The sequence below is a fragment of the Pseudomonas sp. p106 genome (assembly GCF_003936645.1).
Classification (GTDB): Bacteria; Pseudomonadota; Gammaproteobacteria; order Pseudomonadales; family Pseudomonadaceae; genus Aquipseudomonas; species Aquipseudomonas putida_E.
In genome coordinates, this window is the sequence record NZ_RHQR01000011.1 from 1 (window position 1) to 55,861 (window position 55,861).

At 61.5% G+C, this 55,861-nt stretch carries 52 protein-coding genes (1 of these 52 cut by a window edge); 32 read left to right on the forward strand and 20 right to left on the reverse strand.

From position 1 onward, the window contains the following. Positions 1-176: 176 nt before the first annotated feature. Complete coding sequence (locus EGJ09_RS14810) at positions 177-1,397, reverse strand: CaiB/BaiF CoA-transferase family protein (RefSeq protein ID WP_046786713.1); 1,221 nt, start codon at positions 1,395-1,397, stop codon at positions 177-179. A 14-nt stretch (positions 1,398-1,411) separates the two neighbouring features. Next, a complete protein-coding gene (locus EGJ09_RS14815; RefSeq protein ID WP_012316821.1) occupies positions 1,412-2,593 on the reverse strand; it encodes an acyl-CoA dehydrogenase in 1,182 nt (393 codons plus the stop codon). A 162-nt stretch (positions 2,594-2,755) separates the two neighbouring features. Here EGJ09_RS14815 and gcvA point away from each other — a divergent pair, with 162 nt between their 5' ends. From gcvA to EGJ09_RS14865, 10 genes are all read left to right on the forward strand, one after another. Continuing rightward, positions 2,756-3,664, forward strand: coding sequence for a transcriptional regulator GcvA (gcvA, locus tag EGJ09_RS14820; protein WP_125924261.1), 909 nt, complete (start codon positions 2,756-2,758; stop codon positions 3,662-3,664). Between the two features lie 410 nt (positions 3,665-4,074). Continuing rightward, positions 4,075-5,196: a Re/Si-specific NAD(P)(+) transhydrogenase subunit alpha gene (locus EGJ09_RS14825; RefSeq protein ID WP_039604735.1), complete on the forward strand. Its 1,122-nt coding sequence runs from the start codon at positions 4,075-4,077 to the stop codon at positions 5,194-5,196. Positions 5,197-5,207: 11 nt separating this feature from the next. Continuing rightward, complete coding sequence (locus EGJ09_RS14830) at positions 5,208-5,522, forward strand: NAD(P) transhydrogenase subunit alpha (RefSeq protein WP_012316824.1); 315 nt, start codon at positions 5,208-5,210, stop codon at positions 5,520-5,522. Between the two features lie 2 nt (positions 5,523-5,524). Then, positions 5,525-6,961: an NAD(P)(+) transhydrogenase (Re/Si-specific) subunit beta gene (locus EGJ09_RS14835; RefSeq protein WP_042111833.1), complete on the forward strand. Its 1,437-nt coding sequence runs from the start codon at positions 5,525-5,527 to the stop codon at positions 6,959-6,961. Positions 6,962-7,149: 188 nt separating this feature from the next. Then, on the forward strand, positions 7,150-8,643 hold the full coding sequence (locus tag EGJ09_RS14840; protein ID WP_039604671.1) for an acetyl-CoA hydrolase/transferase family protein: 1,494 nt from the start codon (positions 7,150-7,152) through the stop codon (positions 8,641-8,643). A gap of 375 nt (positions 8,644-9,018) precedes the next feature. Further along, positions 9,019-9,234 (forward strand): DUF1127 domain-containing protein, encoded by a 216-nt coding sequence (locus EGJ09_RS14845; protein WP_012316827.1) that lies wholly within the window; start codon positions 9,019-9,021, stop codon positions 9,232-9,234. A gap of 316 nt (positions 9,235-9,550) precedes the next feature. After that, positions 9,551-9,868, forward strand: a complete 318-nt coding sequence (locus tag EGJ09_RS14850; protein ID WP_046786715.1) for a DUF2388 domain-containing protein — start codon at positions 9,551-9,553, stop codon at positions 9,866-9,868. Positions 9,869-9,951: 83 nt separating this feature from the next. Beyond that, a complete protein-coding gene (locus EGJ09_RS14855; RefSeq protein WP_125924262.1) occupies positions 9,952-10,296 on the forward strand; it encodes a DUF2388 domain-containing protein in 345 nt (114 codons plus the stop codon). Beyond that, positions 10,281-10,601: a DUF2388 domain-containing protein gene (locus tag EGJ09_RS14860; protein WP_012316830.1), complete on the forward strand. Its 321-nt coding sequence runs from the start codon at positions 10,281-10,283 to the stop codon at positions 10,599-10,601. The genes EGJ09_RS14855 and EGJ09_RS14860 overlap by 16 nt, the downstream gene beginning before the upstream one ends. After that, positions 10,598-12,556 carry a DUF4105 domain-containing protein gene (locus EGJ09_RS14865; RefSeq protein ID WP_125924263.1) on the forward strand — a complete coding sequence of 653 codons (1,959 nt, stop codon included), beginning with the start codon at positions 10,598-10,600 and terminating at the stop codon, positions 12,554-12,556. Before EGJ09_RS14860 ends, EGJ09_RS14865 begins: the two co-directional genes overlap by 4 nt. Before the next feature lie 60 nt (positions 12,557-12,616). Here EGJ09_RS14865 and EGJ09_RS14870 read toward each other — a convergent pair whose 3' ends face one another. Further along, a complete protein-coding gene (locus EGJ09_RS14870; protein ID WP_046786718.1) occupies positions 12,617-13,018 on the reverse strand; it encodes a GFA family protein in 402 nt (133 codons plus the stop codon). A gap of 266 nt (positions 13,019-13,284) precedes the next feature. On the opposite strand from EGJ09_RS14870, the gene EGJ09_RS14875 reads away from it, so the two are divergent. From EGJ09_RS14875 to EGJ09_RS14915, 9 genes are all read left to right on the forward strand, one after another. Beyond that, positions 13,285-14,592, forward strand: coding sequence for a CitMHS family transporter (locus EGJ09_RS14875; RefSeq protein WP_012316833.1), 1,308 nt, complete (start codon positions 13,285-13,287; stop codon positions 14,590-14,592). Positions 14,593-14,665: 73 nt separating this feature from the next. Beyond that, a complete protein-coding gene (locus EGJ09_RS14880; RefSeq protein ID WP_012316834.1) occupies positions 14,666-15,436 on the forward strand; it encodes a TerC family protein in 771 nt (256 codons plus the stop codon). 228 nt (positions 15,437-15,664) lie between these two features. After that, positions 15,665-17,323, forward strand: a complete 1,659-nt coding sequence (locus tag EGJ09_RS14885; RefSeq protein ID WP_125924264.1) for a Na/Pi cotransporter family protein — start codon at positions 15,665-15,667, stop codon at positions 17,321-17,323. A 30-nt stretch (positions 17,324-17,353) separates the two neighbouring features. After that, positions 17,354-18,760: a pitrilysin family protein gene (locus tag EGJ09_RS14890; protein ID WP_115273167.1), complete on the forward strand. Its 1,407-nt coding sequence runs from the start codon at positions 17,354-17,356 to the stop codon at positions 18,758-18,760. A gap of 90 nt (positions 18,761-18,850) precedes the next feature. Beyond that, a complete protein-coding gene (locus EGJ09_RS14895) occupies positions 18,851-19,873 on the forward strand; it encodes a DUF5924 family protein (RefSeq protein ID WP_046786722.1) in 1,023 nt (340 codons plus the stop codon). Between the two features lie 125 nt (positions 19,874-19,998). Continuing rightward, the gene (locus tag EGJ09_RS14900) at positions 19,999-21,132 is read left to right on the forward strand and encodes an ABC transporter permease (protein ID WP_046786723.1); all 1,134 of its coding nucleotides are present in this window, start codon (positions 19,999-20,001) and stop codon (positions 21,130-21,132) included. After that, positions 21,129-21,920, forward strand: a complete 792-nt coding sequence (locus tag EGJ09_RS14905; RefSeq protein ID WP_125924265.1) for an ABC transporter ATP-binding protein — start codon at positions 21,129-21,131, stop codon at positions 21,918-21,920. Before EGJ09_RS14900 ends, EGJ09_RS14905 begins: the two co-directional genes overlap by 4 nt. A gap of 3 nt (positions 21,921-21,923) precedes the next feature. Next, positions 21,924-22,862, forward strand: a complete 939-nt coding sequence (locus EGJ09_RS14910; protein WP_125924266.1) for an MlaD family protein — start codon at positions 21,924-21,926, stop codon at positions 22,860-22,862. Further along, complete coding sequence (locus EGJ09_RS14915) at positions 22,859-23,482, forward strand: ABC-type transport auxiliary lipoprotein family protein (RefSeq protein WP_125924267.1); 624 nt, start codon at positions 22,859-22,861, stop codon at positions 23,480-23,482. Before EGJ09_RS14910 ends, EGJ09_RS14915 begins: the two co-directional genes overlap by 4 nt. On the opposite strand, the gene EGJ09_RS14920 is transcribed toward EGJ09_RS14915, so the two are convergent. The 6 genes from EGJ09_RS14920 to EGJ09_RS14945 all read right to left on the reverse strand — a co-directional run bounded on the left by EGJ09_RS14920 (position 23,464) and on the right by EGJ09_RS14945 (position 28,883). Next, positions 23,464-24,693: a nucleoside recognition domain-containing protein gene (locus tag EGJ09_RS14920; protein ID WP_012316842.1), complete on the reverse strand. Its 1,230-nt coding sequence runs from the start codon at positions 24,691-24,693 to the stop codon at positions 23,464-23,466. The two genes, EGJ09_RS14915 and EGJ09_RS14920, sit on opposite strands and share 19 nt — an antisense overlap. A 152-nt stretch (positions 24,694-24,845) precedes the next feature. Next, positions 24,846-26,174 carry a glutamate/aspartate:proton symporter GltP gene (gene gltP / locus EGJ09_RS14925; protein ID WP_012316843.1) on the reverse strand — a complete coding sequence of 443 codons (1,329 nt, stop codon included), beginning with the start codon at positions 26,172-26,174 and terminating at the stop codon, positions 24,846-24,848. A gap of 734 nt (positions 26,175-26,908) precedes the next feature. Next, complete coding sequence (locus tag EGJ09_RS14930; RefSeq protein WP_046786729.1) at positions 26,909-27,379, reverse strand: inhibitor of vertebrate lysozyme family protein; 471 nt, start codon at positions 27,377-27,379, stop codon at positions 26,909-26,911. A 2-nt stretch (positions 27,380-27,381) separates the two neighbouring features. Continuing rightward, positions 27,382-27,543 carry a DUF1328 domain-containing protein gene (locus EGJ09_RS14935; RefSeq protein ID WP_003252966.1) on the reverse strand — a complete coding sequence of 54 codons (162 nt, stop codon included), beginning with the start codon at positions 27,541-27,543 and terminating at the stop codon, positions 27,382-27,384. A 56-nt stretch (positions 27,544-27,599) separates the two neighbouring features. After that, a complete protein-coding gene (locus EGJ09_RS14940) occupies positions 27,600-27,884 on the reverse strand; it encodes a hypothetical protein (protein ID WP_046786730.1) in 285 nt (94 codons plus the stop codon). Positions 27,885-28,061: 177 nt separating this feature from the next. Further along, a complete protein-coding gene (locus EGJ09_RS14945) occupies positions 28,062-28,883 on the reverse strand; it encodes a BON domain-containing protein (RefSeq protein WP_125924268.1) in 822 nt (273 codons plus the stop codon). A gap of 210 nt (positions 28,884-29,093) precedes the next feature. Between EGJ09_RS14945 and algB the strand changes: the two genes are divergently transcribed. Next, positions 29,094-30,440 carry a sigma-54-dependent response regulator transcription factor AlgB gene (gene algB / locus EGJ09_RS14950; RefSeq protein ID WP_046786732.1) on the forward strand — a complete coding sequence of 449 codons (1,347 nt, stop codon included), beginning with the start codon at positions 29,094-29,096 and terminating at the stop codon, positions 30,438-30,440. Continuing rightward, complete coding sequence (locus EGJ09_RS14955) at positions 30,437-32,215, forward strand: KinB sensor domain-containing domain (protein ID WP_125924269.1); 1,779 nt, start codon at positions 30,437-30,439, stop codon at positions 32,213-32,215. The genes algB and EGJ09_RS14955 overlap by 4 nt, the downstream gene beginning before the upstream one ends. A 56-nt stretch (positions 32,216-32,271) precedes the next feature. Here EGJ09_RS14955 and EGJ09_RS14960 read toward each other — a convergent pair whose 3' ends face one another. From EGJ09_RS14960 to EGJ09_RS14990, 7 genes are all read right to left on the reverse strand, one after another. After that, positions 32,272-33,891: an EAL domain-containing protein gene (locus EGJ09_RS14960; protein ID WP_115273173.1), complete on the reverse strand. Its 1,620-nt coding sequence runs from the start codon at positions 33,889-33,891 to the stop codon at positions 32,272-32,274. Positions 33,892-33,978: 87 nt separating this feature from the next. Then, a complete protein-coding gene (locus EGJ09_RS14965) occupies positions 33,979-34,755 on the reverse strand; it encodes an N-acetylmuramoyl-L-alanine amidase (protein WP_196914283.1) in 777 nt (258 codons plus the stop codon). Positions 34,756-34,819: 64 nt separating this feature from the next. Beyond that, positions 34,820-36,790: a GGDEF domain-containing protein gene (locus EGJ09_RS14970; RefSeq protein WP_125924270.1), complete on the reverse strand. Its 1,971-nt coding sequence runs from the start codon at positions 36,788-36,790 to the stop codon at positions 34,820-34,822. A gap of 97 nt (positions 36,791-36,887) precedes the next feature. Then, positions 36,888-37,742, reverse strand: a complete 855-nt coding sequence (locus EGJ09_RS14975) for an endonuclease/exonuclease/phosphatase family protein (RefSeq protein ID WP_046786736.1) — start codon at positions 37,740-37,742, stop codon at positions 36,888-36,890. An 11-nt stretch (positions 37,743-37,753) separates the two neighbouring features. Then, positions 37,754-38,389 carry a thiol:disulfide interchange protein DsbA gene (dsbA, locus tag EGJ09_RS14980; protein ID WP_039602079.1) on the reverse strand — a complete coding sequence of 212 codons (636 nt, stop codon included), beginning with the start codon at positions 38,387-38,389 and terminating at the stop codon, positions 37,754-37,756. Positions 38,390-38,558: 169 nt separating this feature from the next. Beyond that, complete coding sequence (locus tag EGJ09_RS14985) at positions 38,559-39,176, reverse strand: cytochrome c (protein ID WP_115273175.1); 618 nt, start codon at positions 39,174-39,176, stop codon at positions 38,559-38,561. A gap of 31 nt (positions 39,177-39,207) precedes the next feature. Further along, complete coding sequence (locus tag EGJ09_RS14990) at positions 39,208-39,510, reverse strand: cytochrome c5 family protein (protein WP_046786739.1); 303 nt, start codon at positions 39,508-39,510, stop codon at positions 39,208-39,210. 193 nt (positions 39,511-39,703) lie between these two features. Between EGJ09_RS14990 and yihA the strand changes: the two genes are divergently transcribed. Continuing rightward, positions 39,704-40,336, forward strand: coding sequence for a ribosome biogenesis GTP-binding protein YihA/YsxC (gene yihA / locus EGJ09_RS14995; protein ID WP_012316856.1), 633 nt, complete (start codon positions 39,704-39,706; stop codon positions 40,334-40,336). Positions 40,337-40,705: 369 nt separating this feature from the next. Here the strand turns inward: yihA and polA are convergent, their stop codons facing one another. After that, positions 40,706-43,453 (reverse strand): DNA polymerase I, encoded by a 2,748-nt coding sequence (polA, locus tag EGJ09_RS15000; protein ID WP_177433160.1) that lies wholly within the window; start codon positions 43,451-43,453, stop codon positions 40,706-40,708. A 74-nt stretch (positions 43,454-43,527) separates the two neighbouring features. Between polA and EGJ09_RS15005 the strand changes: the two genes are divergently transcribed. Then, positions 43,528-43,815, forward strand: coding sequence for a DUF2782 domain-containing protein (locus EGJ09_RS15005; RefSeq protein ID WP_012316858.1), 288 nt, complete (start codon positions 43,528-43,530; stop codon positions 43,813-43,815). A gap of 69 nt (positions 43,816-43,884) precedes the next feature. Next, entirely contained in the window at positions 43,885-44,835 is a 951-nt protein-coding gene (locus EGJ09_RS15010; RefSeq protein ID WP_125924272.1) for a homoserine kinase, read from the forward strand. Positions 44,836-44,983: 148 nt separating this feature from the next. Here the strand turns inward: EGJ09_RS15010 and EGJ09_RS15015 are convergent, their stop codons facing one another. Continuing rightward, complete coding sequence (locus tag EGJ09_RS15015) at positions 44,984-45,940, reverse strand: zinc ABC transporter substrate-binding protein (RefSeq protein ID WP_125924273.1); 957 nt, start codon at positions 45,938-45,940, stop codon at positions 44,984-44,986. An 18-nt stretch (positions 45,941-45,958) separates the two neighbouring features. Here EGJ09_RS15015 and zur point away from each other — a divergent pair, with 18 nt between their 5' ends. The 4 genes from zur (at position 45,959) to EGJ09_RS15035 (ending at position 48,824) form a co-directional block, all read left to right on the forward strand. After that, positions 45,959-46,444 (forward strand): zinc uptake transcriptional repressor Zur, encoded by a 486-nt coding sequence (zur, locus tag EGJ09_RS15020; RefSeq protein WP_046786742.1) that lies wholly within the window; start codon positions 45,959-45,961, stop codon positions 46,442-46,444. Next, positions 46,441-47,214 carry a zinc ABC transporter ATP-binding protein ZnuC gene (gene znuC, locus EGJ09_RS15025; protein WP_046786743.1) on the forward strand — a complete coding sequence of 258 codons (774 nt, stop codon included), beginning with the start codon at positions 46,441-46,443 and terminating at the stop codon, positions 47,212-47,214. Before zur ends, znuC begins: the two co-directional genes overlap by 4 nt. Beyond that, positions 47,207-47,989, forward strand: a complete 783-nt coding sequence (gene znuB, locus EGJ09_RS15030) for a zinc ABC transporter permease subunit ZnuB (protein ID WP_046786744.1) — start codon at positions 47,207-47,209, stop codon at positions 47,987-47,989. Before znuC ends, znuB begins: the two co-directional genes overlap by 8 nt. A 127-nt stretch (positions 47,990-48,116) precedes the next feature. Further along, on the forward strand, positions 48,117-48,824 hold the full coding sequence (locus tag EGJ09_RS15035) for a PA5502 family lipoprotein (protein WP_115273177.1): 708 nt from the start codon (positions 48,117-48,119) through the stop codon (positions 48,822-48,824). 52 nt (positions 48,825-48,876) lie between these two features. On the opposite strand, the gene katE is transcribed toward EGJ09_RS15035, so the two are convergent. Beyond that, positions 48,877-51,021, reverse strand: coding sequence for a catalase HPII (gene katE, locus EGJ09_RS15040; RefSeq protein WP_115273178.1), 2,145 nt, complete (start codon positions 51,019-51,021; stop codon positions 48,877-48,879). A gap of 226 nt (positions 51,022-51,247) precedes the next feature. Between katE and EGJ09_RS15045 the strand changes: the two genes are divergently transcribed. The 3 genes from EGJ09_RS15045 to EGJ09_RS15055 all read left to right on the forward strand — a co-directional run bounded on the left by EGJ09_RS15045 (position 51,248) and on the right by EGJ09_RS15055 (position 53,761). Then, positions 51,248-52,255: a methionine ABC transporter ATP-binding protein gene (locus tag EGJ09_RS15045; protein ID WP_046786747.1), complete on the forward strand. Its 1,008-nt coding sequence runs from the start codon at positions 51,248-51,250 to the stop codon at positions 52,253-52,255. Beyond that, entirely contained in the window at positions 52,255-52,926 is a 672-nt protein-coding gene (locus tag EGJ09_RS15050) for a methionine ABC transporter permease (protein WP_039603885.1), read from the forward strand. Before EGJ09_RS15045 ends, EGJ09_RS15050 begins: the two co-directional genes overlap by 1 nt. Before the next feature lie 64 nt (positions 52,927-52,990). Beyond that, positions 52,991-53,761: a MetQ/NlpA family ABC transporter substrate-binding protein gene (locus tag EGJ09_RS15055; RefSeq protein WP_012316868.1), complete on the forward strand. Its 771-nt coding sequence runs from the start codon at positions 52,991-52,993 to the stop codon at positions 53,759-53,761. 96 nt (positions 53,762-53,857) lie between these two features. On the opposite strand, the gene EGJ09_RS15060 is transcribed toward EGJ09_RS15055, so the two are convergent. Beyond that, entirely contained in the window at positions 53,858-55,384 is a 1,527-nt protein-coding gene (locus EGJ09_RS15060; RefSeq protein WP_125924274.1) for a PLP-dependent aminotransferase family protein, read from the reverse strand. An 89-nt stretch (positions 55,385-55,473) separates the two neighbouring features. Between EGJ09_RS15060 and EGJ09_RS15065 the strand changes: the two genes are divergently transcribed. Then, positions 55,474-55,861, forward strand: the 5' portion of a protein-coding gene (locus EGJ09_RS15065; RefSeq protein ID WP_125924275.1) for an FMN-binding negative transcriptional regulator. The gene runs 242 nt beyond the window's last position; only the first 388 of its 630 coding nucleotides appear in the window; it begins with the start codon at positions 55,474-55,476; the stop codon falls past the right edge of the window.

Consider the following 55,861-nt stretch of genomic DNA (forward strand, 5'->3'; position numbering starts at 1 on the left):
TTAAGCAACTCTTTGAATTTCAAGGAGTTTCTCGTTCCGACTACGCTGGAAGTGGGGCGCATTATAAGGGGATTCGGACGCCCGTCAAGGCTTAATTCCAATAAACCTTACTATCGCTAAAAAGCAAAGCGGGGAGGCCTGTCGGCCTCCCCGCTTTTCATCACCTATATATAGCCTCAGAGCACACCAGCACTGCGCAAGCGCCCAAGCGCATCGCCATCCAACCCCAACACATCACCTAGAACTGCCTCCGTGTGCTCACCCAGCAGCGGCGGCGCACGACGATACTCAACGGGCGTTTCCGATAACCTGATAGGGCTGGCCACCTGCGGCACACTCCCAGCCAAGGCATGGGGCATGCTCACAGCCAGGCCGCGCGCAAGCACTTGCGGGTCCTGGAACATCTGCGCCAGATCATTGATCGGCCCACAGGGCACGCCTGCAGCTTCCAACTGGCTCACCCACTCAGCCGTTGTCTTGAACACCGTGGCCTGGCGAATCAACGGAATCAGCTCCGCCCGATTGGCCACCCGCAGCTTGTTGGTTGCGAAGCGTGGGTCATCAGCCCATTGAGGCTGACCAGCCACCTCGGCGAACTTGCGGAACTGGCCATCGTTGCCGACGGTAAGAATGAAGTCGCCATCTGCGGTCGGGAAATCCTGATAAGGCACAATATTAGGATGTGCATTGCCCAGCCGTCGCGGCGGGTTGCCAGTAGTGAGGTAGTTCATCGCCTGATTGGCCAGGCAGGCTACCTGCACATCCAGCAAGGCCATATCGATGTGCTGCCCGACACCGGCCTGGTCGCGATGGGCGAGGGCCGCCAGTATGGCCACGGTCGAATACAGCCCAGTCAGAATATCGGTAAGCGCTACCCCCACCTTCACAGGTCCGGCACCCTCATCACCGTCGGGGCGCCCGGTCAGGCTCATCAGCCCGCCCAGCCCCTGGATCATGAAGTCATAGCCCGCGCGCTTAGCGTAGGGCCCGGTCTGACCGAAGCCAGTGATCGAGCAATAGATAAGCCGGGGATTCACCGACTTCAGGCTCGCGTAATCCAGCCCATAGGCAGCCAGCCCGCCAACCTTGAAGTTTTCAATGACGATGTCCGACTTCGCAGCCAGCTCACGCACCAGGCGCTGCCCCTCTGGCTGAGTAAAGTCGATGGTCACCGAACGCTTGTTACGGTTGGCCGACAAATAGTAAGCCGCCTCACTGGTGTTCTCGCCTTGTACATCCTTGAGGAAGGGCGGCCCCCAGGCGCGAGTATCGTCGCCGCTGCCTGGGCGCTCGACCTTGATCACGTCGGCGCCCAGGTCAGCCAGAATCTGACCAGACCAGGGCCCAGCCAGCACACGGGAGAGGTCCAGCACCCGCAGATGAGATAGCGCGCCCATACCCTGGCTCCTTATCAATAGAAGGCCTGGATGCCGGTTTGCGCGCGCCCCAGAATCAGCGCGTGTACGTCATGGGTGCCCTCATAGGTATTGACCACCTCAAGATTGACCAGATGACGCGCCACGCCGAACTCGTCGGAGATACCGTTACCACCCAACATGTCACGGGCCATACGCGCAATGTCCAGCGACTTGCCGCACGAGTTGCGCTTCATGATCGAGGTGATCTCCACCGCAGCGGTGCCCTCGTCTTTCATACGCCCCAAACGCAGGCAGCCTTGCAGGGCCAGGGTAATTTCGGTCTGCATGTCGGCCAGCTTTTTCTGGATAAGCTGATTGGCAGCCAGCGGGCGACCGAACTGCTGACGGTCCAGGGTGTACTGGCGAGCGGTGTGCCAGCAGGCTTCAGCAGCCCCCAAAGCACCCCAGGAAATACCATAACGGGCAGAGTTCAGGCAGGTGAACGGACCTTTGAGGCCACGCACATCCGGGAAGATGTTTTCCTCAGGCACGAACACATTGTCCATCACGATTTCGCCGGTGATCGACGCGCGCAGCCCGACCTTGCCATGGATCGCCGGTGCACTGAGGCCCTGCCAACCCTTTTCAAGAACAAAGCCGCGGATATCGCCAGCGTCATCCTTGGCCCAGACCACGAACACATCGGCGATCGGGCTGTTGGTGATCCACATCTTGCTGCCGCTCAGGCGATAGCCGCCGTCCACCTTTCTGGCACGGGTGATCATCGAGCCCGGGTCGGAGCCATGGTTAGGCTCGGTCAGGCCGAAGCAACCGATCCACTCACCGCTGGCAAGCTTGGGCAGGTACTTCTGTTTCTGCGCTTCGGTACCGAACTCGTTGATCGGCACCATCACCAGTGAAGACTGCACACTCATCATCGAGCGATAGCCAGAGTCGATACGCTCCACTTCCCGGGCAATCAGCCCGTAGCACACGTAGTTGAGCCCACTCCCGCCATATTGCTCGGGAATGGTTGCGCCCAGCAGGCCGACTTCACCCATTTCGCGAAAAATAGCGGGGTCGGTCTGCTCATGACGGAAAGCCTCCAGCACCCGCGGGGCCAGCTTGTCCTGGGCGAACTGATAGGCGCTGTCACGAACCATGCGCTCTTCTTCAGTGAGCTGCTGGTCCAGCAGCAGCGGGTCGATCCAGTTGAAGCTTGCTTTACCGGCCATGAGTGAAATCCTCGAAATAGGGGAGCAGATTCTTGTGCCTTTGATCCTAGGCCTGATCTACAACGAGGACAAACGAGGATTGCGCACGTATTAGTGATAATTTATCACTCCGAAACACACAAAAACCCCATCTTGCAAACCCTATAAGTGAGGTTGCCGTACATGCGTCGCAAGATCCCCAGTACCACCGCATTGGTCTGCTTCGAAGCGGCAGCGCGCCACGAGAGCTTTACCAAGGCCGCTCAGGAACTTGCCCTGACCCAAGGCGCCGTCTGTCGCCAGATCGGCGGCCTCGAGGGGTTTCTCAACGTGGAGCTGTTCCGGCGCTCGCGGCGCGGCGTCAAGCTGACAGAGGCGGGACTGTCGTATAGCCGCCAGGTTGCCGCACAGCTGGATGCTGTAGAGCGTGACACCTTGTCGGTAATGCGCCAGCAAGGTGCCAACGTGATCGAACTGGCCGTAGTACCGACTTTCGGCACCCAATGGCTGCTGCCGCGGCTCAAGGACTTCCAGCAACGGCACCCGGATGTCACTGTCAACCTCACCAACCGCACACGGCCGTTCCTGTTTGCCGACACCACGTTCGATGCCGCTATCTATTTTGGCGATGCCGACTGGTCAGGCACGCACTCCCACCGCCTGATGGGCGAAAACCCGGTACCCGTGTGCAGCCCAGCCTTGCTGGACGGGCAAGGCATGCTCGACGCGACGCGAATCGCCCACCTGCCGCTGCTGCAGCAGACCACGCGGCCCTATGCCTGGCGACAGTGGTTCAATGGTCTGGGCATGAACGTTTCCGGGGACATGACAGGCCCGCGCTATGAACTGTTCTCAATGCTGGCCCAAGCTGCCATACACGGGATGGGCATCGCGCTGATACCGCCGTTCCTGATCCAGCGGGAACTGGAGGAAGGCAGACTGGTGGTCGCTAACAGATACGCCCTGTCCAGCGACAAGGCCTATTATCTGATGATTCCAGAGCGCAAGGCCGAATCGGCGTCGCTGCGGGCATTCCGTGATTGGCTGCTGGGGCAGGCACAGCATTACATCGCTCCTTCCCTACCCTTGTAGTCAATTATTTTGAACACCTACAGATGTATGTTTTTGTCGCATATAAGCAAACTGTTCAGGTGAATCGAAAAACCCCGACAAAACCGCTAAACACGCGGCTTTCAGAGGGTTTTACGACCTTCGCGAGTCCATCTGCGAAATCAGCGCAAAAAATTTCAAAAAATCCCCTAATCTGCCAATAGCCCATGTTTGACGGGCTGCGCCCTATTCGTTGCGACATACGGTCACAGGGTGACTTGTAGTTTTAACTTCGTTTCGCTCCATAACCGGTTGAAGGCCCCTGGGTTCGTCTGCAAAATGCTCCGCCCGCCCAGGATTCGGCGGACTGGCGCTCAACAGCCAAACCCGCGCACCACCCGAAGTGCGCTGGCTTCTATAAAGACAAAAAGGTCACCGCAGGAGAAATAGTCGTGCACATTGGTGTTCCTCTCGAGACGCAGACCGGTGAGACAAGGGTCGCTGCGACCCCGGAAACCATCAAGAAACTGATTGGCCAGGGCCATCAGGTCACCGTCCAACGGGGGGCAGGGCTCAATGCCAGCATTCCGGACAGTGCCTATGAGGCCGTGGGCGCTTCCCTGGGAAGTGCAGCCGATGCCTACGGCGCCCAACTGGTCCTCAAGGTGGTCGGTCCCAACGACCAGGAGCTGGCCCTGATCAACAGCGGCAGCCTTCTGGTGGGCATGCTCAACCCATTCAACAACGAGCTGATCGGCAAGATGGCAGAGCGCGGTATCACTGCCTTCGCCCTGGAGGCCGCGCCGCGTACATCCCGGGCCCAGAGCCTGGACGTGCTGTCGTCCCAGGCCAACATCGCCGGTTACAAGGCCGTGTTGCTGGCTGCCCATCATTACCCGCGCTTCATGCCCATGCTGATGACCGCCGCCGGTACTGTGAAAGCCGCGCGCGTGCTGATCCTGGGCGCTGGCGTTGCCGGCCTGCAGGCCATCGCCACCGCCAAGCGCCTGGGCGCAGTCATCGAGGCGTCCGACGTACGCCCGGCTGTCAAGGAGCAGATCGAGTCGCTGGGCGCCAAGTTCATCGACGTGCCCTACGAGACCGATGAGGAGCGCGAGTGCGCGGAAGGCGTCGGCGGCTATGCCCGGCCGATGCCGGCCAGCTGGATGCAGCGCCAGGCCCAGGCCGTGCATGAGCGAGCCAAACAGGCCGACATCGTCATCACTACGGCGCTCATCCCCGGCCGCAAGGCACCGACCCTGCTCAGCGCCGAAACCGTGGCGCAGATGAAACCAGGCTCGGTGGTCATCGACCTGGCCGCTGCCCAAGGCGGCAACTGCCCGCTGACTGTCGCCGACCAGGTCGTGATGGAAAACGGCGTGACCATCGTCGGCCCGACCAACCTGCCGGCCCAGGTGGCAGCAGATGCCTCGGCACTGTATGCACGCAACCTGCTGGATTTCATGAAGCTGCTGTTCGACAAGGACGGCGCGCTGGTCATCAACCTCGAAGACGACATCGTCGCCGCGTGCCTGATGTGCCGCGACGGCCAGGTCGTGCGCAAGAACGGCTAAGGAGCACGACAATGGAAGACATGCTGATTTCCCATGGCATCTACAACCTGATCATCTTCGTGCTGGCCATCTATATCGGCTACCACGTGGTCTGGAACGTGACCCCGGCACTGCACACTCCCCTGATGGCGGTCACCAACGCCATCTCGGCCATCGTCATCGTCGGCGCCATGCTGGCTGCCGCGCTGACCGTGACCCCGGCCGGCAAGCTGATGGGCACCCTGGCGGTGGCCCTGGCTGCGGTCAACGTGTTCGGTGGCTTCCTGGTCACCCGTCGCATGCTTGAGATGTTCAAGAAGAAAACCAAGAACGAGGCGCAGAAGTAAGCATGAGCATGAATCTGGTAACGCTCCTCTACCTCGTCGCCTCGGTCTGCTTCATTCAGGCGCTCAAGGGCCTGTCGCACCCGACCACGTCGCGGCGCGGCAACCTGTTCGGCATGATCGGCATGGGGATCGCGATCCTCACCACGGTTGGCCTCATCTATAAGCTTGGGGCAGAGCTGGCAACTGCCGGGATTGGCTACGTCATCGTCGGCCTGCTGGTCGGCGGTACCGCGGGCTCGATCATGGCCAAGCGCGTAGAAATGACCAAAATGCCGGAGCTGGTCGCCTTCATGCACAGCATGATCGGCCTGGCGGCGGTATTCATTGCCATCGCGGCAGTACTCGAGCCGCAATCGATGGGCATTGTCGCCAGCATCAGCGACCCGATCCCCACCGGTAACCGCCTGGAGCTGTTCCTTGGCGCTGCCATCGGTGCAATCACTTTCTCCGGTTCCGTGATCGCGTTCGGCAAGCTGTCGGGCAAGTACAAGTTCCGCCTGTTCCAAGGCGCACCGGTACAGTTCGCCGGCCAGCACAAGCTGAACCTGATTCTGGGCCTGACCACGATTGCCCTGGGCCTGCTGTTCACCTTCACCGGCCACTACAGCGCCTTCACCTTGATGCTGGTCCTGGCCTTCATCATGGGTGTACTGATCATTATCCCGATCGGCGGTGCAGACATGCCGGTGGTGGTGTCGATGCTCAATAGCTATTCGGGTTGGGCGGCGGCCGGTATCGGCTTCTCGCTGAACAACTCGATGCTGATCATCGCCGGCTCCCTGGTGGGCTCCAGCGGTGCGATCCTCTCGTACATCATGTGCAAAGCGATGAATCGCTCGTTCTTCAACGTCATCCTCGGCGGCTTCGGCGGGGATACCGATACCGGCGCAGCGCAAGGCTCGAAAGAGCAGCGCCCGGTGAAGTCCGGCTCGGCTGACGACGCGACCTTCCTGCTGAGCAACGCCGACACGGTGATCATCGTACCCGGCTACGGCCTGGCGGTAGCCCGTGCCCAGCACGCGCTCAAGGAGCTGACCGAGAAGCTGACCCACAACGGCGTGACCGTGAAGTACGCGATCCACCCGGTGGCAGGGCGCATGCCTGGGCATATGAACGTATTGCTGGCCGAGGCCGAAGTGCCCTACGACCAAGTGTTCGAGATGGAAGACATCAACGCCGAGTTCGGCCAGGCCGACGTAGTGTTGGTGCTGGGCGCCAACGACGTGGTCAACCCGGCGGCGAAGAACGATCCAAAGTCGCCGATCGCGGGCATGCCGATCCTGGAGGCGTACAAAGCCAAGACCATCATCGTCAACAAACGCTCCATGGCCAGCGGCTACGCCGGCCTGGACAACGAACTGTTCTACCTGGACAAGACCATGATGGTGTTCGGTGACGCGAAGAAGGTCATCGAGGATATGGTCAAAGCCGTCGAGTAACCCCGCTTCCACCACCCAGTGGACTATAAAGAAGCCCCGGCGAGATCCCTCCCGGGGCTTTTTCATTTTGCTGATCCAGATCAATGGCTCTATTGCGTGGCTCCTCATACGACCATGGTCGCGGGACGGCGCCGGGGTAAATCTCTAGACTGCGCTGCAGTAGCTTCAGTAGCCCGAGATAACAATCCATGTACCGTGATCGTATCCGCTTGTCCTCCCTGCACAGCAAGGTAATGAGTGCGGCTGACGCCGCTGGCCTGATCGAGGACGGCATGACCGTCGGCATGAGCGGGTTCACCCGCGCCGGCGAAGCCAAGGCCGTACCGCATGCCTTGGCCGAACGCGCCAAGCTGTCGCCTCTGAAAATCAGCCTGATGACCGGCGCCAGCCTGGGCAATGACCTGGACAAGCAACTGACCGAGGCTGGCGTGCTGGCGCGCCGCATGCCGTTCCAGGTCGACAGCACCCTGCGCAAAGCCATCAACGACGGTCAGGTGATGTTCATCGACCAGCACCTGTCGGAAACCGTCGAGCAACTGCGCAACCAGCAGCTCAAACTGCCGGACATCGCGGTAATCGAAGCGGTGGCCATTACTGAACAGGGCCACATCGTGCCGACCACTTCGGTGGGCAACTCGGCGAGCTTCGCGATCTTCGCCAAGCAGGTGATTGTCGAGATCAACCTGTCGCACAACGCCAACCTCGAAGGCCTGCACGACATCTATATCCCGACCTATCGCCCAACCCGCACGCCGATCCCGCTTGTGAAAGTGGATGACCGCATCGGCAGCACCGCAATCCCGATCGACCCCGCCAAGATCGTCGGCATCGTCATCAGCGACCAGCCAGATTCGCCCTCCACCGTGCTACCGCCGGACGATGAAACCCAGGCCATCGCCGACCACCTGATCAACTTCCTCAAGAACGAAGTGGATGCAGGCCGCATGACCAACAGGCTCGGCCCGCTGCAAGCCGGCATCGGCAGCATCGCCAACGCGGTGATGTGTGGCCTGATCGAGTCGCCGTTCGAAGACCTGACCATGTACTCCGAAGTACTTCAGGACTCGACCTTCGACCTGATCGACGCTGGCAAGCTGAGTTTTGCCTCGGGCAGCTCCATCACCCTGTCGGGCCGTCGCAATGCCGACGTATTCGGCAACCTGGAGCGCTACAAGGACAAGCTGGTACTGCGCCCGCAGGAGATCTCCAACCACCCTGAAGTCGTGCGCCGCCTTGGCATCATCGGCATCAACACGGCGCTGGAGTTCGACATCTACGGCAACGTCAACTCCACGCACGTCTGTGGCACCCGGATGATGAACGGTATCGGTGGCTCCGGCGATTTCGCCCGTAATGCCCACCTGGCCGTATTCGTCACCAAGTCGATCGCCAAAGGCGGCGCGATCTCCAGCGTGGTGCCTATGGTGAGCCATGTCGACCACACCGAGCACGACGTGGACATCCTGGTGACCGAACAGGGGCTTGCCGACCTGCGGGGCCTCGCGCCACGGGAACGGGCACGGGCGATCATCGATAACTGTGTCCACCCGGATTACCGTGCAGCGCTGAACGACTATTTCGATCGCGCTTGCCTGCGTGGCGGCCACACTCCGCATATCCTGCGTGAGGCGCTGAGCTGGCACGAAAATCTGGAAGAAAGTGGGCGCATGCTCGCCAGCTGATCTGTAGCAGCGGCCTGCCTTTGCCCGAGGCCGCCACGCATTCCGGACGCCATAGCAATACCTCGAGGGCTGCTCTGCAGCCCTTTCGAGGCTCAAGCACGATTCAGCAAGCACTGAATAAAATAAAACTGTACTACTGTACCGTTAATTCGCCACGCTCCCGCCTGCTCAAAGCCATATAAAACCTGAAAAAGCACCATAACGGTGCGGACCAGTACAGTTGCGCCTGTTTCGAGTGCAACAGTAGGGTTACACAGTTAACTGAACCATCGTAATGCAGTAGAACTGTATCTACTGTTATGGACAGCAGAGGAGGATCATTGGCATCAGTTAAACCACTCCCTAGTCCCGCCATAAGCGGAAGGATGAAACATCATGGAACGTACCCTCAGTTCCGGTCTCGTTTTCGAAAACAACGCCCAGCAAACCAACGCTTCGCTGCCGCTGCGCGCGCTCTCTACCCTGCTGCTGTGGCAGCGCCGCATGGCCAGCCGCCGTCAGCTGGCGCGTCTCGATGCCCGCCTGCTGGCCGATGCCGGTATCAGCGAGTCGCAGCGTTACGAAGAGCTGAGCAAGCCGTTCTGGCGCTAAGCACCGGCTCGCCGGCTTCAGCTGGCACCGTGAATCCCAAACCCGTTGCAGGAGACTGCAGCGGGTTTTTTTATGGGGTAACTCCCGGCCACCCTTGAAGCAGAGCCTGCCATCACTTAACCAGTACAATTTTCAAAGTATCAAAATAGACCATAACAGTTACCTTGTGCGCCGTTCATTGACATCCATAAATTCCGGCGCGTGATACGCTTGACTGGGCGGTCTGGTAAAAACCAGATGTTCAAAGCCACCGTGACGAACCGTGTGAGCGTCCAATAAGCAGATCCACCCGAATCTTCCCCAGGAGTGCACGACCATGACCCGTAATTACCTGATTGGCGCAGCCCTGCTGCTCGGCCTGGCCGGCACTGCCCACGCCACCAGCTTCATTGTCACTACTGATGCAGTCGTTGGCGCGGTTGCCGCCTCCACCGACGCTACCTCCGATGTGTCCTCGTCTTTCCGTGATGACAAGATCGTTCAGGCCGCTCGCGATGATGCGGCCAGCTACGTGGGCAGCCAGGGCGCCATTCGCGGCGCCAAGCTCGAGAGCGCTTTGCTGCACATCCGCTCGAGCATGCCAGCCCTGCAGGCCAGCGATGCGCAATTGGCCCAGGCCATCTTGGCGATCTGACCTGCTACAGCCCACAAGCGCTGGCCCTGGCCGGTACTTGTGGGCTAGCCTTCGACGTTCCTGTTCCTGTCGTAAGAAAGCCAATGCGTTATCTGTTGCCGCTGCTGTTTTCCGTAGTCGCCATGGGCAGTGCCCATGCCATGGACACCACCACGCAAGGCCTGGTCATCACAGGCTACGTCACCAGCCAAGTCACGACTGCCCCATTCGACCGCAAGCTGGTCAGGCAGGCTCGCGACGATGCCGCAGCCTTCGTCGCCAGCGACGGCCTGATTCACGGAGCACGCCTGGAAGCAGCACTCAAGTCGCTGCGCCATGACGGCGGCCGTCAATCTGTCGGCGACCTTGAACTGGCAGAAGCAATTCTCGTCCAATCACTAAATCTGACTCCCTGCATTTCCGGAGAAGCTCCATGCGTAAACCGCTGATCGCCGCTACCCTCGGCATGTTGCTGCTGGCCGACCTGGCCCAGGCACAAACTCTGGTGGCCACCAGCAACATCATCGTGCGGGCCTTTGGCCGCTCGATCGACTTCACCTCTGACACCACCACCTCGATCCGCGACTCCAAGGTCGTGCGTGAAGCCCATGACGATGCCGCCAGCTTCGTCGCCAGCAACGGTGATATTCGTGGCGCCCAGCTTGAGGCCGCCTTCAACACCCTGCGCGAACGCGTGCCTGAAGCGCGCGGCGCCAGCGACCAGGTGCTGGCCGAAGCCATCCTGGCGCTGTGAACCGCGTACGTGCCTGGTTGCTCGGCTGCGCCCTGACGCTGCTGGGCACGCCCGCCCTGGCCGGCCTGCAGCTCGAGCTGCAGGCAGCCGGCCTGGCCCCACAGCAGGCTCAAGCCACCCAAGCCCTGCTTGATGAGGCTTTGGCCAAGCTCCCTCCCCGCTTCAAGCAACAGCTCGACCGGCGCATTGAGGTCAGCTGGAGCGACAACATGCCAGCCGATGCCTACGGGCAGGCCTCCTTGGTCTCGACCCTGCAGCTCAACCGGCGCCTGCTGCCCGGCCTGACTGACGGCAGTGCTGCGCAGGAGCGCACCAACCGTCCGCATGGCACGGTGCGTGAGGAATTGCTGGCTACAGTCCTGCACGAACTTACCCACATATACGACCGAGCCCGGCTCTGGCCCAGTGCTGAACATTCGCTGATCGCCCGCTGCAAGCGCCAGCAAGGCACCGTTGGCAAGGTCGGTCTTCCCGAGCAATGCCGCGGCCAGGCCGAGCGCCGCTTTACCCTGAGCGACGACCCGCGCCTGCTCGACCTGGCCGGCTGGCAGCAATACGTCGGCCGCCGCGGTGAGCGCGAACAGCACAATGGCCAGTTCCTGCGCAGCCCCGATAGCTATGAGCTGAGCAGCCCCAAGGAATACATCGCGGTCAACATGGAGTACTTCCTCCTGGACCCGAGCTACGGCTGCCGTCGGCCAGCGCTCAATCAGTACCTGGCTGATCATTTCGGCTGGGCGCCCGAGCAGGCAACGTGCGCCAAGGGCTTGCCATTCCTCAACGCCGGCAGCGACTTCGCCCGCCAGCCGTTGGGCGAAATCGACCCGGAACGGGTCTATGAGGTGGACTTTCTGCTGGCCGAGGCCAACCAGAACCTGGTGAGCCGCTGGGGCCACAGCATGCTGCGCCTGGTGATCTGCAAACCCGGCCGCCCTCGCGGGCCAGACTGCCGACTGGACCTCGACCAGCACCTGGTGCTCTCCTACCGTGCTTTCGTCAATGACGTTCAACTGTCCAGCTGGGATGGTCTGGTTGGCGCCTATCCGTCGAGGCTGTTCGTGCTACCGCTGGCCCAAGTGATCGACGAATACACCAAGACCGAACTGCGTAGCCTGGCGTCGGTGCCGTTGAAGCTCAACCGCGACGAAGTTGAAAACCTGGTACGCCAGGCCGCGGAGATGCACTGGAGTTATGACGGCAACTACTGGTTCCTGTCCAACAACTGTGCGGTGGAGTCATTGAAACTGCTGCGCAGCGGCACCGCCAACCCGCGCCTGAATGATCTCGACAGCATCATGCCCAACGGTTTGCTTGCAGTATTGAAGGGCCGGGGGCTGGCCGATACCAGCGTGCTCGACGACCCGCGCGAAGCATTGCGCCTGGGCTACCGTTTCGACTCGTATCGCGACCGCTATCAAGCGATGTTCGATGTGCTGAAGCAACAGCTGCCAGTCAAGCAGGACAAGGTCGAGGACTGGCTGGCCCAGGACGCCGAACAGCGCCGCGGCTGGTTCTTGCAAGCCGACCTGCGCACTAGCGCCGCCTTGCTTCTGCTGGAACAGGCCAGCCTGCGCCGCCAACTGCTGCTGGCTCAGGATGAAGTGAAGCAGCGCTATCTGAATGCGGCCGCGCTGAAAGATGGCAGTATCAACAAGGCCGACCAGACCCTGAAGCAGATGCTCGCCAACAGTGGCTTCCTCAGCCGCCCGGCCGAACTGCTGGATACAAAGGGATACGGGCTGCCGCAGCCGGATGAGCGCAAGCATCTGGAAAAAGTCAGTAGTGAACGGCAGGCACAGTTGCTGCGCTTGAGCACTGACCTGGACAGAGAAGTCAGGGCGCTGCTGGAGCCTTCGCGGGCCAAGGAAATTGCTGCGGTCGAGGCCAATGTGAAGCTGATTGGTGAGCACCTGCGGGCGCTGCACAAGGCAGCAGGCGGCCTGCAACTGCCTTGATTGCCCTCCTGGCCCTGTCGCCGGCAAACCGGCGACAGGGCGGGCAATGCCATCCAGAGGCTAGCGTTTTTCCTCTTCCTCTTCAGGCAAACCTTCATCCACATGCAGCCAGGGCAACCGGCTCCCGGTCCAGATGTGCCGCGTGGCACGCACCCGTTCCGGGTGGTCCAGCGTCGCTACCGTTACATCGATGCTGCCCGGGCTATGCGACGTCACCAACGCCACATGTGCACCACAATCACCGCAGAAGTAGCGCTTGCAACTGGCCGGAGCCACATAGCACTGCGGCCTGCCCGCCACCCATTGGAAACCGGAGCGAGGCACGGTGAGCCAGGTCACCAGCAGGCCGCCGCTGACCCGCCTGCAGATCGAGCAATGGCAATGGGCGATATCCGTCAACTCACCCTTCAAGCAATAGCGCAAGGCGCCGCAATGGCAGCCACCTTCAGTTACATCAGACATCTCCTACCTCCCGTCGCCCTTTTCCTGGCGAAAGCTGGCTGAAAGCTTGCACCCATAGGATAGCCACCACTACCGGCACAAGACCGGTCAGCCAGGGCACCCGGAATCTTCCGCGCCCGGCCCAATCAACAACAACAATGGTGATTCTGATGTATTCCTGTGCCCGCCCTTTCGCAGTCCCCCCCCGCTTGCTCCCCGCGCAGCGCTCAACGCGCTGATTCGCCCGATCGACTTTCCTTTCGCCGCGCCACGCCTGGAGTATTGCCATGCTGACCTTCCTCGGCTTTGCCATGGTCATCACCTTCATGTACCTGATCATGACCAAGCGCCTGTCGGCCTTGATCGCGCTGATCCTGGTACCGATCCTGTTCGCCCTGTTCGGTGGTTTTTCCGCCAAGATCGGCCCGATGATGCTCGAAGGCATCAGCAAGCTCGCGCCCACCGGCGTCATGCTGATGTTCGCCATCCTTTACTTCGCCCTGATGATCGACTCCGGCCTGTTCGACCCGGCGGTGCGCAAGATCCTCAAGCTGGTCAAGGGCGACCCGCTGAAAGTCTCGGTCGGCACCGCGGTGCTGGCCCTGGTGGTCTCGCTGGACGGTGACGGCGCCACCACCTACATGATCTGCTGCGCCGCCATGCTGCCCCTGTACAGCCGCCTGGGCATGAGCCCGCGGATCATGGCCGGCCTGATCATCCTCGCTGGTGGGGTAATGAACATGACCCCATGGGGCGGCCCTACTGCCCGCGCAGCCAGTGCCCTGCACGTAGACCCTTCGGACATTTTCGTACCGATGATCCCGGCCATGGTCTTTGGCGTGCTGGCGATCCTGGCCATCGCCTACATGTACGGCAAGCGTGAGCGTGCCCGCCTGGGTGAACTGCACCTGCCTACCGACGACATCGATCACAGCGAAATCACCGTGTCGCAGTTCCCCGACGCACGCCGGCCGAAGCTTCTGTGGTTCAACGGTGCGCTCACCGCTGCGCTGATGGCTGCACTGATCGCAGGCCTGCTACCACTGCCGGTGCTGTTCATGATCGCCTTCAGCATCGCCATGATCGTCAACTACCCTTGCCTTCAGCAGCAGAAGGACCGTATTGCCGCCCACGCTGGCAGCGTACTCGCCGTGACCGGGCTGATCTTCGCCGCCGGTATCTTCACCGGCATCCTGTCGGGCACCGGCATGGTCGAGGCCATGTCCAAAAGCTTGCTGGCGGTCATTCCCGAAGCGCTGGGCCCTTACCTGGCGGTGATCACCGCGATCGTGAGCATGCCGTTCACCTTCTTCATGTCCAATGACGCCTTCTATTACGGCGTGCTGCCGGTGCTGGCCGAAGCGGCCAGCCACTACGGCATCAGCCCGGTGGAAATGGCCCGCGCTTCGATCGTCGGCCAGCCGGTACACCTGCTGAGCCCGCTGGTACCCTCGACCTACCTGCTGGTGGCGCTGGCAGGCATCGAATTCGGTGATCATCAGCGCTTCACCCTCAAGTGGGCAGTACTGGTGTGCATGTGCATAATGCTCGCCGCACTGCTGATGGGCATTTTTCCGCTGTTCAGCAGTCTGTAAATAAACGCCTGTCACCGCAACGCGAAGTGCCCTGTGCAGGGGCGCTTCGCCACTATCGTTCGAAGGAATACACATGGAATGGCTGACCAGCCCGGAAATCTGGGTTGCCTTTTTCACCCTCACTGCGCTTGAGATCGTTCTCGGTATCGACAACATCATCATGATCTCGATTCTGGTCAGCCGCATGCCCAAGCACATGCAGGCGCGCACCCGAATCTTCGGCCTGGCCCTGGCCATGGTCACCCGCATTTTGCTGTTGCTGTCGATCACCTGGGTCATGCGCCTGACTGCCGACCTGTTCGTGGTATTCGGCCAGGGCATCTCGGGCCGCGACCTGATTCTGTTCTTTGGCGGCCTGTTCCTGCTGTGGAAAAGCTCGCAGGAGATCTACCACGGCCTGGAAGGCGAGGACGAAAGCGGTGACGAGCCCAAGGGCAAGGGCGGCACGTTCCTCTTCACCATCATTCAGATCGCCATCATCGACATCGTGTTCTCCCTGGACTCGGTGATCACTGCTGTAGGCATGGTTTCGCATGTGCCGGTGATGGTCGCAGCAATCATCGTTGCAGTACTGGTGATGATGTTGTGCGCCGGTGCCATCAGCAACTTCATCGACAAGCACCCTTCGCTGAAGATGCTTGCGCTTTCGTTCCTGATCGTCGTAGGTACCGTGCTGATCGCCGAATCTTTCGATGTGCACGTGCCCAAGGGCTACGTCTACTTCGCCATGGCGTTCTCGCTGGGGGTGGAGGCCATCAACATCCGCATGCGCACCGCCATGGCGCGCAAGCGCGGCAAGGAGCAAGACGCAGTTAAATTGCGCAAGGACATTCCGGGTCAGTAAGCACCGCGAACGCAGTATTCGAGGGCCCTCATCAGGGCCCTTTTTCATGCCTTGGGTTTCGTGACAGACAGGTTTCAAATACTGGCCGAGCATGCCAAGCTGGCGACAGGCCCGCAAAACAACTAAAGCTTGAGTAAGCACTGGATAAAAACACCCACCCCCGGGCCAGGCTTACCGCTTCACCCATTGGCTCCGCCTTTGGAGCCCGGATAAGAGGGGGGCTACACCATGCTGACCCTGCTCAACCTGCTTTCCGCCGTCGCGTTGCTGGTATGGGGCACGCACATCGTCCGTACCGGCATCCTGAGAGTGTTCGGCTCCAACCTGCGCCGGGTCCTGAGCCAGAACATGAACCGGCGGCCATTGGCATTCATCGCCGGTATCCTGGTCACGGCCGTAGTGCAGAGCAGCAACGCGACCGCCATGCTGGTGACGTCATTCGTGGGTCAGGGCTTGATGGCCATGACCCCGGCCTTGGCAATCATGCTCGGTGCAGATGTCGGCACTGCACTGATGGCCAGGGTGCTTACCCTGGACCTTTCATGGCTCTCGCCGTTGCTGATATTCCTGGGTGTGATCTTTTTTCTGTCGCGCAAGCAAACGCGCGCGGGCCAGCTGGGCCGGGTAGGCATCGGCCTGGGTCTGATCATTCTGGCGCTGGAACTGATCGTTCAGGCGGCCACCCCCATCACCCAGGCTCAGGGTGTGAAAGTGCTGTTCGCCTCATTGACCGGAGACATCCTGCTCGATGCTTTGGCTGGCGCAGTGTTCGCCATGGTTTCGTACTCCAGCCTGGCAGCAGTGCTGCTGACCGCCACCCTGGCCGGCGCTGAACTGATCAGCCTGCCAGTGGCCATCGGCCTGGTGGTCGGCGCCAACATCGGCAGCGGGCTGCTGGCCTTTCTCAGCACCAGCATGCAGAACGCCGCGGGCCGGCGAGTGGCCTTGGGCAGCCTGTTGTACAAGCTGATCGGCCTGGTGCTGATCATTCCGGTGCTCAATCCACTGGTGGCGTGGATGGACTCGCTGAGCTTCAGCCCACAGGAGCTGGTGATCGGCTTCCACCTGCTCTACAACACGCTGCGTTGCCTGGTCCTGCTGCCCACCGTCAAGCCCATGGGGCGCCTGTGCAACTGCTTGTTGCCGGAGCGCGAGAACGGTAACGGCCAAGTGCGCCCACGCCACCTGGACGCCTCGGCACTCACCACACCCAGCCTGGCCTTGGCCAATGCTGCCCGCGAAACGTTGCGCCTGGGCGATATCGTCGACAGCCTGCTCGAGGCCATGCTCAACGCCCTGCGCGGCACCCAGACCGCCCTCCCACAGCAGGTCCGTGCCCTGGGCGAAGATGCCGAAGCGCTGTACAGCGCCATCAAACTGTACCTGGCCCAAATGCCCCGGGAAGACCTCAGCGATCAGGACAACAGGCGCTGGGCCGAAATCATCGAACTGGCGATCAACCTCAAGCTGGCCTGTGACCTGGTCGAACGCATGCTGCGCAAGGTCCAACAGCAGAAGACCAGCCAACGCCGGGAGTTTTCCCAGGTCGGCCTGCAAGAGCTGGCCGGCCTGCAAGAGCAATTGCTGACCAACCTGCGCCTGGGCCTTTCGGTATTTCTCAGCGCCGACCCAGAGAGCGCACGCTTGCTGTTGCGGGAAAAACGCCGCTTCCGTGCCCAGGAAAGACGCCTGGCCCATGCCCATGTCAGCCGCCTGCAACGCAAGGTAGTGCAAAGTATCGAGACCAGTTCGCTACACTTGGAGCTGATCGCTGACATGAAGCGGTTGAACTCTTTGTTCTGCAGCAGTGCCTATGTGGTACTGGGTGGCTCGGACACCGACGGGCTAATGCTCGACAGTGTGCCGGACGAAGCCCGCCTACCCTGATCTCGCCTACCTGGAGACCCAAGCTCGCCCATGCGTTGCCTGACCTTCGTTTGCCTGCTGATCTGTAGCCTGCACTCCTTCGCCCTCGATCGTTCGCGGGTCGAGGGCTACCTGCTGCCCAACGGTCTGCAGGTTATTCTTAAATCCGGCTACGAACGCGATCATGTGGCGATCCGCCTGGTGGTGGGTGTGGGCCTGGACGACTTCGACTGCGAGCAGAAAGAGCTGCCGCACCTGCTCGAGCACTTGCTGTTCAGCGGCATCGACGAAACCGGTGAGGGCGGCCTGGAAGAGCGCCTGCAGGCTTTGGGTGGCGAATGGAATGCCTTCACCAGCAGCGCCGACACCACCTTCGTCATCGAGGCCCCGGCGCGCAACCAGCGCAAAGTGCTCGACCTGCTGCTGGCGGTACTGCGCGACACCCGCATCGACGCCAAGGCGTTGGCCACGGCCAAGCGCATCATCGAACGTGAAGACGGCGGCCACTACGGCCACCTGCAACGTTGGCTCGACCGCCAGGACATCGGCCATCCGGCCAGCGATCAGTTGGCAACCGAACTGGGCCTCAAATGCCCGGAACGCTCCAACCTCGATGGCATGACGCTGGAGCAGGTGCAGGCCCTGCGTGATCGCTGGTACGCCGCCAACAACATGACCTTGATCATGGTTGGCGGCCTCGATCGGCTGCTGCCGGCCTACCTGGAGCGCACCTACGGCGAGCTGCCCGCCACCGAGCCGCAGGAGCGGCGCAACCTGGAAAGCATCAGCCAGCAGGCCGAACAGCGACGCGACCTGACCCGTGGTTTTCTGGGCGACAGCGTCAAACTGCACTGGTTGTTCATCGAGCCGGTCCTGGACAACGACCACCAGTCGACCCTCGACCTGCTCTCACGCTATCTGGACTGGGCCCTGTACGACCAGTTGCGCCTGCGTAACGGCCTGTCCTATGGGCCTTCGGCACAACGCGAAAGCTTTGGTGACAGCGGCCTGCTCAGCCTGAACGCTGACCTTGAGCGCGACGACGTCGACGAGGCGGTCAAGGTGATGCAGAAACTGTTCGACCACTTGCGCGAGGACGGCCTTGATCCGGATACATTCGCCCGTATCAAGGAGGCCGCCGTCGCCAAGGAAAGCTGGAGTACCCAGGGCAACAGCGCGCTGGCCGATTATTACTGGGGGGCACTCAACGCCTACAGCAACGGGCGCTTTGCCGACCCGGCCCGGCAGCTGCGACAGGTCAGCCTGGAGCAGGCCAACGAGGCGCTGAAGGCATTGCTCAAGGATGAGGGTTATCTGCGCATCGAGAAGCCGTTGCTTGGGTATGACGAGCTGTATGGGCTGATTGCGCTGCTACTGGGGGTGATCCTGGCTGCCGGGCTGCTACGTCGCCGGCGTACTTCACCCCAACCACCGAGCGGTGCTACACGGCAGCGGTGATTCGGCGGTATCCTTTCGCCAGTACCGACCTCTTCGCGGGTTTACCCGCGACGGCGCGGCACAGTCACCCTATCACTCTGTTGTATACCCATGCCCCCTATTCCCCATATCGTCCAGCGCGTCATCGAACTGCTCAAACGCTACCCCGGCATCATCGCGCTCGGCGGTTTCCTCTCCGGTATCGGCAGCTTCATTCTGGTCGACCGCCAGGCCAGCCTGGCCAGCTGGGTCGCCATTCTCATGCTGGTGAGCTGGATCTGGCTGATGCTGGAGAACACCCTGACAGGCCTGTTCGCCCGCACCTTCAAACGGGAAATTCCTCAGCCGCTGCTGCGCTACGCGACGCAGATGATCCACCAGGAAAGCCTGTTCTTCGTACTGCCGTTCTTTTTCATCACCACCACCTGGAACAGTGGCCAACTGGTATTCACCGGCCTGCTCGGTGCCGCCGGGCTGGTCTCGATCATCGACCCGCTGTACTACAAGTGGCTGGCACCGCGGCGCTGGCTGTTCATGGCGCTGCACACCCTCACCCTGTTCGCCGCGCTGTTGACGGCCCTGCCGATCATCCTGCACCTGACCACCGCGCAAAGCTTCAAGCTGGCACTGGTTGCAGCCATGGTGCTGTCGTTCCCGAGCCTGGCCAGCAGTTTCCCGATCAACACCTGGCGCCGTGGCGTGGCGCTGGTACTGGTGACCCTGGCGGTCGGCGGGGGCGGTTGGTTACTGCGCTCGTGGGTCCCACCGGCCACCCTGTGGATGACCGAAGTGGCGGTCAGCACTGAGGTATTGAACCGCCAGCCCGGCGAATCGCTGGATGAAGTTGCCGCCAGCCGCATTCGCAGCAGCGGCCTGTATGCCTACACCGCCATCAACGCACCGCGCGGCCTCAACGAGCGCATCTACCATGTGTGGCAGAAGGACGGCAAGGAAGTGGACCGTATCGCCCTGGATATCCATGGCGGGCGCAAGGAAGGCTACCGTGCGTGGACCCACAAGCAGAACTTCCCGCCAAACCCCGCAGGTAAATGGCAGGTGCGCGTACTGACCGAAGATGGCCAAGTGATCGGTGTGCTGCGCTTCAAGGTGGTAGACGACGCGCCGGCGAAGTAAGCGCTCCTGTGGGGGCCGGCTTGCCGGCGATTGGGCCGCAACGCGGCCCCAACAGCACTCAGCACATTTCAACAAACCCCGCCATGCCTGCTGCGCTATGATCAGCCTCTACGCCTGTCAGATGCATGGAGCCTATGACCACCCCCAGCGCCACTCTGGACACCAGCAGCCAACCGGCCTGCCTGCGCATTGCCGGTGACTGGACCCTGGCCCACTACGCCAGCCTCAAGCGCGACAGCGAACACCTGCGCACCCAATACGGCGCCGACGCCGTAGCCGATCTCAGCCAACTGGGCCAGCTCGATACCGCCGGTGCCTCGCTACTGGCTGAGCTGCTGGGCTCTGAGCGCCTGTCGCACTGCACTCAACAGCTGCCCGCTGCCAGCCGCGCCCTGCTCAAGAACGTCTACTGCTCGGTTCAGGACTACTGCATCCCGGTAAAGGAACCCGAGCGCCCTGTGCTGCTCCTGCTGCTGGAGCGCATCGGCCGCGCGGTCAATACGTTGTGGCAAGACACCCTGCAGTTGCTCGGCTTCATCGGCCTGATCCTGGAGACCCTGCTGCGCCGGGCCTTGCAACCGCATCGCTGGCGGCTCACCCCGGTTGTCTCGCATATCGAGCAGACAGGTCTGGACGCCGCGCCTATCGTCGCGTTGCTGACGTTTCTGGTGGGCGCGGTGGTCGCCTTCCTCGGGGCGACCGTGCTGGCCGATTTCGGCGCAACCGTATTCACCGTCGACCTGGTGGCATTCTCGTTCCTGCGCGAATTCGCCGTGTTGCTGACCGCCATACTGATGGCCGGCCGCACAGCCAGTGCCTTCACTGCCCAGATCGGCTCGATGAAGGCCAACGAGGAGATCGACGCCATCCGTACCCTGGGCCTGAACCCGATCGAACTGCTGGTCGTACCCCGGGTGCTGGCACTGCTGATCTCGCTGCCGCTGCTGACCTTCGTCGCGATGATCTGCGGCATCGTCGGCGGTGCTGTGGTGTGCGCGCTTTCACTGGATATTTCGCCGGCCATGTTCCTCTCGCTGCTGCAAAGCGATATTGGCGTGCAGCACTTTCTCGTCGGCTTGGCCAAGGCCCCCTTCTTTGCCTTCCTGATCGCGGCCATTGGCTGCCTGGAAGGCTTCAAGGTCAGCGGCAGCGCTGAGTCGGTAGGCGCCCACACCACCTCCAGCGTGGTTCAGTCGATCTTCGTGGTCATCGTGCTCGACGCAGTGGCTGCGCTGTTCTGCATGGAGATGGGCTGGTGAGTACCCCGGAAGCAGTGATCCAGGCGCGGGGCATCTGCAACCGCTTCGGCAGCCAGAGCGTGCACGAAAACCTCGATCTGGACCTTTACCGCGGTGAAATCCTGGCCGTGGTTGGCGGTTCGGGCAGCGGTAAGTCGGTGCTGTTACGCAGCATCATAGGGCTACGGCTGCCGAATGAAGGCCAGATCAAAGTGTTTGGCCAGAACCTGGCCGGCCTGCATGAAGAGCAACGCTCATTGGTCGAACGGCGCTTTGGCGTGTTGTTTCAGAAGGGTGCGCTGTTCTCCTCGCTGACCGTCACCGAGAACGTCGCATTGCCACTGATCGAGCATGCAGGCCTGTCGCGCGCCGATGCAGAGCACCTGGCCGGGGTGAAGCTGGCCTTGGCCGGCCTGCCGATTTCGGCCGCAGACAAATACCCCTCTTCACTGTCCGGCGGCATGATCAAGCGCGCCGCACTTGCCCGCGCACTGGCCCTGGACCCGGACATCCTGTTCCTTGACGAACCCACTGCCGGCCTCGACCCGATCGGCGCCGCCGCCTTCGACCAACTGATCCTCACCCTGCGCGACGCCCTGGGCCTGAGCGTGTTCCTCATCACCCACGATCTGGACACGCTCTACACCATCACTGACCGCATCGCGGTACTGTCGCAGAAGAAGGTGCTGGTGGCAGGCCCGCTGGCCCAAGTCGAACAGACCGACGACCCGTGGATTCACGATTACTTTCACGGCCCACGCGGACGGGCGGCTGAACAGGCCGCCAAACGTGCCGGGCAGGAGCGCTGAACGATGGAAACCCGAGCTCATCACGTCCTCATCGGCCTGGTCACCGTGCTGGTGGTGGCCGGTGCCATGCTGTTTGGCCTGTGGCTGACCAAGTCCAGCGTCGACGACGCCTTCAAGGACTACGAAGTGATCTTCAACGAAGCCGTCTCCGGGCTGTCCCGCGGCAGCCCCGTGCAATACAACGGCATCAAGGTCGGTGACGTGACCAGCCTGCGCCTGGACCCCAAGGACCCGCGCCGGGTGCTGGCCCGGGTTCGCCTGAGCGGCGATACGCCGGTCAAGGAAGACACCCAGGCGAAACTGACCCTCGCCGGCGTCACCGGCAACTCGTTCATCCAGCTCAGCGGCGGCACTCCGAAAAGCCCAGAGCTCAAGGGCAAGGACGGCAAGTTGCCAGTGATAATCGCCTCGCCCTCCCCCATCTCGCAGCTACTCAATGACAGCAGCGACCTGGTCACCAACATCAACCTGCTGCTGCACAATGCGAACCAGATGTTCTCGGAAAACAATATCGACCGCCTGAGCAACACCCTGGCCAATCTGGAACAGACCACCAGTGCGTTCGCCAACCACAAAGGCGGCATTTCCCAGGCCATAGAACAGCTGGCCCAGGTCGGCAAACAGGCCAACGCCACGCTGGCCGAAACCCAAGCGCTGATGCGCAATGCCAACAGACTGCTCGGCACCGAGGGCAAACAGGCCATCGGCAGCGCCGAGCAGGCCATGCAATCGCTGGCCGCCAGCACTGCGACCATCAACAGCCTGCTCAATGACAACCGCCAGTCCATCGACGACGGCGCGCTAGGCCTCAACCAGCTGACACCGGCCATCCGCGAACTGCGTGAAACCCTCAACTCACTCAAGGGCATTTCCCGACGCCTGGAAGCCGACCCGAGCGGCTACCTGCTTGGCCGCGACAACAACAAGGAGTTCCAGCCATGAAGCTGTCGCTGCGCCTGCTGGCCCTGACGGCCGCGCTGAGCCTGTCTGCCGCCTGCTCGATCCTGCCCCAGAGCGAGCCTGTGGATATCTACCGGCTGCCGGTCAACCAGGCCAGCCACAGCGCGACCCCGGTGCCATGGTCGTTACGCTTGAACAAGCCGCTGGCAAGCGAAGTGCTGGCCGGGCAACGCATCGCTGTGATCCCCAAGGGCGACGTGGTCAGCAGCTACAAAGGCGCCCGCTGGAGCGACCCGGTGCCGTTGCTGTTACGCAACCGCCTGCTCGATGGCTTCCAGCGCGACGGGCGTGTACAGCGTCTGAGCGCCGACGACAGCAACCTGCAGGCCGACTATGAACTGGCCGGTGAACTGCAGGCATTTCAGAGCGAGTACCGGCCAACCGGTACGGTGGAGGTGGTGATCCGCTATGACGCGCGTCTGGTTCAGGGGCGCAGCCAGCGAATCCTTGCCTGCAAGCGTTTCGAGGTGCGTCAGCTGCTGGCAGATACGCAGGTTTCGGCCGTGGTGGCCGGCTTCGGCATGGCCAACGATCAACTCGCCGCGCAGGTGGTGAACTGGACCGTCGCGCAAAGCGCTCAGGCTCAGGCAAAGAACCAGTAGCAGACCAGGATGGCCGCAATGACACCGGACAGTTCGGCCAGCAAGGCGCAACCTACGGCATGGCGCACGCGCTGGATGCCGACAGCACCGAAATACACCGCCAGCACGTAGAACGTGGTTTCGGTGCTGCCCTGAACGGTAGCGGCTACCAGTGCCGGGAAGCTGTCCACGCCGTGGGTCTGCATGGTCTCGATCAGCATCGCCCGCGCCGCACTGCCGGAGAACGGCTTGACCAATGCGGTCGGCAGGCCCTCGACGAAGCGGGTGTCCATACCCATCCAACTTACCGCGTGACGAATGCCATCCAATGCCAGCTCAAGGGCCCCGGAGGCGCGCAGCACACCAACGGCTACCAGCATGGCCACCAGGTAGGGCAGCAGGCTCTTGGCCACGTCGAACCCTTCCTTGGCGCCTTCGACAAAGGCCTCATACACCTTCACCCGCTTCAGCGCACCGATCACCAGGAACAGCATGATCACACCAAACAGCGTGAGGTTGCCCAGGACAGACGACAGGCTGGCCAGCGCAGCAGCCGACAGGGTACCGAGGAAGGCCATGAAGCCGCCCAGCAGCAGAGCACCCGGGATCATGTAGGCCAGCACCACCGGGTCCCACAGGCGCAAGCGCTGCATCACCGCCACCGACAGCAGACCGACCAGGGTCGAAACGCTGGTCGCCAGCAGGATCGGCAGGAACACCAGGGTCGGGTCAGTAGCGCCTTGCTGGGCGCGGTACATGAAGATGGTGACCGGCAGCAGGGTCAGCGATGAGGCATTGAGCACCAGAAACAGGATTTGCGCGTTGCTCGCGGTGGTGCTGCTGGGGTTGAGCTCCTGCAGGGCGCGCATGGCTTTCAGGCCGATCGGCGTAGCGGCGTTGTCCAGGCCCAGGCCGTTGGCAGCAAAGTTCATGGTGATCAGGCCCAGTGCCGGGTGGCCGGGTGGCACTTGCGGCATCAGCCGGGCGAACAGCGGGCCGAGCACTTTGGCCAGCCATTCCACGATACCGGCCTTTTCCGCGATCTTGAGGAAACCCAGCCAGAGGGTAAGGGTGCCGAACAGCAGGATCATGACTTCGACCGAGAGCTTGGCCATGGCGAAGATGCTCTCGACCATCGCGGCGAAAATGCCGGCGTTGCCGCCCACCAGCCATTGGGCCAGGGCCGATACGGCCGCCACCAGGAAAAAGCCAAGCCAAAGGCCGTTGAGCATCCGTGTGTTCCCCCTGAAAAGTGCCTGAATGATAACGCACCAACGGCTGCTTTAGCCTGCGCTGGCCACATCGCAGGTTCGCTGGCGATGTGGCCCTTACAGACAGCAAAAAGCCCCGAATAAATCGGGGCTCAATGTTCAACGCGTCAGGTTCAGCGCTTGGCGGTCTCGCCAACCAGCGCCGCTTCCTTCTTGTCCGCAATCAGCGAGGCGTAGTACTGCTCGCCCTTGGCGGCGTCGTACATGCCTTCCCAACGAGCGATCACCAGGGCAGCCAAGGCATTGCCGACCACGTTCAGAGCGGTACGCGCCATGTCCATGATCCGGTCGACACCCGCGATGAAGGCCAGGCCTTCCAGTGGGATGCCTACACTGCCCAAAGTTGCCAGCAGGACCACGAACGATACGCCCGGCACACCGGCAATACCCTTGGAGGTCACCATCAGGGTCAGCACCAGCAGCAATTGCTGGCTCCAGGACAGGTCAATGCCGTACAGCTGGGCGATGAAGATCGCCGCGATGCTCTGGTACAGGGTCGAGCCGTCGAGGTTGAACGAATAACCGGTCGGTACCACGAACGAGCAGATCGACTTCGGCGCACCGTACTTTTCCATCTTCTCGATGACGCGAGGCAGTACGGTTTCGGAGCTGGACGTGGAGTAGGCCAGGATCAGTTCATCTTTCATGATGCGCATGATCTTGATTACCGAGAAGCCGAACAGGCGGGCTACAAGGCCCAGCACCATGAAGGCGAAGAAGGCGATGGCGAAGTACACCAGCAGCACCAGCTTGGCCAGAGGCAGCAGCGAGCTGAAGCCGAAGTTGGCGACCGTCACGGCGATCAGGGCGAATACGCCGATCGGGGCGTAGTTCATGATCATGTGGGTGACCTTGAACATGGTCTCCGACACGCCCTGGAACGTACGCACCAGTGGCTCGCGCAGGTCTGCCTGCAGGCTCGACAGGCCCAGGCCGAACAGCACCGAGAAGAAGATGATCGGCAGCATCTCGCCACGCATCAGCGCCGCGAAGATGTTCGACGGGATCAGGTTCAGCAGGGTCTCGATGAACGCATGCTCATGCTGCACCTCGGCGGCGGTCGCCTGGTACTTGGAGATGTCGACGGTGCCCAGGGTGCTCATGTCGATGCCGGCGCCCGGGTGGAACAGGTTTGCCAGCACCAGGCCGACAACGATGGCGATGGTTGTCACCACCTCGAAGTAGATGATGGTCTTCAGGCCGATGCTGCCCAGTTTCTTCGCGTCGCCAACCCCGGCGATGCCCACGATCAGCGACGAAATCACGATCGGGACGACGATCATCTTGATCAGGCGAATGAAGATGTCACCGGCGGGCTGGAGAACGTTGCTGATCCACCATGCCTTTTCTGCACTGAAATGATTCAGTAGCGCGCCGATTGCAACGCCCAGGACCAGACCGATGACGATCTGCCAGGCGAGGCTCAATTTTGCCTTCTTCATGTCTTTACCCTTTGTTCTAGTGATCACGGGCACCGATCGGAAAAGCACGTAACAGAGCCGTTGGCAACGTCACGGGCATCGTACAGCTTCCGTCCGGAGGCCTCATGTAAGGACACCGCAAGCGAGCGACAGGGCGCTCGGGCCAGCGAAAAGGCGGCAACTATTGCGATGGGCAAGGACGAAATCTAATGCCGGAAGCGCATACCCCATGCCGATTCGACATACAGCAATGCGTCAAAATGAGGCATTCGCAAGTCATTGATTTATAACGTTCGGAAACCCGAACACGACCAAACCGCCAGATCTCGGCTGATTTGGCAGTACACAGAAGAGGACATTGATGGCCTGTTCGACAATCCGAATGGCTGAAATGACACCTGACAACGGCAGCGTTGAGCGAAAAAAAATTGATGTGCGGTCAAGACAAAATGTGTCTCAGCAGGAAAAAGCTGAAAGGGAGATGTTGAAATGAAGATGGCATCTCGGAAGTCAGGCCAGCTCTATGTGGGAAAACTCACTGCTGACCTGAACCTCCGATTTTGCCTTGCCTGACCCGGCCCATCGCTGGAGGCACTCCCTGTACCCCTAGGCCACTCCGATTCTGCAACAATCAGAACAGCCCGGCCCCTTGGTCATGTGCAGCCCCTCCTCGGGGCAGCGCATCATAGAAGCGAGAACTATAGAAAGGTTCCACTTCTATTACGTGACAGTGCGCGACCAATCGTCCCTGACACTCAGTACCAGTTCGGGTCACGCTTGAGCTGCTCCTTCAGCATCGCCTGCATGCCTTCATCCGGCTCACCCAGCCAACGATACTGCGCATGGCGGGTTGGAGCCTTGTCACTCGGCAGGCCCTCGGGTACCTCCACCAGCATCCCGTAGGCATCGTCCTTGTCCCAGCTGAACGCTACGATCAGGCGTTTGTAGGTGCAGTTGTCCTTGGATTCACACAGCGGTCCGACCAGATATTTGTCACCATCTTCGGTCACCGCGGACATCTGCTGCTGCGCACTGCCCGTCAGGTTGATCACCCAGTCGGGCAGGCGTTCCTCGCCTTTGATCGCGTCCTGCCAGGTCTCCCGGTACTCAGGGTCAGAGCCGAGCAACTTGTCGGCGCTGACCTGGCCATCATTGGCCGCCATCGCCGCTGCGCTACCCCCCAACAGCAGAGCGGCAGCTACGGCGTTGCAAAGCTTCCTGCTCATCGTCAACCTCGACCACGTCCAAAGAAGAATGAGGCTACGAACAGGACCAGGAAGACAATGAACAGGATCTTCGCGATACCCGTGGCAGCGCCGGCGATACCACCGAAGCCGAGTACGGCGGCGACAATGGCGATGATGAGGAAAGTGATAGCCCAACTCAGCATGATGCTTCTCCTTTCTTTTTTGAAATCGATCCGGTCGGTGTCGAAACCGCAGCGCCTTAGAACACCCAGCGTTGCTGGGGCACGACTTTTTCGACTGTGGCCGGCGAGGTGTTGGCCGAAGGCAGCTTTTGCGCTGCCCTCACCAATGTGTTGGCACGTGTCGCCTGGATTTGCGCCAGCAGCGCAGTCTGCGCCGCAACCTGCTCAGTGAGTCGCGCGGTCTGCCAGCTGTAGTAAAAAAGGCCTGCGGCCAAAGCCAGCAGCAACGCCATCCCCAGTATCAGGAACTGGCGCAGTGGCAGTGCGGCGATCTGCGAACGGTTGACGGATTGGCGGTTCATGCCGGCTTCTCCTGCTGTAATTTTTCTATTCAAACCTGAACAGGTAATTGCAGCCTGCGTGCCAGCGGTTCGATTTCTAATAAATCCTTATAAATCAAATAGTTACGCAAACACATTATTGGGCCTGAGGACGTATCCTGCACGATGCCCGTCTTGGCGTCGTGCGTATTGCACGATTCATCCTTCAACCTTGGTCGCCACCTTGAGCAGATCGGCATCCACCCCACGTACGCCAATGATTTGCCGCGCGATCTCAACGGCGATGGTTTTCTGCTCGCTGCTGACCACCTCACCCGACAGCCGCACCATGCCGCCCTCACTGGCCACCTTGATGTTCAGGCCATCAAGGTTGCGGCTGAAGCGGAAGCTGTTCTGGATCTTGTCGATCACCCAACTGTCACTTGGCTGCGGCCCGGTAGACACGCCCACCGGCGTTTCGCGAGCCTGGGCCATGGCTGCGGAATCCAGACTGACCAGGTTGTTGACCAGGTACACACCGTCAGTGGTCCGCGCCACCACCCCAGCCAGTTCCTTGGCTTCAGCGCTGTCGACCTTGCCGCGCAGGGTGATCACACCTTCACTGCTCTGTACCTCGATAGGCGCCTTCTGCGTCGTACGGCTCCACAGCAGACGGGCACGAATGACGGCAGCCAGGGTTGCATCCTCAAGACGCTGAGCGTAAGCCCGCAATTCGAGCGGGCGCTCGACCAGCCCGGCGTTGACCTGCAACTGGTTATCGACCTGCTCGATGCCTCGAGTCGCCTGTGCGACGTGTTCGGCCAGCTGGCGCTCAACCTCATTCTCGACCTCACCCGTCAGGCGTGCCCGCTGGCCATCCACCTCGACCTCAATGCGAAACGGGTTGAGCATGCGGTTGAGTGCCAGCGCAGTCTGTAGGGAGCCCTCCAGGCGGGCATCCTGAACCGGGTCGGCAAACGCTGGGGTGCAAATGGATAACAGGCTGGCCGTCAACACAGCCGTTCGAGTGGTAAAAGGCATGACCGCACTCCTTCTGTAGGCTAAATCCACAAATCATCGCAACCAATGTGCCACCTCAATGCTCTAAGGCAATCATTGAGATATCGCGGGTTCACGGCATTCTTTGGCCATTGGCTAGCATGCATAGGACAGAATCCTTCAGAATTGACCATGCAACTTGCCCGATTTTTCCCACACTAAATGAAGATCTTTCCCAAAGGAGCGCTGGAAATGGAATCAGCCCAGGACAACCAAGGCCGTATTCTGCTTGTGGATGACGAGTCCGCGATCCTGCGCACCTTCCGCTACTGCCTCGAAGATGAGGGCTACAGCGTGGCCACCGCCAACAGTGCCGCGCAGGCCGAAGCCTTGCTCCAGCGCCAGGTGTTCGACCTGTGCTTCCTCGACCTGCGTCTGGGTGAAGACAACGGCCTGGATGTGCTGGCACAGATGCGCATCCAGGCGCCGTGGATGCGGGTGGTGATCGTCACCGCGCATTCGGCCATCGACACTGCGGTCGATGCGATCCAGGCCGGTGCCGCCGACTACCTGGTCAAACCCTGCAGCCCCGACCAGTTGCGCCTGGCCACCGCCAAACAGCTGGAAGTCCGCCAATTGTCGGCACGCCTGGAGGCGCTCGAAGGTGAAGTGCGCAAGCCCAAAGACGGCCTGGACTCGCATAGCCCGGCAATGATGGCCGTGCTGGAAACCGCACGTCAGGTAGCCACCACCGACGCCAACATCCTCATTCTTGGCGAATCGGGGACCGGCAAGGGCGAACTGGCCCGCGCCATTCACAGCTGGAGCAAGCGTGCACGCAAGGCCTGCGTGACCATCAACTGCCCGTCGCTGAACGCCGAGCTGATGGAGAGCGAATTGTTCGGCCACACCCGCGGCGCATTCACTGGCGCCAGTGAAAGCACGCTGGGCCGGGTCAACCAGGCCGATGGCGGCACGCTGTTCCTCGACGAGATCGGCGATTTTCCCCTGACATTGCAACCCAAGTTACTGCGTTTCATCCAGGATAAAGAGTATGAGCGGGTAGGCGACCCTGTCACCCGACGCGCCGATGTGCGCATCCTCGCGGCGACCAACCTGAACCTGGAAGAAATGGTCCGCGAAAGCCGCTTCCGTGAAGACCTGCTCTACCGCCTGAACGTCATCACCCTGCACCTGCCGCCCCTGCGCGAGCGCAGTGAGGACATCCTTACCCTGGCCGATCGCTTCCTAGCCCGTTTCGTCAAGGAATACGCGCGCCCAGCCCGCGGCTTCAGCGACGAAGCCCGCGCCGCGCTGCTCAATTACCGTTGGCCTGGCAATATCCGCGAACTGCGCAACGTGGTCGAACGCGCCAGCATCATCTGCCCACAGGACCGGGTGGAGATCATTCACTTGGGTATGGGCGAGCAACCTGCCGGCAGCGCTCCCCGGGTTGGTGCGGCGCTGAGCCTGGATGAACTGGAGCGTGCCCACATCGGCGCCGTGCTGGCAGCCAGTGACACACTGGACCAGGCCGCCAAGACCTTGGGTATCGATGCCTCGACCCTGTACCGCAAGCGTAAGCAGTACAACCTATGAGATGGCCAATGAAGCTGCGTACGCGGCTTTTCCTCAGCATTTCAGCGCTGATCACAGTCGCTCTGCTGGGCCTGATGCTAGGTTTGGTCAGCGTGTTGCAAATGACTGCCGCGCAGCAAGCTTCGGTGAGCAATACCACCCATGTCCTGGAAATAGGCTTGAAGCTTCGGCAGAACCTGGGCGAGCAACTGATGCTCATCCTCGATGCGCAAACTTCGCCTCAGAGCCTGCGAGCGCTGCAAGACAATTTCCAGGACCTGCTTGACCAAGGGCTTGCACAAGGCGGTGAACGTACCGGCTTCAACAAGGCCAGCAGCAACTATCAGGCCTTCCTGAGTGCCTATCGCCAAAGCGCTGCACCGGCAAACAGCATGGGTGCCGACCAGCCACTGGGCGCCGCGTTCAACCAAGTGCGCACCGACCTGATCGATTCGCACAAGCTTGCCATCGATTACATCACTCGCAGCGAACAACTGTCCCGCGACCGCGCTTTACTGGTCAGTGGTGTACTCGGCCTGACGGGCTTGGTGGTGCTGATGCTCGGCTTCTTTACCGCTCACAACATCGCCCGCCGCTTCGGGCAACCCATCGAAGCCCTGGCCAAGGCCGCAGATCAACTCGGCCAAGGTAACTTCGATGTCACGTTGCCCGTCAGCCAAGCCATAGAAGTCAACCAGCTGACCCGCCGCTTCGGGCTGATGGCCGAGGCGCTGCGCAAGCACCAGGAGACCAACGTCGATGAACTGCTGGCCGGCCAACAACGCCTGCAGGCTGTGCTCGACAGCATCGACGATGGCCTGCTGATCATCGACCGCCAAGGCAATCTGGAGCATCTCAACCCGGTCGCCCAGCGCCAGCTCGGCTGGAGCAACAACCGCCTGGGCAGCCCCTTGGCAGAGGCACTGCAGCGCCCAGAACTGGAGCAACAGCTGCGCCAGGTGCTGCGCGGCGGTAGCCTGGACCGCCCACCTGAGGACCTGAGTATCGAGGTTGATGAAGAGTCACGCCTGCTGTCCTACAGCCTGACCCCGGTCAGCCACCCGCAAGGACCGATTCTCGGTGCCGTGATGGTGCTGCACGATGTGACCGAGCAGCGCGCTTTCGAGCGTGTGCGTAGCGAGTTCGTACTGCGCGCCTCCCACGAACTGCGTACGCCGGTCACCGGCATGCACATGGCCTTCGGCCTGCTGCGAGAGCGCGTGAAGTTTCCACCTGAGGCGCGTGAGAATGACCTGTTGGAGACCATCGGCGAGGAAATGCAGCGCCTGACCCAACTGATCAACGACCTATTGAATTTTTCACGCTATCAGAGCGGGCTGCAAAAACTCGAACTCGCCCCCTGTGCCATCGACGAACTGCTCGAACGTGCCCAGGTACGGTTCAGCGAGCAGGCATCAGTCAAGCAGATCGAGCTGATCAAGGCGCTGGAGCCGCCGCTGCCTCGGATCCAGGCCGACATCGCCCAACTGGATCGTGTGCTCGACAACCTGCTGCACAACGCCATTCGGCATACCGGCAGCGGGGGGCGAATCCGCCTGCATGCGCGACGCCATGCGGAGCGCGTCATCATCAGCGTCGAGGACAATGGCGAAGGCATTGCCTACGGACAGCAGGGGCGCATTTTCGAACCCTTTGTACAGGTAGGGCGCAAGAAGGGCGGGGCCGGGCTGGGGCTGGCATTGTGCAAGGAAATCGTGCAATTGCACGGCGGCCGCATGGGCGTCTTCTCCCGGCCCGGGCAAGGGACACAGTTCTACATGGCTCTTCCGGTGTGATTTCTTGACCTGCAGAGGTCGTTGAGGCAACGCCTTGCCGGCCACTGCAAGTACGCTCACGGTTCATCATCTATCCGTGGCCTGCGGACTTGCCGGCCTCGCGTCACCAACTCGACGAACTGCCGGGCATTGAGCGGATGGGCGAAGAGCCAGCCTTGGCCATAATTGACACCCTCGCTGTTGAGCAGCACTGCCTGGGCCTCGCACTCTATGCCTTCGGCTATCACCCGTAGATGAAGGTCATGGGCCATGCGAATGATATGAGGCGCCACGCCACTGCTGGCGGCATCGTGCCCGAGCGCGTCGATGAAGGCCTTGTCGATCTTCAGGCAGTCCACCGGCAAGGTCTGCAGATAAGCCAGGCTGCAGTAGCCAGTGCCGAAGTCATCGATCAACACCTGATGCCCCACCGAACGAAGCGCCTGCAGGTTGTCACGGGCCACCACCACATCGATCAGCCCCCGCTCGGTAACCTCGAAGGCAATCTGGCTGGCAGCCACCCTGTGCAGTGCCAGCAACCGTGCAGCCACCCGGCCGATGCGCGGGACCATCACATCACAGGCCGCCAGGTTCACCGAGATGTAAAGGTTGCGGTGCGAACGCAGCAACTGGCCAAGTTGCTCAAGCACCCGTTGCAGGACGAAATCGGTGATCTGGCGAATCTGCCCGGTATTTTCAGCCAGCGGAATGAACAGGTCCGGGCTGGTCAGGGTCCCGTCAGGGCGCCGCCAGCGTACCAGCGCCTCAGCGCCCACACAGCGCCGGCTGTCGAGTTCGATGATCGGCTGATAGAGCACCTGCAGTTCACCGCGGCGCAAAGCGTTCTGCAATTCTGAACTCATGGAACGCCGCTGCAGGATCAGCTGCAGTACCAGCCAACCGATACAACAGGCCGCCAGAACGCTGCCTGGGAACAATAGCCAGAGCATGCCGTTCATCCGCAGTGGCAGGCTGGCTCGTGGGGCGATCAGCACGAGCTGGTAATCGGGCGATTTGGTCAGCATGCGATAGACAAGGCGGTCATGCAGTTCGAACAACGAATTGCCGCTGGGTGGCGGCCAATTGTCAGCTGGCGGCCAGACTTGTGGCGGGCCCAGTACCGGTATGGCTCTGGTGCCATTGTCCAGCACCACCAACAGGCTACCTCCGGGCGGCAGGTCAACCACGTCGGTCAAGTGCCCACGCGACGTAGAAACCAGGAAGTTGCCACGTGCAAGCATCAACGCGGCAAGGTTCTCGTTGGGTTCGGTGGTGGTATTGAGCCAATAGCTGTAAGTCGGGCCCTGGATGTCCGGAGCCCGCGTGGGCACGAAAGCCCGTGCCCCCCCGCGGTTGGAGCAGGCGACATTGACGTCTACGTATGCCGCCTCATAAATGAAACGCGAGCCCAGCCCAACTTGCTGCAACAACGCCAGCATCGCCGGGTTGCAGCCGCGCAAAGGTTGCGCCTGCAGGTCGTCGACACCCTCGCGCAACTGGCCGAAAACCTGTTCGAGGCGGTCAAGAAAACGCTCGCCCTGCGCATTCATCTGCGCACTCTCGCTCTGCTTCATCTGCTGCAGCGCAATACCGATACTGGCAGTCAGCAACACCGCAGCGCTGGCCAACGCTGCCAGAGAGGCCAGCATCCAGGGACGGTAAAAAAATTGGCGCAACGCGGTAATCAGAGCCGACATGGGCAGCATCCAGTTGATATACAGGGTATAGCAACTGAATGGCGTATTGGCTTGGCCGTTTGGCGGAGCCCAAGGGCGCGCGGAGGATCAGCGCATCCGGTTTAGCACTTGAAGCATGGCAGCCGTCTGCGCATCGGGCATGCCGTCGAAGCGCTGTGGCCGGAAACGCATCTGGAACGCCGCAATGACATGGCGGGTAGCGACATCGAGCTGCCCGGTCTGTTCGATGGCGTAGCCGAAGCGTGCCAGCTCTTGCTGGTACCAACCCATGCTCGGTGGATTGGCGTTGAAATACGCCTGCTGGCGCGCCACGGCATTGGGCTCTGGCCATACCCCAAGCCCCGCATCGGCAAGACGCTTCCATGGGAACAACGGCCCCGGATCCAGTTTGCGCAAGGGTGCGATATCACTGTGGCCAATGATATGGCGAGGGTCGATGTTGTTACGTTTGACGATATCCTTTAGCAGCGCGATCAAAGACTGAATCTGCGCTTCGCTGTACGGATACCAGACTCGCCCATTGGGCGTGGTGTCAAAGCCTGGGTTGACGATCTCGATACCGATTGAGCTCGAGTTCAACCAGGTTCGCCCCTGCCATTGGCTGTCACCGGCATGCCAGGCACGACGGCTTTCATCGACCAGTTGATAAACCTTGGCCGGGCCATCGCCGATCAGATAGTGGCTGCTGACCTCGCCATGGGTTAGCAGCGCCAGCGAGCGCTCCAGCGAAGCATTGGTGTAATGCAGCACGACGAACTGGATGCGGTTGTCCTGGTTGGCCGAGGGATGGCTGCGGTCGATACGCAGGCCGGTCGAACAACCGGCCAGTACGATCAGCAAAAATGCAGTGAACAACGCTTTCATGGAAGAAGCCAGGGTAATTAGCAGTGACGCATTAGCATAACGTATGCGCACCCGGCTCACCCGCTCAGCTTTGTTCCACCCGATTACGGCCCAGGTCCTTGGCCCGGTACAGCGCTGCATCAGCACGCTTGAGCACCTGATCACCGCGCTCACCCGAGCGGAATGCGCTCAAACCGATGGAGGCGGTGATAACCACCCGTTCGCCCTTGAAATGGAACGGACACGCTTCGATCGCGGCACGCAGCACCTCGGCCACTTGCGCAGCTACGGTGGGTGACGTCTGCGCCAGCAACAGTACGAACTCCTCGCCACCGAAACGGGCGATGAAATCGCGCGGCCGCAAGCGCTTGCGCAACTGGTCAGCGACGATCTTCAGTACCTTGTCACCCGCCAGATGGCCATAGCTGTCATTGATGCGCTTGAAATGGTCCAGGTCGAGAATCGCCATCGCCAAGTGGCCGCCGTTCTCCTGCCAGGCCTGCATTTCGCGCTCTACCTGCTCGCTCCAGGCCGCGCGATTGGGCAGCCCGGTCAGCGGGTCGATCAATGCCTTCTGCCGCTGTTCCTCCAGGTGTTCGCGGTAGCCGAGGGCCTCCTGCTCCATGTTAGCGACGCGCTCGGCCAAGCCCTGAAGGCGCCCGGCGAGTTCCTGTTCGCGGCGGTCACGCTCATGCTGATGCTCATCCATGGTGCCCAGCAGCCCTTCCAGGCGGTTCTCGAGAATGTGCTTGAGGCTGTCCACATCGGCCGCCCCCTGCACGCTGCTTTGCAGGCCATCGACCTGCTCACGCAGCTGGCTGTCCAGCTCGCGCGCAGCAGAACTGTTGTCGGCATGACCGGCACTGGCTTCATGAAGGTGGCTCTGGAAGCTTTCCAGACGCTCATTGAGCTGCTGCAGGTAAGTCTCGAATTCGTGCTGCCCGCTGTCGGTGATGGCCAGCATGAGCACGGCCAGGTCATCGAGCACCGGGATCAGCTCGTACCAGTTCAGCCCCCGCGCCACGCGCTCGCGCATTTCCAGGGCTTGGGCCTTGTGGCGTTCCGGCAGGCTGAGGTCATCGAGCAGGCCGATCAGGGTTTGCTCGATATGCGCGGCAACCTGACTGTAGGGCGGCTCGACTGCGTCAGGGAGTGAATAGGGTCCGTCTTCGCCGAAGGTTTCTTCCAGGGGCTTGAGCGCTTGTGGCTCATCGACCTGTATTGGCAGCTCGGTTCGAGCGCCCTCGAGGCGCTGCGGTTGCTCAGCGCAGACGGGTGCAACCTCGACCGGCTCCTGTGCGTGCGGCTCAGGCTCGCCTGGAGCGGGCGGTGCGGCAACAGGCGTTTCAGGCACCACAGGCACCACAGGCACAGGGTCATGAACCTCAGGTGCTACCAACGGCTGCAGCTCGTCGATATCCCGGGGTGGTAGATCCACCAGCACCGGCCCGTCCGGCAATGGCTGCAGTTCAGGCGCAGCGATTACAGAAGGGGCCGCCGGTTCTACAGCGTTTACACCCTGTGGTTCGCTCTCACGGTTGCCGAACAAGCGCTGCAAAAAGCCCGGCCTGGCATCCTCATCCGGCCTGTTCAACGATGACAGCGCCCGCCCCTGCAACCCGCTCAGCTCTCCGAGCAGCGGCGGCAACTCGCGCGACTGGCTGACGCCGCCGTCGAGTTTCTTCGCCAGTTTCTTGAGCGACCGCGATACGTCACCGGACAACGGCAGGCCTTGCAGTTGCGTCACGAGCGCGGTCAGCGCATCGCTGACCTGGTTCATGCGGGTTTCGCGGCGCTGCTCGGAGTCGAGCACGGCCTTTTCAAGACGCGGGATCAACCCTGCAAGGCCGGCATCCATGTTGTCGCTGCGAATGACCTCACGCATTTCCTTCATGCATTGGTCCACCGCCTTGTCGCTGCCTTCTGCGGCCAAGGTACTGCGCACCAGGCCCCGACGCAGCAGGTCAAGCCGCGCTGCCCATCGGCGCTCCAGCTTTTCCTGCTGTTCGATGCTTTTAAGGTATTTTTCTTTCCAGCGCTCGGCTTCTTCGGTCATGCCTGGATCCGCAACGGGTGATGCATCGGTGGGCTATGGTTACACGCTGTCGGCGCACGGCTGGAACTCTTGAGTGCTCCAATGGCCTTTTGCTGATCTAGCTCAGGGCCGGAAGCGTATCCACAGTCAATGCATCAGGCAATCGGATCTCTACGGCGACCGGGAGATGGTCGGAAATAGGTTGGGCCAGCACCTCGACCCGCTCCAGGGTCAGGCTCGGGCTGAGCAGGATGTGGTCCAGGCAACGCTGCGGGCGCCAGCTGGGGAAGGTGGCTTCGACCTGAGGTGCAATCAGGCCCAGATCACGCAATGGAGAATGGTCGAGCAGGTCGTTGGCATGGGTGTTCATGTCGCCCATCAGGACCTGATGGCGGTATCCACCGATCAGTTCCCGGATGTAGGCGAGCTGGCGAGCGCGGGTCCTTGCACCAAGCGCAAGATGCATCATGACCACGATCAGCGCGTCCTCGCCTTCGCCGAAGCGCACCAGGATCGCACCGCGGCCGGAGGGACCGGGCAGAGGATGATCTTCCAGCAGATGCGGCTTGAGGCGGCTGAGCACCCCATTGCTGTGCTGGGCGAAATGCCCAAGGTTGCGGTTGAGCTGTTGGTACCAGTAAGGGAAGCCCCCCAACTGGGCCAGGTGCTCCACCTGATTGACGTAACCAGAACGAAGGCTGCCGCCATCTACTTCCTGCAAGGCCACCAGGTCGAAATCATTGAGCAGGTCGCCGATTTTCTGCAGATTGCCGGCGCGCCCGGTGTGCGGCAGCAGATGCTGCCAGCTGCGGGTCAGGTAATGCCGATAGCGCTCGGTACTGATGCCGACCTGGATATTGAAGCTGAGCAGCCGCAGGCGACCATCTTCCGGCAGGCCATTGGCCTGCAGATGATGCTCGTTGACCTGCGGCTGATGCAGGCCAATACCACGCGCGGCTCTGAAGCGGGGCATGGGTTCGCCGCTTACTTAGCGGCGCGCTCCTTGTCGATCAGTTGGTCAGCGACGTTCAGCACGCCTTCCGGGCCCTGAGCGGTGCCGAGGTCAAAACGGTACTTGCCGTTGACCACCATGCTAGGTACGCCGGTGATTTCGTACTTCTTCGCCAGCTCTTTGGCCTGGTTGACCTGGCCCTTGATGGCGAACGAGTTGAAGGTGGCGAGGAACTTGTCCTTGTCGACGCCCTGGGTGGCGAGGAAGTCAGCCATGTCCTGGGGATCGGTCAGGCGCTTGCGCTGGTTCTGAATGGCATCGAACACTGCGGCGTGAACCTTGTGCTCGACGCCCATGGCTTCGAGGGTGAGGAACATTTGGCCGTGGGCGTCCCATGCACCGCCGAACATCGCCGGCACGCGTTTGAAGTTGACGTCCTTCGGCAGCTTTTCAACCCAAGGGTTGATCACCGGCTCGAAGTGATAGCAATGAGGGCAGCCGTACCAGAACAGCTCGACCACTTCGATCTTGCCGGGAACGGACACCGGAACAGGGTTGCTCAGCTCGAGGTACTCCTTGCCGGCCGTGGCAGGCTCCGCAGCCTGAACGGCGGACATACCGAATACGCTGGCGGCGACCAGCGCAGCGCTGAGAATCAGTTTACGCATGCTTTACTCCTGAGCAGTCTTTGGTCGCCTCGACACGACCTGTACTGAGACAGGTCGGGAAGGGCCCGAGTTCTGTAGTGTACCGGCTGCGGACTGAAAAAAGGGCGGTCCGCGCCGCCCTTTCATCTTTAGCGTTGCAGCATTAACCGAATGTTAATGCGCAGATAGCTCAGTGAAGGCCCTGGATATAACTGGCCAACGCTTCGATATCATGGTTGCTCAGCTTGCCGGCTATGGTCCGCATGGTCATGGCATCACCATCATTGGTGCGGTTGCCTTCACGGAAGTCGGTGAGCTGCTTGGTCACGTACTGCGAATGCTGACCACCCAGGTGCGGAAAGCCGGCCAGCGCGATGCCCGCGCCATTGGGCGAGTGGCACCCGGTGCAGGCAGGCATGCCTTTTTCCAGATCGCCGCCATTGAACAGCGCCCGGCCACGCTCGACCAACTTGGGGTCGGCGGCGCCGACGCTGCCTTTCTGGCTGGCGAAGTAGGCGGCGATGTCGGCCAGGTCCTGATCATTGAAGTTGGCCAGCATGCCGGTCATCTCCAGCACGGTACGCTTGCCGGACTTTATGTCATGCAACTGTTTTTCGAGATAGCGCTGGCCCTGACCGGCCAGTTTCGGAAAATTGGGCGCCAGGCTATTGCCGTCGGGGTTGTGGCAGGCACCACAGATGGCGGTCTTGGCCTGGCCGGCGGCGGCGTCGCCTTTGACAGGTTCTGCAGCATTGGCCGCACCTGCGACACCCATGGTCAACAGCAGACTCACGACTAGTTTGTTCATCAGCTAATCCAACACGGCTAAGGGTGAAATGTTATGTATCGGGACTGCCGCTCATCCAAAGGATGACCAAACGGTAGTCCTCGGCACTGCAGTCCCTGCACAATCCACGCGGCGGCATAGCCTTGAAACCCTGAGTCACATGTGCCATGAGTACCTCCATGCCTTGCGCCAGCCTTGGCTCCCAGGCTGCCCGGTCACCCTTCTTGGGCGCCTGTGGCAACTGCCCGGCGTGACAGGCCGCACACGTGCGGTTGTACAACGCCTCGGGATCCTGTGTAGCCTGTGCGCTGAAAAACGGCAGGAACATACCGACAGCTAGCAGCCATTTCGCCATGCGGAACGACCTGACAGGGTTGGGGGACGCGCTGCGTTCTGATGCGCGAGCTATTGTTCGACACCCCATGCCCGTTCTCCTTCGCTGGGAGAATGAGCACACAAATACTGGGGCATTATATACTTCCGCCATCCAAACGGAAACGACACCGCTTGCCGGCCTAGGCTTTGGCAACACCCACATCGGATATCCCATGCAAGTCAAGAACCCCATCCTCGGCCTCTGCCAGAAAGCCACATTCGCCCTCAGCGCTGCCAAGGTCGAACAATGCCCGGACGACCAGGGTTACGAGGTGGCTTTCGCCGGCCGTTCCAACGCCGGCAAATCCAGCGCCCTCAATACCCTGACTCATGCCAGCCTGGCGCGAACCTCGAAAACTCCAGGGCGCACCCAGCTGTTGAATTTCTTCAGTCTGGACGATGAACGGCGTTTGGTCGACCTGCCAGGTTACGGATATGCAAAAGTGCCGATCCCGCTCAAGCAGCATTGGCAGCGTCACCTTGAGGCCTACCTGGGCAGCCGCGAATGCCTGCGCGGCGTCATCCTGATGATGGATGTGCGCCACCCGATGACCGACTTCGACAAGATGATGCTCGACTGGGCCAGGGCAAGCGGCATGCCTATGCACATCCTGCTGACCAAGGCCGACAAGCTGACCCACGGCGCAGGCAAGAACACCCTGCTCAAGGTGCAGTCGGAAATCCGCAAAGGTTGGGGGGATGGCGTGACCATCCAGCTGTTCTCGGCTCCCAAGCGTCTGGGGCTGGAAGAGGCCTACAAGGTGCTGGCGGGCTGGATGGAGCTGGAAGACAAGCCGGTAGCCTGAAGCGACGTCATCGCCGGCAAGTCGGCTTCCCACCCTGTGGGGGCCGGCTTTTGGCGATAGTGCCGCCATCGTCACCCCCAAATTTCGGGCAAAAAAAACCCCGGACTTCGTATGGGGAGGGGGAAGTTCGGGGTCCAAGTCCGGACCGCTAGGGCGGGGTCCAGATATCTGCCAACACTTAACACAACATAGGAGCATCGAAGGGCTTCACCAGCCATTCAGTTACTCTGAGTTCCGCTTCACCGGTTTAGTTCCAGAGCCCTCAAAACTATTTGCGATAGTTTCATGAAACCGTAGTACTAATGGCATCGAGCCATGCCAGGATCCGCGTCGCTGCAACCCGGATCCTACACAGGTTTCCCTGCTCAATCAGTGAGCTTCGTCCCAATTCGAACCAACGCCGACTTCGACCAGCAGCGGTACATCCAGTTGCGCGGCCTTGCTCATGTGCCCGCGAATTTCATCTTTCACCTGCTCGACCAGGTCTTCGCGCACTTCAAGCACCAATTCGTCGTGTACCTGCAAGATCACACGAGCATCGAGGCCGCTTTCGCTCAGCCAGTTGTCCACGTTGACCATTGCCCGTTTGATGATATCGGCGGCGGTACCCTGCATCGGTGCGTTGATCGCCGTGCGCTCGGCGCCCTTGCGTAGGGCCGGATTCTTGGCGTTGATGTCCGGCAGGTAAAGCCTGCGGCCGAACAAGGTCTCGACGAAGCCTTGCTCGGCAGCCTGGACGCGGGTGCGTTCCATGTAGGCCAAGACGCCTGGGTAACGGGCGAAATAGCGGTCGATGTAATCCTGCGACTGCTTGCGGTCTACGCCGATCTGCTTGGCCAGGCCGAAGGCGCTCATGCCGTAGATGAGGCCAAAGTTGATGGCTTTGGCGCTACGACGCTGATCGGTGGTGACCGCTTCCAGGGCTACGCCAAAAACTTCCGCAGCGGTGGCACGGTGCACATCCAGGTCATTGCGGAAGGCGTGCAGCAGGCCTTCGTCCTTGGCCAGGTGGGCCATGATGCGCAGTTCGATCTGCGAATAGTCCGCCGCCAGCAACTTGTAGCCCGGGCTGGCGATGAACGCCTGGCGGATACGCCGGCCTTCGGCGGTACGGATAGGGATGTTCTGCAGGTTCGGGTCGCTGGACGACAGGCGCCCAGTGGCGGCCACGGCCTGCTGGTAAGACGTATGGATACGCCCGGTTCGCGGGTTGATCTGCCCCGGCAACTTGTCGGTGTACGTGCTCTTGAGCTTGCTCAGGCTGCGGTACTGCATCAGTACCTCCGGCAACGGGTAGCCTTGCACGGCCAACTCGTCCAGGACTGCCTCGGCCGTGGATGGCTGGCCCTTGGCGGTCTTGCTCAGCACCGGCATGCCGAGCTTGTCGTAGAGGATCGAGCCGAGCTGTTTGGGCGAGCCGAGGTTGAATTCCTCACCCGCCAGCTCGAAGGCCCGACGCTCGAGGTCGGCCATTTTCATACCCAGCTCACCACTCTGTATCTGTAACAGGGCAGCATCAACCAGCGCGCCCTGGCGCTCGATCTTGGCCAGCACCGGCACCAGCGGCATCTCGATATCCATCAGCACCGGCTGCACGCTCGGTGTCTGCGCAAGGCGGGCCTGCAGCGCCTGATGCAGGCGCAGGGTAATGTCGGCATCTTCGGCGGCGTAAGGGCCGGCCTTGTCCAGGTGGATCTGGTTGAAGGTCAGCTGTTTGGCGCCTTTGCCGGCGATGTCTTCGAACGCGATGGTGGCGTGGTCGAGATACTTCTGCGCCAGGCTGTCCATATCATGACGGGTCGCAGTGGAGTTGAGCACATACGATTCAAGCATGGTGTCATAGGCCACGCCCTGCATCTGGATCGCCGGCGAGCCATTGGCAAGGATGTTGATATCGTATTTGGCGTTCTGCCCTACCTTTGCCTTGGCCGGGTCTTGCAAGAGCGGCTTCAATGCCAGCAACACGGCTTCGCGATCCAGTTGCACCGGCGCGCCTTCATAGTCGTGTGCCAACGGTACGTAAGCCGCTTCATGGGGTTCGACAGCGAAGGACAGGCCGACCAGCTGTGCCTTTTGCGCATCAAGGCTGGTGGTCTCGGTATCGAAAGCGAACAGCGGCGCCTGACGCAGCTTTTCCAGCCAGGCATCGAAGCGAGCCTGATCGAGGATGGTTTCGTATTTCGGCTCGACCGTGGCCGCAGGCGCCTGCACAGGCGCAACTTCATCGCCGGCCCTGGCCGCGTCCCGCTGAACGTCGGCGATCCAGCTCTTGAATTCCATCTCGGTATAAAGCGCCAGCAGCGCTTCACGGTCCGGCTCGCCGCACACCAGGGCGTCCACTTCGATATCCAGCGGCACGTCGACTTTGATGGTCGCCAGTTCGTAGGACAAAAACGCCGCGTCACGGTGTTCTTCGAGCTTGGCCGGCAGGGTCTTGGCGCCACGAATCGCCAGTGCCGGCACCTTGTCCAGGTTGGCGTACAGGTCGCTGAGGCCGCCGCCGATACCGGTCAGCAGCCCTACTGCGGTTTTTTCACCGACCCCAGGTACGCCTGGGATGTTGTCGACCTTGTCGCCCATCAGGGCGAGGAAGTCGATGATGTGCTCCGGGCCGACGCCGAACTTCTCATGCACGCCAGCCACATCCAGCACACTGCCCGTCATGGTGTTGACCAGGGTAACGTGGCCGTCCACCAGCTGCGCCATATCCTTGTCACCGGTCGAGATGATCACTGGCCGCCCCTTTGCCGCACTGCTGCGCGCCAGCGTGCCGATCACGTCGTCGGCCTCGACCCCCTCGACGCACAGCAGCGGGTAACCCAGAGCCTTGACGCTGGCATGCAGCGGCTCCACCTGCACCCGCAGGTCGTCCGGCATGCTGGGGCGGTTGGCCTTGTACTCGGCGAACATGGCATCGCGGAAGGTACCGCCCTTGGCATCGAACACCACGGCGAACAGGCTGTCGGGGTATTGCTTGCGCAGGCTCTTGAGCATGTTCAACACACCCTTGACCGCGCCGGTGGGCATGCCCTTGGAAGTGGTCAGCGGGGGCAGCGCGTGGAAGGCGCGGTAAAGGTAGGAGGAACCGTCCACCAGGACGAGGGGCGCTTGGCTCATGAGCAGAATCAACCTTTTCGGCGGGTCCGGAGCTAGAATAGCCGGATCAATGACGACAAAGGGACAAGGTTATCATGCGTACACTCAATCGCCTGTTACTGCTCAGCCTGTTGGCAACCATGCCAGTCGTCACCCTGGCGGCGGACGACGCCCCCTCGGCAGATCCCGAGGTGACCATTCGCACGGAAGGCGATAAAACCATCCAGGAATACCGGCAGAACGGCTTCCTGTATGCGATCAAGATCACGCCGAAAAACGGCAAGCCTTATTTTCTGGTACGCGCCGATGGCTCTGATGGCAATTTCATTCGTTCCGACCAACCGGACATGCTGATACCGTCCTGGAAGATCTTCGAGTGGTAATCTGACGCGTACCGTTCACATCAACCTGGCACTTCCCGGCGGAAGTGCCCGTATGGGCATTCTTTCATCATGTCAGTCTTCACCCCCGTGACCCGGCCTGAGCTGGAAACCTTTCTGGCGCCGTATCAGCTGGGCCGTCTGCTCGATTTCCAGGGCATTGCCGCCGGCACCGAAAACAGCAACTTCTTCGTCAGCCTCGAACAGGGGGAGTTCGTCCTGACGCTGATCGAGCGCGGCCCCAGCGAGGACATGCCGTTCTTCATCGAACTGCTAGACACGCTGCACGCCGCCGATATGCCGGTGCCTTACGCCATACGTGACCGTGACGGCAATGGCCTGCGCGAGCTGTGCGGCAAGCCGGCACTGCTGCAACCAAGGCTGTCGGGCAAGCACATCAAGGCGCCGAACAACCAGCACTGCGCCCAGGTAGGTGAGCTGCTGGCGCATATCCACCTGGCCACCCGCGAGCACGTCATCGAGCGCAAGACCGATCGCGGCCTGGACTGGATGCTCGCCAGCGGTGCCAAGCTGATGCCACGCCTCACGGCAGAACAGGTTGCCCTGTTGCAGCCGGCGCTGGACGAAATCATCGCGCACAAGGCGCAGATCCTGGCATTGCCGCGGGCCAACCTGCATGCCGACCTGTTCCGCGACAACGTGATGTTCGAAGGCACCCACCTGACCGGCGTGATCGACTTCTACAATGCCTGCTCGGGGCCGATGCTGTACGACATCGCCATCACCGTGAATGACTGGTGCCTGGATGAAACCGGCGCGATCGATATGCCTCGTGCCCAGGCCCTGCTGGCGGCCTATGCAGCGCTACGGCCGTTCACGGCAGCCGAGGCCGAGCTCTGGCCACAGATGTTGCGGGTCGGGTGCGTGCGCTTCTGGCTGTCGCGTTTGATCGCGGCCGAGTCGTTTGCCGGGATGGATGTGATGATCCATGACCCGAGCGAGTTCGAGGTGCGTCTGGCGCAGCGCCAGCAAGTGGCTTTGCACCTGCCGTTCGCGCTCTGACCGAAGCGCCACCGCTCTCGGTAGGAGCGGCCTTGTGTCGCGAAAGGGCCGCAAAGCGGCCCCGGATATCGCGCTGCCGCAGACATGTCTGGGGCTGCTGCGCAGCCCATTCGCGACACAAGGCCGCTCCAGCGCCTATGCAAATGGCTTAAAGCTGCTCCAGGCACCCTGCCAGCTCACCGCTCAGCTTTTCCAGCAAACGCTCGTAGCCCTTGGCATCCACTGGGTCATTCCCGCCCAACGCATCCAGCTCAGCCAAGCGCACCGGCAGCCCGGCCGTCAGCGTCTCAGCCAAGCGCGGTCGCAGCGGCGGCTCACTGAACACACAGGTCTTGCCCACTTCCTGCAGACGCTTGCGCATGGCAGCGACATGCTGCGCCCCCGGCTGCACTTCGGCCGCCACGCTGAACACACCCGCGTGCTTGAGCCCATAAGCAGACTCGAAGTAGTCAAACGCTTCGTGGAACACGAAGTAAGGTTTGTCGGCAATACCCGCCACCCGGGCCTTGATGCGTGCATCCAGGCTATCGAGGCGTGCAGTGAAGGCCTTCAGGTTGCTCTGGTAGCGCGCGGCATTGGCAGGGTCCGCCGACGCCAGGTCCGCCGCCATCTTCGCCGCAATCACCCGGGCGTTAACTGACGACAACCATAAATGCGCGTCCAGGCTGCCCGGACGATGATCGTGGTCATGCTCATCGTGGTCTTCTTCATCGTGTGAATGGCTGTCCTCGCCAAAGTGGCGCAACTGCATGCCCGGCAGCGACTGAACAGCCACGACAGGTTTGCTGCGGCTGCCCAACACCCGCGGCAGGAAACCTTCCATGTCGGGGCCGATCCAGTACAGCAGGTCGGCATCGCCGACGCGGCGCACGTCGGACGGGCGCAGGGCATAGTGGTGCGGCGAGGCGCCAGGAGGCAGCAACACCTCGGGGCTGCCAACCCCATCCTGCACAGCGGCGGCAATCTGCTGCAACGGTTTGATACTGGTCAGCACACGCACGTCGGCTTGCGCCGAGCAGGCGATAAAAGCGACAAAAAGCACAAGCAATCGGGACACGGTGAATACTCGACTCGTCAGAAACAGGTAACATAATAACGTCTCCATCCAGAACCGTCGCTGCTCATGTCCATCACGCCGCTGGCCCACCGTCCCCACGATCACTCTCATTGCGTGCACAGCGCCCTGACCGAGGCCGAGGTGCTGTGCACCCGCCAGGGCCTGCGCCTGACCGCATTGCGCCGGCGTGTGCTGGAGCTGGTATGGCAAAGCCACAAGCCGCTGGGCGCCTACGACATCCTCGCCGTGCTCAGCGAACAGGATGGCCGGCGTGCTGCGCCACCGACCGTTTATCGGGCGCTGGATTTCCTGCTGGAAAACGGCCTGGTACACCGCATCGCTTCACTCAACGCCTTCATCGGTTGCAGCCACCCCGAGCACGCGCACCAGGGCCAGTTCCTGATCTGCCGCGAATGCCACGTCGCCATCGAACTGGAGCAGGACAGCATCAGCGATGCGATCATCGCCAGCGCCAAAGGCGTGGGTTTCAGCGTGGAAACGCAGACGGTGGAAATCGTCGGCCTGTGCGGCAATTGCCGGGGCGCCGCATGAGCGATGCACTGATCCGTCTGGAGCAGGTCGGCGTCACGTTCGGCGGCGAGGCCGTGCTCGACAGCATCGACCTGTCGGTGGCACCCGGCCAGATCGTCACCCTGATCGGGCCCAACGGCGCAGGCAAGACTACCTTGGTCCGTGCTGTGCTCGGGCTGCTCAAGCCGCACCGCGGCACAGTGTGGCGCAAGCCGAAACTGCGTATCGGCTACATGCCGCAAAAAATCCAGGTGGACGCCACGCTGCCGTTGTCGGTGCTGCGCTTTCTGCGCCTGGTACCCGGTGTAGACCGGCAGGCAGCGTTGTCGGCACTGCAGGAAGTGGGCGCCGAACAGGTCATCGACAGCCCGATCCAGACCATTTCCGGCGGCGAGATGCAGCGCGTGCTGCTGGCCAGGGCGCTGCTGCGCGAGCCCCAGCTGCTGGTACTGGATGAGCCGGTACAAGGCGTCGACGTGGTCGGCCAGACCGAGCTGTACAACCTCATCACTCGCCTGCGCGACCGCCATGGTTGCGGGGTATTGATGGTCTCGCACGATCTGCACCTGGTGATGAGCGCCACCGACCAGGTGGTCTGCCTCAACCGGCATGTGTGCTGCTCCGGCCACCCCGAGCAGGTCAGCAACGACCCCGCCTTCGTCGAACTGTTCGGCCAGAACGCACCGAGCCTGGCCGTCTACCACCACCACCACGATCACAGCCACGACCTGCATGGCTCGGTGGTCGCCCCTGGCACCCATGTTCACGGAGACCACTGCAAGCATGGCTGATTTTCTTCTTTACGCCCTGCTCGCGGGTCTTTCCCTGGCGCTGGTGGCTGGCCCGCTGGGCTCCTTCGTGGTGTGGCGGCGCATGGCCTATTTCGGCGATACCTTGTCCCACGCAGCGCTGCTGGGCGTGGCCATGGGCTTCGTGCTGGACGTCAGCCCGGCGCTGGCGGTAACCGTGGGGTGCCTGTTGCTGGCGTTGCTGCTGGTAACCCTGCAGCAACGCCAGCCATTGGCGTCCGACACACTGCTCGGCATCCTCGCGCCCAGCACCTTGTCGCTGGGCCTGGTGGTGCTGAGCTTCATGCACGACGTACGCATCGACCTGATGGCCTACCTGTTCGGCGACTTGCTGGCCATCAGTACCACTGACCTGGCCTGGATCCTGGGCGGCAGTGCGCTGGTACTGCTGCTGCTTGCAGTCCTTTGGCGACCGTTGCTGGCGGTTACCGTCCACGAAGAGCTGGCCATGGTTGAAGGCCTGCCGGTCGCTGGCCTGCGCCTGGCGCTGATGCTGCTGATTGCCGTGGTCATCGCCGTCGCCATGAAGATCGTCGGCGTGCTGTTGATCACCTCCCTGCTGATCATTCCTGCCGCTGCGGCACAGCGCCACGCGCGCTCGCCGGAGCAGATGGCAGTGGGGGCCAGCCTGCTGGGCGTCACGGCCGTCTGCGGCGGCCTGGCCATGTCCTGGTTCAAGGACACCCCGGCCGGCCCATCGATCGTGGTCTGCGCGGCAGTGCTATTCTTGCTGAGCCTGGCCCTGCCCAAACGCTGAAAACCGGGGTGCGCCATGGCACACCCTGCAACCTTTTCGCGGGTAAAGGGTCTGTAAGACTTGTTTTCGAGCGTGCGCACCTGGGTGTAGACTTGCTCGCTTTTTGCGCAAATAGAGAGTCGCAGGAATGAAGCCGTTCGCATCCCGTTATCTGCTTGTTGCCGCGTTTTCCCTGTTCCTGGCCGCTTGTTCAAGTGCGCCGGTCGAGCAGCCCGGTGCACCTGCCCAAGCCGATGCCTGGCAGCAGCTGCAGCAAAGTATCAACAGCAATGAACTGGCCACAGCCGAAGATCAGCTTGCCTCGCTGCAGGCTCAATCGCCCGACGATGGCCGCCTGGAACAGTACCAGCGGCAGTTGGCTGAGGCTTACCTCAAACGCAGCCAGATCGTCCTTCAGAAGGGTGACGTCAACGCTGCCGCAACCGCGCTGGCACGTGCCCGCGCACTGATGCCGCAGGCACCTGCCGTGACTGGCGGTGACGCGGTCTCACAGGCACGCAAGGCTGAGCTGGAAAAAGCCGAGGCCGCCCTGAAGGCTGCCGAGGCCAAGCCCAAGGCGCGGGTGATCGACCCGACCGCGCCTAGCACGGTCATTGCACTGAAGACCACGGACATCCGGGCCATGCGCCGGCAGCTCGATGAAATTGCCACTGATGTGGTGAATTATCAGTGCGACGTGGTGTTCCAGGTACCTCGCACCGAAGATGCGCCTTGGTTGAAGACCTTGCTGGAAAAGCGGGTTCGCAAGATCGACAGCGGCTTCGCACTTGAGCAAAAACACGAGATTCAGCGCAAGTTGCCCGCTCAGGTGGTATTGGTACCGCATCAGCGTTGACACTTCTGGGGGCCCATCGCCGGCAGCCGGCGATGGGTACCAACGCAGCGTCTTACGCAGGGATCGCCTCTGCAGCCGCCTCCCGCTCCCAGACCCGATGCCCTTCCACGGCTTTGACGAAGGCATCCACTGCCTTCTGATCATCCCCAAGCAACAAGCCTTTGTCCTCCTTCAGGCCCAAGCTGCCCAGCAACGCTTTGGCCTCTTTGGCCAACACGATCGCCTTCAAATGCTTGTAACCCTCGAGCAGGAAGTGCTTGGCCACACCACTGCCGCTCAAGGCATCGATTGAAGCCTTGCCACCCGGCACCACTATCCCGTCGAACATGATCGACGGCATACCCTCGATCGAAGCATCCACCGGCAATTGCTTGCCATCGGCGCTCTTCACCGGCGCCGAGGATGGCCCCAGCAGCATGGGCCGCGCGCTTTGTGCTTCGAGCGCCTTGACCAGCCTGTCGACGCTCGCGGCGTCCACGCCATCGGCGACCACAACGGCAATCTTGCGTCCCTTGATGCCCACATCTCCAGGGTGGTTCATCTGGCTCAAAGCCTTGGACTGCGCAAGCTTGCTACCTTTGACCTGAACCGTGCCCTGCTTGGGCGCCGGCAAGCCGAGGTTGGCCGCCACAGCCGCTGCCAGCTTCAGGTCGATATTGGCCAGGATCTCATTGACCTCACGCGCGCGGATTGCTTCGCGCTCCACCTTGCCCAATTCAAAGCTGTAGGCCTTGATGATGTGCTGCTGCTCGGTCGGGCTCATGCTCTGGAAGAACAGCCGCGCCTGCGAGAAATGATCGCCGAACGACTCGCTGCGCTGGCGGATCTTGTGTGCTTCGATGCGCTCCTGATAGCTCTCGAAGCCACCATCCTGCGCCGCCGGCGGCGTTTCCCGCGGCCAGCCGCCATCGATCGAATTGGGCTCGTAGGAAGCACGGCCCTTGTCGATGGTCATGCGGTGCATGGCGTCGCGCTGGCTGCTGTGGTTCGGCGCTACCGGCCGGTTGATCGGGATCTCGTGGAAGTTCGGGCCGCCAAGGCGGCTGATCTGTGTGTCGGTATAGGAGAAGAGCCGGCCCTGTAGCAGCGGGTCGTTGCTGAAGTCGATGCCCGGCACGATATGGCCAGGGCAGAAAGCGACCTGCTCGGTCTCGGCGAAGAAGTTGTCCGGGTTGCGGTTGAGCACCATCTTGCCGAGCGGCGTCACTGGTACCAGTTCCTCGGGGATCAGTTTGGTCGGGTCGAGCAGGTCGAAATCAAACTTGTGCTCATCGGCCTCTGGGACGATCTGCACGCCCAGTTCCCACTCGGGGTAATCACCCGTCTCGATCGCGTCCCACAGATCGCGGCGATGGTAGTCGGTGTCCTTGCCTGCCAGCTTCTGGGCTTCGTCCCACAGTACCGAATGCACACCCTGGCGTGGCTTCCAGTGGAACTTGACGAAGCTGGCCACGCCTTGGGCATTGATCAGGCGGAAAGTATGCACGCCAAAGCCTTCCATCATCCGCAGGCTCCGCGGGATGGCTCGGTCGGACATCGCCCAGATGACCATGTGCGCCGACTCAGGCACCAGCGAGACAAAATCCCAGAACGTGTCGTGGGCTGAGCCGCCCGTGGGCATTTCATTGTGCGGTTCAGGTTTGACCGCATGCACGAAGTCGGGAAACTTGATGGCATCCTGAATGAAAAATACCGGCATGTTGTTGCCAACGAGGTCAAAATTGCCCTCATCGGTGTAGAACTTCACAGCAAAGCCACGCACGTCGCGCACCGTGTCACCCGACCCGCGCGGGCCTTGCACGGTGGAGAAGCGCACGAAGACCGGGGTTATCTTTTCGGGGTCCTGGAGGAAACCGGCCTTGGTCAGTTCGCTATGGTTGCCGTAGCTCTGGAAGTAGCCGTGGGCACCGGTACCTCGGGCGTGGACGATACGCTCGGGAATGCGCTCGTGGTCGAAGTGGGTGATCTTCTCGCGCATGATGAAGTCTTCAAGCAGCGATGGCCCACGAGCACCAGCCTTCAGGCTGTTCTGGTTGTCGGCTACCTTCACACCCTGGTTGGTACGCAAGGCCTGGCCAGTAGCATCGCTGCGAAACGCCTCCAGGCTCTGCAGCTTGGCGTTGGTGTTGGCGCGGTCGGGGGTCTGCGTGCCGGCGGCCTCACTGTGCTTGGGCGCGTCCGTTTTCTTGCTGGTCATGGTCGGCTCTCCTCATCAGTCTTCAGGCTTGCCCTCTGCGGGCTCGTTCCAGTAGTGACTAGAGGGCTTTGGCGAGCGTTCAATCGGGATTACCAGTTGTCGCGTTATGCCTGATGGATTGGTCCATTACGAAATAAATGCTAAGAACAACTATTGGAAAAGGCTAAAATGCGCCACCCCAGCCAACCGCTGACCCAAATTCCATGCGCCCCACAAGGTTCGCTACGTGATCGAGTTCCAACATGTACACAAGACCTACCGCGTCGCCGGTAGGGAAATCCCCGCTCTGAACCCAACCAGCCTGACCATCGAAGACGGCCAGGTGTTCGGCCTGATCGGCCATTCCGGCGCAGGCAAAAGCACCATGCTGCGCCTGATCAACCGGCTGGAAGAGCCCTCTGGCGGGAAGATCATCGTCGACGGCGAAGACGTTACCGCCTTCAACGCCAACCAGCTGCGCGGCTTCCGCCAGCAAGTCGGGATGATCTTCCAGCACTTCAACCTGCTGGCCTCCAAGACCGTCGCCGACAATGTCGCCCTGCCGCTGACGCTGGCGGGCGGGCTGTCGCGGGCCGAAATCGACAAGCGCGTCACCGGGCTGCTGGCCCGCGTGGGCCTGTCGGACCACGCCAAAAAGTACCCGGCGCAGCTCTCTGGCGGCCAGAAGCAGCGCGTCGGCATCGCCCGCGCCCTGTCGACCAACCCGAAGATCCTGCTGTGCGACGAAGCCACCAGCGCCCTGGACCCGCAAACCACCGCATCGGTGCTGCAGTTGCTGGCCGAGATCAACCGTGAGCTGAAGCTGACCATCGTGCTGATCACCCACGAGATGGACGTGATCCGCCGTGTCTGCGACCGCGTCGCGGTGATGGACGCCGGCCATATCGTCGAGCAAGGCTCGGTGGCCGACGTGTTCCTGCACCCGCAGCACCCCACCACCAAGCGCTTTGTCCAGGAAGACGAGCAGGTCGATGAAGGCGAGCAGCGCGACGACTTTGCCCACGTGCCAGGCCGCATCGTGCGCCTGACCTTCCAGGGCGACGCCACCTACGCGCCGCTGCTGGGCACCGTGGCCCGCGAAACCGGGGTGGATTACAGCATCCTCGCCGGGCGTATCGACCGCATCAAGGATGTGCCCTATGGGCAGCTGACCCTGGCCGTCACCGGCGGCGACATGGAAGCGGCGTTCGACCGCTTCACGGCAGCTGACGTACATATGGAGGTACTGCGTTGATGGACGCCCTGAATTTCTTCGCCAATGTCGACTGGGCCGAAATCTGGCTGGCCACCATCGACACCATGATCATGCTGTTCGGCTCGCTGTTCTTCACCGTGCTGCTGGGCCTGCCACTGGGCGTGCTGCTGTTCCTCTGCGGGCCGAAGCAGATGTTCGAACAGCGGGGCGTGTATGCGCTGCTGTCGCTGGTGGTCAACATCCTGCGCTCGTTGCCGTTCATCATCCTGCTGATCGTGATGATCCCGATCACTGTGCTGATCACCGGTACCTCGCTGGGCGTTGCCGGCGCCATTCCGCCGCTGGTGGTGGGTGCCACGCCGTTCTTCGCCCGCCTGGTGGAAACCGCCCTGCGTGAAGTGGACCGCGGCATCATCGAGGCCACCCAGTCGATGGGCGCCACCACCCGCCAGATCATCACCAGTGCACTGTTGCCGGAGGCCCGCCCGGGCATCTTCGCGGCCATTACCGTCACCGCCATCACCTTGGTCTCGTACACCGCCATGGCCGGCGTTGTCGGCGCTGGCGGCCTGGGCGATCTGGCCATCCGCTTCGGCTACCAGCGTTTCCAGACCGATGTAATGGTGGTCACCGTGGTACTGCTGCTGGTTCTGGTTCAAGTACTGCAGAGCGTGGGCGACAAACTGGTCGTGCATTTTTCCCGTAAGTAACCCCAATGGGGTCGGCCCGGCCGACCCGTTCGGGGGCCGTCGCGGCCCTCACAAGGAGTGATTCATGAAGAAGCTGCTTGCTGTCGCTGCCGCTGTCGCGGCGTTCTCGGCCCACGCCGGTGACCTGACTGTCGCCGCCACCCCGGTGCCGCACGCCGAAATTCTCAACTTCGTCAAACCGCAGCTGGAAAAAGAGGGTGTGAACCTGAAGGTGAAAGAGTTCACCGACTATATCCAGCCGAACGTACAAGTCGCAGAGAAGCGCCTTGATGCCAACTTCTTCCAGCACCAGCCGTACCTGGATGAGTTCAACAAGGCCAAGGGCACCAACCTGGTCAGCGTTGCCGGCGTGCACATCGAGCCGCTGGGCGTCTACTCGGCCAAGATCAAGAAGCTCGACGAACTGCCTTCCGGTGCCACCGTGGTCATCCCCAACGACGCCACCAACGGCGGCCGTGCCTTGCTGCTGCTGGACAAGGCCGGCGTGATCAAGCTCAAGGACAACAGCAATATCCTGTCGACCGTGAAGGACGTTGTCGCGAACCCGAAGAACGTGAAGTTCCGTGAGCTCGAAGCGGCCACCATCCCGCGTGTACTGACCCAGGTCGATGCTGCCCTGATCAACACCAACTACGCGCTGGAAGCCAAACTGAACCCGGAAAAAGACGCGCTGGCCATTGAAGGCAGCGACTCACCGTACGTGAACATCCTTGTTGCCCGCCCGGACAACAAGGACTCGCAAGACATGAAGAAACTGGCGGCTGCGCTGCATTCGCCTGAGGTGAAGCAGTTCATCACCGAGAAGTACAAAGGCGCTGTAGTGCCGGCGTTCTGATCAGAAATCCCCGGGCCGCTTTGCGGCCCCAGGATTTCATCGGCATGCAAAAACCGTCGGCCTGCTTTGCAGGCCTTTGGCGACACCAGGCCCCTCCTACCTCCAGGCCTTGCGCAAGCGCATCAACGCCTCAGCAATCTCTCCCTCTGGCACCGCCGCAAACCCAAGCACCAACCCCGCGCGTTTATCCACAGGCACCTCGCTGTCCTCAAGCCAGTAACTGCTGAGCGGATTCACTTCCACTCCCACCGCCTCGGCCTTGGCCACCAGTTCCTGCTCGCGTGTAAAGTTATCCACATCGACTTTCACATGCAGCCCCGCTGCCACATCCGGCATCCCCGCAAGCCCTGGCACGCCCACAGGCCACCCTGCCTTCAGCACATTGCGCCGGCTCAACGCCGCACGACGCATGCGGCGTATATGCCGCTGAAAGTGCCCCTGGGCCATGAATTCGGCCATCACGCACTGGGTTCCCACCTCGGAATGCCGCACTGCCAGCGCCCTGCCCTGGCTGAAAGCCTGCACCAACCGCGCCGGCAATACCAAATAGCCAAGGCGCAGCGCTGGGAAAGCGATCTTGCCAAAGGTACCGACGTACAGCACCCGCCCTTGCCGGTCCAAAGCCGCCAACGGCGCCAGCGGTGCTCCGTTGTAACGGTACTCGCCGTCATAGTCATCTTCGATGATCCAGCCATCCTGGCGCTCGGCCCAGGCCAGCAACGCCAAGCGCCGGGCCAGGCTCATGGTCACCCCCGTCGGGTACTGGTGCGCCGGGGTGACGTAAACCAAGCGACAGTCGCCAGCGAGGGCAAGCCTGGCGCAGTCGAGGCCCTCTTCATCTACCGGCACACCCCTCACCCGCCCGCCCGCTACTGCAAACGCATGCCCGGCTGCACGATACCCGGGGTTTTCCACAGCCACCTCATCCCCGGGCTGCAACAACAACTGTGCACAAAGACTTATTGCCTCCTGCGCACCACTGGTGATCACAATTTGTCCAGCCGTGCACGACATCCCCCTCGACCGACGTAGATACGCAGCGATCAATTCACGCAGTAACGGCTCGCCCGCCGGGTCGCCATAGCCAAGCTGCGCTGGATCGGGATTTCGCCAGAAGCCCGCTTGCAGCTTGGCCCAGACCTCAAAGGGGAACAGATCGAAGGCCGGAACACCTACCCGAAAAGCCCGTGGCGGGCCAACTTTTGGGAATGGCAGATGGTTACTTTTCAGACGCTCCAAACGCTCACTGGAACGCCCACATCTGGATAAATCATCAGTGCTTTCTAAGCATTTTGTGGATAACCCTGTTGATAAGCCATGGGATAACCCTGTGGACAGTTGTGTGGATAGTTTCGGCAGATGGCAAACATAGGTGCCATCTCCAACCCGGCTTTCTATGTAGCCTTCGGCATACAGTTGGTCATAGGCACGCACCACGCTGTTGCGCGAGAGCGCGAGCATGCCCGCCAGGTCTCGTGTCGACGGCAGGCGCGTGCCGCTGCTCAAGCGCCCATCCAGCACGCGAGCGCGCAGCGCTTGATAGAGCTGCTGACTCAACCCTCGGCGCTGATCGAGGACGATCCCGGCGGGATCGAATGGCAATACCAAAGGGCGCTCGCTCATCGCATTGGACCTATCAAAATCATCATCAATGGCTCTTAACCTGAACCAATAGCCTGCCTACGATGAAGCCAATCGACAAGGATCCGCCCATGTACAACAGCAAACCGCACCAGGAACACAACCTTGAGCGCCTGCATCAACAGATGCGGGAAACCCGCCTGGCCCTGCTTGTCACCCACGGCGAGCAAGGTCTGCTGGCCAGTCACATACCCGTGTTGATCGATACCAGCGAAGGTGACTTGGGCACCGTTTACGGGCATCTGGCCCGTGCCAACCATCAGTGGCAGGCCTTGGAGCAAGGTGTAGAAGCCTTGTTGGTTTTCGCCGGCCCTGACGCTTATGTCAGCCCCGGCTACTACCCGAGCAAGCTCGACAACCCCAAGGTTGTGCCCACCTGGAACTACTTGGCGGTGCATGCCTACGGCGTCGCTGAAGTGGTGCAGGGCGGCCCCGACCTGCTGGATATCGTCAGCCGCC

Excerpts from the sequence above, each read along its gene's own strand:
- EGJ09_RS14885 (WP_125924264.1), top strand. The coding sequence starts at position 15,665 with ATGCTGACCCTGCTCAACCTGCTTTCCGCCGTCGCGTTGCTGGTATGG.
- EGJ09_RS15005 (WP_012316858.1), top strand. The coding sequence starts at position 43,528 with ATGCGTACACTCAATCGCCTGTTACTGCTCAGCCTGTTGGCAACCATG.
- EGJ09_RS14870 (WP_046786718.1), bottom strand. The coding sequence starts at position 13,018 with ATGTCTGATGTAACTGAAGGTGGCTGCCATTGCGGCGCCTTGCGCTAT.
- EGJ09_RS14845 (WP_012316827.1), top strand. The coding sequence starts at position 9,019 with ATGGAACGTACCCTCAGTTCCGGTCTCGTTTTCGAAAACAACGCCCAG.
- EGJ09_RS14975 (WP_046786736.1), bottom strand. The coding sequence starts at position 37,742 with ATGCCCCGCTTCAGAGCCGCGCGTGGTATTGGCCTGCATCAGCCGCAG.
- EGJ09_RS14910 (WP_125924266.1), top strand. The coding sequence starts at position 21,924 with ATGGAAACCCGAGCTCATCACGTCCTCATCGGCCTGGTCACCGTGCTG.
- EGJ09_RS14890 (WP_115273167.1), top strand. The coding sequence starts at position 17,354 with ATGCGTTGCCTGACCTTCGTTTGCCTGCTGATCTGTAGCCTGCACTCC.
- EGJ09_RS14900 (WP_046786723.1), top strand. The coding sequence starts at position 19,999 with ATGGAGCCTATGACCACCCCCAGCGCCACTCTGGACACCAGCAGCCAA.
- EGJ09_RS14860 (WP_012316830.1), top strand. The coding sequence starts at position 10,281 with ATGCGTAAACCGCTGATCGCCGCTACCCTCGGCATGTTGCTGCTGGCC.
- gltP (WP_012316843.1), bottom strand. The coding sequence starts at position 26,174 with ATGAAGAAGGCAAAATTGAGCCTCGCCTGGCAGATCGTCATCGGTCTG.
- EGJ09_RS14895 (WP_046786722.1), top strand. The coding sequence starts at position 18,851 with ATGCCCCCTATTCCCCATATCGTCCAGCGCGTCATCGAACTGCTCAAA.
- znuB (WP_046786744.1), top strand. The coding sequence starts at position 47,207 with ATGGCTGATTTTCTTCTTTACGCCCTGCTCGCGGGTCTTTCCCTGGCG.
- EGJ09_RS15060 (WP_125924274.1), bottom strand. The coding sequence starts at position 55,384 with ATGAGCGAGCGCCCTTTGGTATTGCCATTCGATCCCGCCGGGATCGTC.
- EGJ09_RS14810 (WP_046786713.1), bottom strand. The coding sequence starts at position 1,397 with ATGGGCGCGCTATCTCATCTGCGGGTGCTGGACCTCTCCCGTGTGCTG.
- EGJ09_RS14830 (WP_012316824.1), top strand. The coding sequence starts at position 5,208 with ATGGAAGACATGCTGATTTCCCATGGCATCTACAACCTGATCATCTTC.
- EGJ09_RS14880 (WP_012316834.1), top strand. The coding sequence starts at position 14,666 with ATGGAATGGCTGACCAGCCCGGAAATCTGGGTTGCCTTTTTCACCCTC.
- EGJ09_RS14855 (WP_125924262.1), top strand. The coding sequence starts at position 9,952 with ATGCGTTATCTGTTGCCGCTGCTGTTTTCCGTAGTCGCCATGGGCAGT.
- yihA (WP_012316856.1), top strand. The coding sequence starts at position 39,704 with ATGCAAGTCAAGAACCCCATCCTCGGCCTCTGCCAGAAAGCCACATTC.
- zur (WP_046786742.1), top strand. The coding sequence starts at position 45,959 with ATGTCCATCACGCCGCTGGCCCACCGTCCCCACGATCACTCTCATTGC.
- EGJ09_RS14915 (WP_125924267.1), top strand. The coding sequence starts at position 22,859 with ATGAAGCTGTCGCTGCGCCTGCTGGCCCTGACGGCCGCGCTGAGCCTG.
- EGJ09_RS14970 (WP_125924270.1), bottom strand. The coding sequence starts at position 36,790 with ATGACCGAAGAAGCCGAGCGCTGGAAAGAAAAATACCTTAAAAGCATC.
- EGJ09_RS15050 (WP_039603885.1), top strand. The coding sequence starts at position 52,255 with ATGGACGCCCTGAATTTCTTCGCCAATGTCGACTGGGCCGAAATCTGG.
- EGJ09_RS14935 (WP_003252966.1), bottom strand. The coding sequence starts at position 27,543 with ATGCTGAGTTGGGCTATCACTTTCCTCATCATCGCCATTGTCGCCGCC.
- EGJ09_RS14960 (WP_115273173.1), bottom strand. The coding sequence starts at position 33,891 with ATGTCGGCTCTGATTACCGCGTTGCGCCAATTTTTTTACCGTCCCTGG.
- EGJ09_RS14835 (WP_042111833.1), top strand. The coding sequence starts at position 5,525 with ATGAGCATGAATCTGGTAACGCTCCTCTACCTCGTCGCCTCGGTCTGC.
- dsbA (WP_039602079.1), bottom strand. The coding sequence starts at position 38,389 with ATGCGTAAACTGATTCTCAGCGCTGCGCTGGTCGCCGCCAGCGTATTC.
- EGJ09_RS14985 (WP_115273175.1), bottom strand. The coding sequence starts at position 39,176 with ATGAACAAACTAGTCGTGAGTCTGCTGTTGACCATGGGTGTCGCAGGT.
- polA (WP_177433160.1), bottom strand. The coding sequence starts at position 43,453 with ATGAGCCAAGCGCCCCTCGTCCTGGTGGACGGTTCCTCCTACCTTTAC.
- EGJ09_RS14930 (WP_046786729.1), bottom strand. The coding sequence starts at position 27,379 with ATGAGCAGGAAGCTTTGCAACGCCGTAGCTGCCGCTCTGCTGTTGGGG.
- EGJ09_RS14955 (WP_125924269.1), top strand. The coding sequence starts at position 30,437 with ATGAGATGGCCAATGAAGCTGCGTACGCGGCTTTTCCTCAGCATTTCA.
- EGJ09_RS15035 (WP_115273177.1), top strand. The coding sequence starts at position 48,117 with ATGAAGCCGTTCGCATCCCGTTATCTGCTTGTTGCCGCGTTTTCCCTG.
- EGJ09_RS14850 (WP_046786715.1), top strand. The coding sequence starts at position 9,551 with ATGACCCGTAATTACCTGATTGGCGCAGCCCTGCTGCTCGGCCTGGCC.
- EGJ09_RS15055 (WP_012316868.1), top strand. The coding sequence starts at position 52,991 with ATGAAGAAGCTGCTTGCTGTCGCTGCCGCTGTCGCGGCGTTCTCGGCC.
- EGJ09_RS14875 (WP_012316833.1), top strand. The coding sequence starts at position 13,285 with ATGCTGACCTTCCTCGGCTTTGCCATGGTCATCACCTTCATGTACCTG.
- EGJ09_RS14940 (WP_046786730.1), bottom strand. The coding sequence starts at position 27,884 with ATGAACCGCCAATCCGTCAACCGTTCGCAGATCGCCGCACTGCCACTG.
- EGJ09_RS14990 (WP_046786739.1), bottom strand. The coding sequence starts at position 39,510 with ATGGCGAAATGGCTGCTAGCTGTCGGTATGTTCCTGCCGTTTTTCAGC.
- EGJ09_RS14965 (WP_196914283.1), bottom strand. The coding sequence starts at position 34,755 with ATGAAAGCGTTGTTCACTGCATTTTTGCTGATCGTACTGGCCGGTTGT.
- katE (WP_115273178.1), bottom strand. The coding sequence starts at position 51,021 with ATGACCAGCAAGAAAACGGACGCGCCCAAGCACAGTGAGGCCGCCGGC.
- EGJ09_RS15015 (WP_125924273.1), bottom strand. The coding sequence starts at position 45,940 with ATGGAGACGTTATTATGTTACCTGTTTCTGACGAGTCGAGTATTCACC.
- EGJ09_RS15010 (WP_125924272.1), top strand. The coding sequence starts at position 43,885 with ATGTCAGTCTTCACCCCCGTGACCCGGCCTGAGCTGGAAACCTTTCTG.
- znuC (WP_046786743.1), top strand. The coding sequence starts at position 46,441 with ATGAGCGATGCACTGATCCGTCTGGAGCAGGTCGGCGTCACGTTCGGC.
- gcvA (WP_125924261.1), top strand. The coding sequence starts at position 2,756 with ATGCGTCGCAAGATCCCCAGTACCACCGCATTGGTCTGCTTCGAAGCG.
- EGJ09_RS14815 (WP_012316821.1), bottom strand. The coding sequence starts at position 2,593 with ATGGCCGGTAAAGCAAGCTTCAACTGGATCGACCCGCTGCTGCTGGAC.
- EGJ09_RS14920 (WP_012316842.1), bottom strand. The coding sequence starts at position 24,693 with ATGCTCAACGGCCTTTGGCTTGGCTTTTTCCTGGTGGCGGCCGTATCG.
- EGJ09_RS14840 (WP_039604671.1), top strand. The coding sequence starts at position 7,150 with ATGTACCGTGATCGTATCCGCTTGTCCTCCCTGCACAGCAAGGTAATG.
- EGJ09_RS14945 (WP_125924268.1), bottom strand. The coding sequence starts at position 28,883 with ATGCCTTTTACCACTCGAACGGCTGTGTTGACGGCCAGCCTGTTATCC.
- algB (WP_046786732.1), top strand. The coding sequence starts at position 29,094 with ATGGAATCAGCCCAGGACAACCAAGGCCGTATTCTGCTTGTGGATGAC.